This window comes from uncultured Agathobaculum sp., from assembly GCF_963927765.1.
Lineage (GTDB): Bacteria > Bacillota > Clostridia > Oscillospirales > Butyricicoccaceae > Agathobaculum.
The window spans coordinates 1-43,967 of sequence record NZ_CAWVCU010000084.1; the positions used below are offsets into that span (position 1 = coordinate 1).

The 43,967-nt window shown below is 52.9% G+C and carries 52 protein-coding genes and 1 tRNA gene; 45 read left to right on the plus strand and 8 right to left on the minus strand.

Going from position 1 to position 43,967, the window contains the following annotated elements:
• The 6 genes from ABGT74_RS07455 to ABGT74_RS07480 all read left to right on the plus strand — a co-directional run.
• Positions 1-696: IMP cyclohydrolase (locus tag ABGT74_RS07455; protein WP_346705060.1), on the plus strand; the 696-nt coding region annotated here is incomplete at its 5' end.
• Complete coding sequence (locus tag ABGT74_RS07460; RefSeq protein ID WP_346705061.1) at positions 693-1,868, plus strand: phosphoribosylaminoimidazolecarboxamide formyltransferase; 1,176 nt, start codon at positions 693-695, stop codon at positions 1,866-1,868. The genes ABGT74_RS07455 and ABGT74_RS07460, both read left to right, overlap by 4 nt.
• 32 nt (positions 1,869-1,900) lie before the next feature.
• On the plus strand, positions 1,901-2,452 hold the full coding sequence (locus tag ABGT74_RS07465) for a hypothetical protein (protein ID WP_346705062.1): 552 nt from the start codon (positions 1,901-1,903) through the stop codon (positions 2,450-2,452).
• Complete coding sequence (locus ABGT74_RS07470; RefSeq protein ID WP_346705063.1) at positions 2,449-2,988, plus strand: hypothetical protein; 540 nt, start codon at positions 2,449-2,451, stop codon at positions 2,986-2,988. The genes ABGT74_RS07465 and ABGT74_RS07470 overlap by 4 nt, the downstream gene beginning before the upstream one ends.
• Positions 2,985-4,241, plus strand: a complete 1,257-nt coding sequence (gene purD / locus ABGT74_RS07475) for a phosphoribosylamine--glycine ligase (RefSeq protein ID WP_346705064.1) — start codon at positions 2,985-2,987, stop codon at positions 4,239-4,241. The genes ABGT74_RS07470 and purD overlap by 4 nt, the downstream gene beginning before the upstream one ends.
• Positions 4,238-4,762 (plus strand): hypothetical protein, encoded by a 525-nt coding sequence (locus tag ABGT74_RS07480; protein ID WP_297282342.1) that lies wholly within the window; start codon positions 4,238-4,240, stop codon positions 4,760-4,762. The genes purD and ABGT74_RS07480 overlap by 4 nt, the downstream gene beginning before the upstream one ends.
• A gap of 97 nt (positions 4,763-4,859) precedes the next feature.
• Here ABGT74_RS07480 and glgB read toward each other — a convergent pair whose 3' ends face one another.
• Positions 4,860-6,629, minus strand: a complete 1,770-nt coding sequence (gene glgB / locus ABGT74_RS07485) for a 1,4-alpha-glucan branching protein GlgB (protein ID WP_346705065.1) — start codon at positions 6,627-6,629, stop codon at positions 4,860-4,862.
• 232 nt (positions 6,630-6,861) lie between these two features.
• Between glgB and ABGT74_RS07490 the strand changes: the two genes are divergently transcribed.
• Together ABGT74_RS07490 and ABGT74_RS07495 are read left to right on the plus strand one after the other, a co-directional pair.
• Entirely contained in the window at positions 6,862-7,419 is a 558-nt protein-coding gene (locus ABGT74_RS07490; protein ID WP_346705066.1) for an RNA polymerase sigma factor, read from the plus strand.
• Positions 7,412-8,191: a hypothetical protein gene (locus ABGT74_RS07495; protein WP_346705067.1), complete on the plus strand. Its 780-nt coding sequence runs from the start codon at positions 7,412-7,414 to the stop codon at positions 8,189-8,191. Before ABGT74_RS07490 ends, ABGT74_RS07495 begins: the two co-directional genes overlap by 8 nt.
• A gap of 78 nt (positions 8,192-8,269) precedes the next feature.
• Here ABGT74_RS07495 and ABGT74_RS07500 read toward each other — a convergent pair whose 3' ends face one another.
• Positions 8,270-8,494 carry a hypothetical protein gene (locus tag ABGT74_RS07500; RefSeq protein ID WP_297282346.1) on the minus strand — a complete coding sequence of 75 codons (225 nt, stop codon included), beginning with the start codon at positions 8,492-8,494 and terminating at the stop codon, positions 8,270-8,272.
• A gap of 81 nt (positions 8,495-8,575) precedes the next feature.
• On the opposite strand from ABGT74_RS07500, the gene rlmD reads away from it, so the two are divergent.
• Positions 8,576-9,934, plus strand: coding sequence for a 23S rRNA (uracil(1939)-C(5))-methyltransferase RlmD (gene rlmD / locus ABGT74_RS07505; RefSeq protein ID WP_346705068.1), 1,359 nt, complete (start codon positions 8,576-8,578; stop codon positions 9,932-9,934).
• Between the two features lie 391 nt (positions 9,935-10,325).
• The gene (locus ABGT74_RS07510) at positions 10,326-12,482 is read left to right on the plus strand and encodes an EAL domain-containing protein (protein WP_346705069.1); all 2,157 of its coding nucleotides are present in this window, start codon (positions 10,326-10,328) and stop codon (positions 12,480-12,482) included.
• A gap of 73 nt (positions 12,483-12,555) precedes the next feature.
• On the opposite strand, the gene ABGT74_RS07515 is transcribed toward ABGT74_RS07510, so the two are convergent.
• Complete coding sequence (locus ABGT74_RS07515; protein ID WP_346705070.1) at positions 12,556-13,281, minus strand: MgtC/SapB family protein; 726 nt, start codon at positions 13,279-13,281, stop codon at positions 12,556-12,558.
• Between the two features lie 201 nt (positions 13,282-13,482).
• Between ABGT74_RS07515 and ABGT74_RS07520 the strand changes: the two genes are divergently transcribed.
• From ABGT74_RS07520 to trxA, 3 genes are all read left to right on the plus strand, one after another.
• Complete coding sequence (locus ABGT74_RS07520; RefSeq protein WP_346705071.1) at positions 13,483-14,382, plus strand: LysR family transcriptional regulator; 900 nt, start codon at positions 13,483-13,485, stop codon at positions 14,380-14,382.
• A 77-nt stretch (positions 14,383-14,459) separates the two neighbouring features.
• Positions 14,460-14,843: a DUF3783 domain-containing protein gene (locus tag ABGT74_RS07525; protein WP_297282351.1), complete on the plus strand. Its 384-nt coding sequence runs from the start codon at positions 14,460-14,462 to the stop codon at positions 14,841-14,843.
• 146 nt (positions 14,844-14,989) lie between these two features.
• A complete protein-coding gene (gene trxA / locus ABGT74_RS07530; protein WP_346705072.1) occupies positions 14,990-15,295 on the plus strand; it encodes a thioredoxin in 306 nt (101 codons plus the stop codon).
• Positions 15,296-15,341: 46 nt separating this feature from the next.
• Here trxA and ABGT74_RS07535 read toward each other — a convergent pair whose 3' ends face one another.
• Both ABGT74_RS07535 and ABGT74_RS07540 read right to left on the minus strand, forming a co-directional pair.
• On the minus strand, positions 15,342-16,202 hold the full coding sequence (locus tag ABGT74_RS07535; protein WP_346705073.1) for an NAD(P)/FAD-dependent oxidoreductase: 861 nt from the start codon (positions 16,200-16,202) through the stop codon (positions 15,342-15,344).
• 16 nt (positions 16,203-16,218) lie between these two features.
• Positions 16,219-17,064: an aminotransferase class IV gene (locus ABGT74_RS07540; protein WP_346705074.1), complete on the minus strand. Its 846-nt coding sequence runs from the start codon at positions 17,062-17,064 to the stop codon at positions 16,219-16,221.
• A 111-nt stretch (positions 17,065-17,175) separates the two neighbouring features.
• Here ABGT74_RS07540 and ABGT74_RS07545 point away from each other — a divergent pair, with 111 nt between their 5' ends.
• Both ABGT74_RS07545 and ABGT74_RS07550 read left to right on the plus strand, forming a co-directional pair.
• Positions 17,176-17,760 (plus strand): epoxyqueuosine reductase QueH, encoded by a 585-nt coding sequence (locus ABGT74_RS07545; RefSeq protein WP_297282354.1) that lies wholly within the window; start codon positions 17,176-17,178, stop codon positions 17,758-17,760.
• 14 nt (positions 17,761-17,774) lie between these two features.
• Positions 17,775-17,851 (plus strand) — tRNA-Arg (locus ABGT74_RS07550).
• A gap of 140 nt (positions 17,852-17,991) precedes the next feature.
• Here the strand turns inward: ABGT74_RS07550 and ABGT74_RS07555 are convergent.
• Positions 17,992-19,371 carry a tyrosine-type recombinase/integrase gene (locus ABGT74_RS07555; RefSeq protein ID WP_346705075.1) on the minus strand — a complete coding sequence of 460 codons (1,380 nt, stop codon included), beginning with the start codon at positions 19,369-19,371 and terminating at the stop codon, positions 17,992-17,994.
• 353 nt (positions 19,372-19,724) lie between these two features.
• A complete protein-coding gene (locus tag ABGT74_RS07560; RefSeq protein WP_346705076.1) occupies positions 19,725-20,273 on the minus strand; it encodes a helix-turn-helix transcriptional regulator in 549 nt (182 codons plus the stop codon).
• Between the two features lie 394 nt (positions 20,274-20,667).
• Between ABGT74_RS07560 and ABGT74_RS07565 the strand changes: the two genes are divergently transcribed.
• The 11 genes from ABGT74_RS07565 to ABGT74_RS07615 all read left to right on the plus strand — a co-directional run bounded on the left by ABGT74_RS07565 (position 20,668) and on the right by ABGT74_RS07615 (position 26,916).
• A complete protein-coding gene (locus ABGT74_RS07565) occupies positions 20,668-20,910 on the plus strand; it encodes a hypothetical protein (protein WP_346705077.1) in 243 nt (80 codons plus the stop codon).
• Between the two features lie 4 nt (positions 20,911-20,914).
• On the plus strand, positions 20,915-21,223 hold the full coding sequence (locus tag ABGT74_RS07570; RefSeq protein WP_346705078.1) for a hypothetical protein: 309 nt from the start codon (positions 20,915-20,917) through the stop codon (positions 21,221-21,223).
• A complete protein-coding gene (locus ABGT74_RS07575; protein WP_346705079.1) occupies positions 21,220-23,145 on the plus strand; it encodes an AAA family ATPase in 1,926 nt (641 codons plus the stop codon). Before ABGT74_RS07570 ends, ABGT74_RS07575 begins: the two co-directional genes overlap by 4 nt.
• A 113-nt stretch (positions 23,146-23,258) precedes the next feature.
• Complete coding sequence (locus tag ABGT74_RS07580) at positions 23,259-23,555, plus strand: hypothetical protein (protein ID WP_346705080.1); 297 nt, start codon at positions 23,259-23,261, stop codon at positions 23,553-23,555.
• 13 nt (positions 23,556-23,568) lie between these two features.
• Positions 23,569-23,751 (plus strand): hypothetical protein, encoded by a 183-nt coding sequence (locus tag ABGT74_RS07585; RefSeq protein ID WP_346705081.1) that lies wholly within the window; start codon positions 23,569-23,571, stop codon positions 23,749-23,751.
• A 4-nt stretch (positions 23,752-23,755) separates the two neighbouring features.
• Positions 23,756-23,920 (plus strand): hypothetical protein, encoded by a 165-nt coding sequence (locus tag ABGT74_RS07590; protein WP_346705082.1) that lies wholly within the window; start codon positions 23,756-23,758, stop codon positions 23,918-23,920.
• A gap of 135 nt (positions 23,921-24,055) precedes the next feature.
• Positions 24,056-24,340, plus strand: a complete 285-nt coding sequence (locus ABGT74_RS07595; protein WP_346705083.1) for a hypothetical protein — start codon at positions 24,056-24,058, stop codon at positions 24,338-24,340.
• A 95-nt stretch (positions 24,341-24,435) separates the two neighbouring features.
• Entirely contained in the window at positions 24,436-24,636 is a 201-nt protein-coding gene (locus ABGT74_RS07600; RefSeq protein WP_346705084.1) for a hypothetical protein, read from the plus strand.
• Between the two features lie 60 nt (positions 24,637-24,696).
• Entirely contained in the window at positions 24,697-25,251 is a 555-nt protein-coding gene (locus ABGT74_RS07605; RefSeq protein ID WP_346705085.1) for a hypothetical protein, read from the plus strand.
• Between the two features lie 261 nt (positions 25,252-25,512).
• Complete coding sequence (locus ABGT74_RS07610; protein ID WP_346705086.1) at positions 25,513-26,277, plus strand: sigma-70 family RNA polymerase sigma factor; 765 nt, start codon at positions 25,513-25,515, stop codon at positions 26,275-26,277.
• A gap of 156 nt (positions 26,278-26,433) precedes the next feature.
• A complete protein-coding gene (locus ABGT74_RS07615; RefSeq protein ID WP_346705087.1) occupies positions 26,434-26,916 on the plus strand; it encodes a hypothetical protein in 483 nt (160 codons plus the stop codon).
• 483 nt (positions 26,917-27,399) lie between these two features.
• On the opposite strand, the gene ABGT74_RS07620 is transcribed toward ABGT74_RS07615, so the two are convergent.
• A complete protein-coding gene (locus ABGT74_RS07620; protein ID WP_346705088.1) occupies positions 27,400-27,675 on the minus strand; it encodes a hypothetical protein in 276 nt (91 codons plus the stop codon).
• A 533-nt stretch (positions 27,676-28,208) separates the two neighbouring features.
• On the opposite strand from ABGT74_RS07620, the gene ABGT74_RS07625 reads away from it, so the two are divergent.
• The 19 genes from ABGT74_RS07625 to ABGT74_RS07715 all read left to right on the plus strand — a co-directional run bounded on the left by ABGT74_RS07625 (position 28,209) and on the right by ABGT74_RS07715 (position 43,810).
• Positions 28,209-28,409 carry a hypothetical protein gene (locus ABGT74_RS07625; RefSeq protein ID WP_346705089.1) on the plus strand — a complete coding sequence of 67 codons (201 nt, stop codon included), beginning with the start codon at positions 28,209-28,211 and terminating at the stop codon, positions 28,407-28,409.
• 4 nt (positions 28,410-28,413) lie between these two features.
• Positions 28,414-28,623 (plus strand): hypothetical protein, encoded by a 210-nt coding sequence (locus ABGT74_RS07630; RefSeq protein WP_346705091.1) that lies wholly within the window; start codon positions 28,414-28,416, stop codon positions 28,621-28,623.
• A 29-nt stretch (positions 28,624-28,652) separates the two neighbouring features.
• Positions 28,653-29,087, plus strand: coding sequence for a hypothetical protein (locus ABGT74_RS07635; protein WP_346705092.1), 435 nt, complete (start codon positions 28,653-28,655; stop codon positions 29,085-29,087).
• 671 nt (positions 29,088-29,758) lie between these two features.
• Positions 29,759-31,162, plus strand: a complete 1,404-nt coding sequence (locus ABGT74_RS07640; protein WP_346705093.1) for a protein kinase — start codon at positions 29,759-29,761, stop codon at positions 31,160-31,162.
• Positions 31,146-32,210 carry a hypothetical protein gene (locus ABGT74_RS07645; RefSeq protein ID WP_346705094.1) on the plus strand — a complete coding sequence of 355 codons (1,065 nt, stop codon included), beginning with the start codon at positions 31,146-31,148 and terminating at the stop codon, positions 32,208-32,210. The genes ABGT74_RS07640 and ABGT74_RS07645 overlap by 17 nt, the downstream gene beginning before the upstream one ends.
• A gap of 192 nt (positions 32,211-32,402) precedes the next feature.
• The gene (locus tag ABGT74_RS07650; protein ID WP_346705095.1) at positions 32,403-33,773 is read left to right on the plus strand and encodes a glycosyltransferase family 39 protein; all 1,371 of its coding nucleotides are present in this window, start codon (positions 32,403-32,405) and stop codon (positions 33,771-33,773) included.
• Complete coding sequence (locus ABGT74_RS07655) at positions 33,766-34,704, plus strand: glycosyltransferase family 2 protein (RefSeq protein WP_346705096.1); 939 nt, start codon at positions 33,766-33,768, stop codon at positions 34,702-34,704. Before ABGT74_RS07650 ends, ABGT74_RS07655 begins: the two co-directional genes overlap by 8 nt.
• Positions 34,701-35,114 carry a GtrA family protein gene (locus ABGT74_RS07660; protein WP_346705097.1) on the plus strand — a complete coding sequence of 138 codons (414 nt, stop codon included), beginning with the start codon at positions 34,701-34,703 and terminating at the stop codon, positions 35,112-35,114. The genes ABGT74_RS07655 and ABGT74_RS07660 overlap by 4 nt, the downstream gene beginning before the upstream one ends.
• Positions 35,115-35,224: 110 nt before the next feature.
• Complete coding sequence (locus tag ABGT74_RS07665) at positions 35,225-36,145, plus strand: LysR family transcriptional regulator (RefSeq protein ID WP_346705098.1); 921 nt, start codon at positions 35,225-35,227, stop codon at positions 36,143-36,145.
• Positions 36,146-36,426: 281 nt separating this feature from the next.
• On the plus strand, positions 36,427-37,596 hold the full coding sequence (locus ABGT74_RS07670; protein ID WP_346705099.1) for a hypothetical protein: 1,170 nt from the start codon (positions 36,427-36,429) through the stop codon (positions 37,594-37,596).
• A 22-nt stretch (positions 37,597-37,618) separates the two neighbouring features.
• Positions 37,619-38,800 (plus strand): M20 family metallopeptidase, encoded by a 1,182-nt coding sequence (locus ABGT74_RS07675; RefSeq protein ID WP_346705100.1) that lies wholly within the window; start codon positions 37,619-37,621, stop codon positions 38,798-38,800.
• Positions 38,781-39,461 (plus strand): nucleoside recognition domain-containing protein, encoded by a 681-nt coding sequence (locus ABGT74_RS07680; RefSeq protein ID WP_346705101.1) that lies wholly within the window; start codon positions 38,781-38,783, stop codon positions 39,459-39,461. The genes ABGT74_RS07675 and ABGT74_RS07680 overlap by 20 nt, the downstream gene beginning before the upstream one ends.
• A 15-nt stretch (positions 39,462-39,476) precedes the next feature.
• Positions 39,477-39,785, plus strand: a complete 309-nt coding sequence (locus ABGT74_RS07685) for a nucleoside recognition domain-containing protein (protein WP_346705102.1) — start codon at positions 39,477-39,479, stop codon at positions 39,783-39,785.
• Positions 39,786-39,794: 9 nt separating this feature from the next.
• Positions 39,795-39,992 carry a hypothetical protein gene (locus ABGT74_RS07690; RefSeq protein WP_346705103.1) on the plus strand — a complete coding sequence of 66 codons (198 nt, stop codon included), beginning with the start codon at positions 39,795-39,797 and terminating at the stop codon, positions 39,990-39,992.
• Between the two features lie 24 nt (positions 39,993-40,016).
• Positions 40,017-40,217, plus strand: a complete 201-nt coding sequence (locus ABGT74_RS07695; protein ID WP_346705104.1) for a hypothetical protein — start codon at positions 40,017-40,019, stop codon at positions 40,215-40,217.
• 228 nt (positions 40,218-40,445) lie between these two features.
• On the plus strand, positions 40,446-41,108 hold the full coding sequence (locus ABGT74_RS07700) for a response regulator transcription factor (protein WP_346705105.1): 663 nt from the start codon (positions 40,446-40,448) through the stop codon (positions 41,106-41,108).
• Positions 41,105-42,535, plus strand: a complete 1,431-nt coding sequence (locus tag ABGT74_RS07705) for a HAMP domain-containing sensor histidine kinase (protein ID WP_346705106.1) — start codon at positions 41,105-41,107, stop codon at positions 42,533-42,535. Before ABGT74_RS07700 ends, ABGT74_RS07705 begins: the two co-directional genes overlap by 4 nt.
• A complete protein-coding gene (locus ABGT74_RS07710; protein WP_346705107.1) occupies positions 42,528-43,289 on the plus strand; it encodes a hypothetical protein in 762 nt (253 codons plus the stop codon). Before ABGT74_RS07705 ends, ABGT74_RS07710 begins: the two co-directional genes overlap by 8 nt.
• A gap of 77 nt (positions 43,290-43,366) precedes the next feature.
• A complete protein-coding gene (locus ABGT74_RS07715) occupies positions 43,367-43,810 on the plus strand; it encodes a DUF3298 domain-containing protein (RefSeq protein ID WP_346705108.1) in 444 nt (147 codons plus the stop codon).
• Positions 43,811-43,967: the final 157 nt, after the last annotated feature.

Sequence of the window (43,967 nt, forward strand, 5' to 3'; positions counted from 1 at the left end):
GAGCTGATGAGCAATGCGTATCCGGGCCGCGGCATCATCTTTGGCCGCACGCTGGATAACAAGCAGAACGTGGTGGCTTATTTTATCATGGGCCGTTCGGAGAACAGCCGCAACCGCGTGTTTGTGGAGACCGAGGACGGTATCTGCACGCAGGCTTACGATCCGTCCAAGATGACCGACCCGTCGCTTATTATTTACCATCCGGTGCGTCAGTGCGGCGGCAAGCTGGTTGTCACCAACGGCGACCAGACCGACACGATCTGCGAGTATTTGAAGGACGGCAAGAGCTATATCGACGCGCTGCGTACCCGTCAGTTTGAGCCTGACCCGCCGAACTACACCTCACGCATTTCGGGCGTGATCAATGAGGACGGCTCGTACAGCCTGTCGATTCTCAAGAACTTTACGTCCGACCGCACCTCCAACAAGCGCTTTTTCTATGAGTACGATAAGCCGGTACCGGGTCTGGGCCATTTTATTCACACCTATCAGTGTGACGGTGACCCGCTGCCGCCGTTCCGCGGAGAACCTAAGTGCATCCGCATTGAAAAGCCGATTAAGCAGTTTACCGAAATGCTTTGGTCGAGCATGAACGAGCAAAATAAGGTTGCGCTGTTTGTGCGCTATATTGATCTGGAAACCGGCGCATACTGGCAGGAGATCCGCAACAAGCATGAGGAGGGCAAGGACGCATGAACGAACTCGCACTCAAATACGGCTGCAACCCCAATCAGAAGCCCGCACGCATTTTCATGACCGAGGGTGAACTGCCGATCGAGGTTTTGAACGGCAAACCGGGTTATATCAACTTCTGTGATGCGTTCAATTCGTGGCAGTTGGTTAAGGCACTCAAGAAGGCGACTGGTATGCCGGCGGCTGCATCTTTTAAGCATGTGTCGCCCGCAGGTGCGGCACTTGGTAAGCCGCTGACCGAAGTCGAAAAGCAGATGTACTTCGTGGAAGCCGATCACGAGTTGTCTTCCATCGCGTGCGCTTATATCCGCGCGCGTGGCGCGGATCGTCTGTGCTCTTACGGCGACTGGGCAGCGCTCTCCGACGTATGCGATGCGGATACCGCAGCTTATCTTGCGCACGAGGTGTCCGACGGCATCATCGCGCCTGGCTACACGGATGAGGCACTCGAAATCCTCAAAACCAAGCGCAAGGGTGGTTATAACGTCGTCAAGATCGACCCGGATTATGAGCCGAAGCCGATCGAACAGCGCGATATTTTCGGCATCCGCTTTGAGCAGGGCTACAACGACTATGAGATCAATGAGAGCCTGCTGAACAACATTGTGACAGAAAACAAGGAGCTGCCCGAGAGCGCAAAGCATGACATGATTCTGTCGCTCATCACGCTCAAGTATACGCAGTCCAACTCGGTCTGCTATGTCAAGGACGGCATGACCATCGGCGTGGGCGCGGGTCAGCAGAGCCGCATCCACTGCACGCGTCTTGCTGGTAATAAGGCGAACAACTGGTTCCTGCGGCAGCATCCCAAGGTGCTCGGTTTGCAGTTTGTGGACGGCATCCGCCGTCCCGACCGCGACAACGCGATCGACGTGTATATCTCGGACGAGTACGAGGACGTGCTGGCGGACGGCGTTTGGCAGAACACCTTCAAGGTCAAGCCGGAAGTGCTGACCGCCGAGGAAAAGAAGGCATGGATTGCAAAGAATACGGGCGTAACGGTTGGCTCGGACGCGTTCTTCCCGTTTGGCGACAATGTTGAGCGTGCGCGAAAGTCGGGCGTGCAGTATATCGTGCAGCCGGGCGGCTCGATCCGTGATGACAACGTCATTGACACAGCCAACAAGTACGGCATTGTTATGGCGTTTACCGGTATGCGCCTGTTCCACCATTGATGCGGCAAAACGCCGCATCGGCGGCGAATTGGGTGCTGATCGCGTTCGTGGTGCAAGTTGCCGCAGCGTTCAGCCCGACCCTGCTCGGTGAGACTGCTGAGCTGGTGCTGTTGGCGGCCAGCTATCTGATGAACGGCTGGGCTGCATGGCGGCTTCGCTGTCCTGTCGCGCTGGGCGCGGCGCTCGTCGGCTGTGCGCTGGCGTTGCTGCTGCCGAATGGCACCAATCCTGCTTGGATTGGCAATATGCTGGTCAATCTGTTGTTTTTGCTGATTTACTTGCCTATGCAGCGCGGTTTTGACCAAAAGTTTCGCGCTCTGGATGCGTCTGAGCAGACACTGCGCATCGGACGGACGTGGTCGTTGTTCACGCTGGTTCAGCGAGGAGCTTCCATGATGGGCTTTTTGCCGTTGTTTGTCGGCCAGGCGGAACTGTCAGCCGCACAAGGCGCATACACGACGCTGTTTACCGTACAGGTTGTGATGGAGATGGTTGCGCTGCTGGCGGCAATCGTGTCTTATATTTGGATGGTGCGTTATCTGTGGCGTGCCAGAACGCTGCTGAAAGAGCAGGTGGAGGAATGAAACTGATCCGCGGCTATTATGCCTATCTGGCGATTGCGGGCGGTCTGCTGCTTGGATTGGCGCTACAGGACAATTGGATGCTTCAAATCATGGGCTATGCGCTCATTTCTGCGGGCGCGCTGTCTTTGCAGCAGGTGTCGCGCTGGTTTTTGCGCGCGAGCATTGCGGCGGATGTGTGCATCGGTTTTGAAGTGGTCTGTGGGCCAGCAGTGCTGCCGCCGGGACTGTTGCGCATGGTGCTAGAATATGCGTCGCTCGTGCCGCTGCTGCTGACAGGCTGCATGCTGCTGATGGCGTATCAGGCACAGATGCGTGCGGCAGAACGTGGCACTATCATCGAATGGGTGATTTTTGCTGTATGGAGCGCAGGCTTTATCCTGACGCTGCTCATGGCGCCCGGCTGGCTGAACGATATGGCGCTGTCGCTGACCGTTACGGCGGTCAATACGTTGACGGTGCTTGGGTACATTGCGCTGCTGGTGGATACATTCCGCGCGCAGAAAGAATACATCCGTACGGAGGGAGAAAAACCATGAAAGTAATGGTGATCGGCGGCGGCGGGCGAGAGCACGCCATCGTGCACACATTGAAGAAAAGCCCTAAGGTTGACCATATCTGGTGCGCGCCGGGCAACGGCGGCATCGCGCAGGAAGCGGAGTGCGTTGACATCAAGGCGACCGATATTGACGGCGTGGTGGCCTTTGCGAAAGAGCATCAGCCCGACCTTGTGATGGTCGCGCCGGACGATCCGCTGGCGCTTGGCATGGTGGATGCGCTGGAAGAAGCGGGTATCCGTGCGTTTGGCCCGCGCAAAAACGCGGCCGTGATCGAAGGCTCCAAGTCCTTTGCTAAAGAGCTGATGAAAAAGTATGGCATCCCGACCGCGGGCTATGCCGTTTTCGAGGATTCTGCGGCGGCAATTGCCTATATCAAGGAGCAGGGGGCGCCGATCGTTGTCAAGGCGGACGGCTTGGCACTCGGCAAGGGCGTCACGGTCGCCATGACCGAGGAAGACGCCATCGCGGCGGTTAAAGACGCGATCGACGGCGGTGCGTTCGGCGGCGCGGGTGCGCGCGTCGTCATTGAGGAATACCTGACCGGGCCGGAGGTGTCCGTGCTGGCGTTTGTCGATGGCAAGAACCTCAAAACCATGCCGTCGGCACAAGATCATAAACGTGCCTATGACCACGATGAAGGCCCGAACACGGGCGGTATGGGCGCATTCTCGCCTTCGTGGTTCTATACTGACGAGATTGCACAGACCTGCATGGAGACCATTTTTAAGCCCACTGTGGCTGCTATGACGCAGGAGGGACGTCCGTTCAAAGGCGTGCTGTACTTCGGTTTGATGCTGACGCCCAAGGGACCCAAGGTGATCGAGTATAACGCGCGCTTCGGTGATCCGGAGACGCAGGCGGTACTGTCTCGTCTGGAAACCGACCTGTTTGATATTTTCAATGCGGTTATTGACGAGAAGCTGGACGAAATTGACATCCAGTGGGCGGATAATGCAGCCTGCTGCGTGTGCATGGCGTCGGGCGGTTACCCGAAAGCTTATGAAAAGGGCAAGGTCATCACCGGGTTGGACGATGTGACCGATTCGTTTGTGTTCCATGCGGGCACGGTTGTCAAGGATGGCGCGTTCGTCACGAGCGGCGGCCGTGTGCTTGGCGTGACCGCGACTGCCGCCACGCTCGATGAAGCAATTGCGAAAGCATATGCGGATGTCAAGAAGATTCATTTTGACAAAGCACATTACCGTACAGATATTGGAGTGAAAAAGGGATGAAGATCGAACAACAAGAGCAGATCCTCGGCTGCATGGCAGAGGTGCTGAACCAGAATGGGTTTCGCGCTGAGGTGATGCGCAAGGAGGGGGCGCCCACGCTGTTACGCTGCGAAGCGATGCGGCAGGGCAAGGTTGCCAAGGATGTGGTGATTGAGGCGTGCTTTATTCCGCTTCAGCTGCCGAGCGAGGACAGCGGCTTGCTGCAATTTTTCGTCACCCTGTTTCAGGGTGCACCGGATACCAATGCAAACCAGCTGCGCCGTGCATGCGCATATTGCAACGACTTCTGTGCGCTCGGTGCGTTCGGTTTTTACGAGCAGGCAGGGCAGATTTATCTCAAGCATAACACGCTGCTCGATGGCTCGCTGGAGCTTGAGAAGATCATCCCCTTTGTGGCCGATAATATCTCGGTGCTGCTGGCAGCGGTGGGTCGGTTTATCGATGGACTGGCGCAGATCGCTTATGCGGGCATGACGCTGGATGCTGTCATCGATCAAGAGCTGTTCCCGAAAATTGGATAACGCCTTTGTTTGTAAGGTAGGCTTTGCAAACGAGACATAACAAAAACAGGCCGCTTGTGCGGCCTGTTTTCTGTTTTATGCGCACTCTATGGAAAATTTATTCTTCGCTGATTTTGAGCAGAATAGAGCTGAATTTGACGAGTTTGACTGATAATTTGTCTAAATTTCCATTAAATGAATGGGTGGTCTCTTTTGCGGTACCACCGAAGCGCTCCCAGTCGGTGTGCAGCAGCACGGAGCAGTCAGACGAGGGGAGCGGGAAATCGTATGGCTCGTCCGAGAAGTTGCAGACGGCGATCAGCCGCTCGTTTGCACTGCGTCTCTCCCATGCAAATACGCAGGGCGCGTCTGGATCGACCGGCAGCCATCGGAAGCTGTCCGGGGCATAGTCTGCATGCAGGGCAGGGTGTTCGCAGTATGCTTTGCTGAGCGCACGGAAGAACGTGTGGAATGGGCCGTCAGCATAAGACCAGTCCAGTTCGGCGGCTTCGCTCCATTCGACGCGCAAGCCAAGTTCGTTGCCCATGAAGTTCAGCTTTTTACCGGGATGTGCAAACATGTAGAGGTAGAACGCCCGCGCTTGCGCATATTTATCGGTCAGGTCTGCACCCCACATCTTCTGGACAATGGCGGCTTTGCCGTGCACGACTTCATCATGTGAAAGCGGCAAAAGATACTGTTCATTCGGAAAATATTCCATCGAAAACAGCAGTTGACCGCGCCGCTCGGCGCGTTCGTCTGGCGGAGTTTGCATATAGGTGAGTGTGTCGTGCATCCAGCCCAGATCCCACTTATAGTCAAAGCCCAGCCCACCCTCGGATACGGGACGGGTCACGCCCGGGAACGCGGTCGAGTCCTCTGCAATCAGTAGGGCGGAGGGATGGCGCGCTTTCAGGCCGGCGTTCATATTTTTCAGGAAATCCAGCGTGTCGCCGTTTACACCGCGTGCAGGATCACCCTGCCAGTAAATCAAGCGGCTGACCGCGTCCATACGCAGACCGTCGAAGTGGAACTGCTCCAGCCAATAGTCGGCGGCAGATTGCAAAAAGCAGCGCACTTCGCGGCGCGAGTGGATGAAATTGCAACTGCCCCATTCACTTTCGCCTACATCCGGGTGAGGATATTCATAGAGCGGCGTACCGTCAAACAAGGCAAGACCATAGCTGTCAATTGCAAAGTGGACAGGCACAAAATCCATGATTGTGCCGATGCCTGCATGATGCAGTCGGTCAATGAGCATTTTCAGCTGGGCGGGCGTGCCGTAGCGCGAGGTGGGCGCAAAAAAACCGGTATTTTGATAGCCCCACGAGCCGTCAAACGGGTGCTCAGACAGCGGCAAAAACTCGACATGGGTAAAACCGTTGTCCAGCAGGTAGGGGATCAGCAGATCGGCAATCTCGTCATAGCGGTACCAGCCGTTTTCGTCCGTGGGATTGCGTTTCCACGAGCCAAGATGCAGTTCATAGATGTTCAGCGGCGCGTCAGGCACAGCCGTGCGCGCGGACATCCACTCTGTGTCGGTGAACGAATATTCGTTAGGGTCGGTGATGACAGAGCAGCAGCCCGGACGCAGTTCCATCGCGAAGCCGTAAGGGTCGCAGTGTTCGATAACCGTGCCGCTGTGGGTGTAGATCCGGTATTTGTAGAACTGTCCTGGCTGCGCATTCGGTACGGAAACCGACCAGAAACCGGTTCGACCGTCCTGTGTCAGATCGTCCTCTTTCCAGTCGTTAAATGCACCAGTAACGGTTATTCTCGTAGAATTTGGTGCAAAAACACGAAAAATGACCGAGTGATCGTTAATGTGTGCGCCAAACCAGCGCCAAGCGTCAAACACTTGACCGGAAAAAAATAACTGCTTGTCCATCAAGGCTTCCCTCCTCATACCGTTTGGAGTATAGTAACAGTATAGGGGAGGACCTTGCAAAACACAACCGCCAAAGTAGGGGAGATTTGTTCAATATTTTCTGAACCGAATGCGGCTGGGCAGGCTCTTATATTCGGAAGCCTTCCAAACAGGCGGCAAAAAATTTTTGAACCAAATTGCCGTTTCGATGCTCTTATAGACAGGTGCACCAAAAACGCAAAGGAGCAAAGCTATGACTGATGAAGAACTCGTCCGCCGGATGCAGCAAGGCGATATGCAGGCGTTCGACGAGCTGTATGCGCGATATAAGAATGACGCTTATCGCGTGGCTTGCCTGATCACCGGCAGCCGTGCGGACGGCGAAGATTTGACGCAGGAGGCGTTTGTAACCTGCGTGCAGTCGATCGGGGCGCTGCGGGACGGAGCCAAGTTCCGACCGTGGCTGCTCCGGACGCTGACGCGCGCCGCATGGAAATATTGCCGGAAGTCCAGACGCGAAACACCGGTTTCCAAGTTTTTTGAGACCGGTGAGGGCGAGAGCGCGCTGTCCGCGGTGCTGCGGACAGACGAGCAGCGGCGGCTGTATCAAGCCATGTATGCGCTGGACGAAAAGCGCCGCACCGTGCTGGTGCTGTACTACTTCGACAACCGCCCGGTCAAAGAGATTGCGCGCACACTCGGCGTAACCGAAGGGACGGTCAAATCCCGCCTGTTTTCCGCCCGCCGCCATCTGCGGCAGGCGCTGACCGAAAAAGAGGGAAAGCCAGAGGAGGCTGTGACACATGGATGAAATGAAAATGGAACGCGAGATGCAGACGATGCTGCACCAGTGTGCAGAAGGGCTAGAGGCTCCGGACAAACTCAAAGCCCGTATTGACTTTGCGCTGAAAAACAGCGTGAAACCGAGTAAGGTACGCCGCCCGTTTACCAAACGTCTGGCAGCGGTCGCGTTGGTGGCAGCGGTGGCTGTTACCGGCGCAGTAGCTGGCAGTGGAGTAACGGGATGGTATTCCAACACTTGGCTAGATCAGAATTGGAAGGACTTTTCGCAGACGGCGGAATATGTGCAGGAGCATGTTCCGGGTGCAAAATATGTGGAGTCTTTCTCGAACGGCTATACGTTTGACAAGGGCTATGAAAACACGGTGGATAAGCGAGATGACAGTGGCAATACACTGGGCAGCTTTACCGAGGTAATGTTGAACTATGAAAAAAACGGAGCGAAAGTGACACTGGGAGCGGAGCCCGTACAGGAAGAGGGACAGTATACTTCGCCGTATGACACAGTGCGCACGGTGGGCGACATAGAGGTACACTACCGGGCCATGAAGAATATCACCTTGCCGCCGGATGGCAGCATCCAGCCAACAGAAGAGGAGCAGGCAGCATTTGAGCGCGGCGAAATCAATATTGCGTATGGCTCGTCTGCGCGCGAGGAGCATACGTTCTACAGCGTGTCATGGATCGAGAATGGCATTTCCTATTCGATCTATACGATGGATCCGTGCGGTTTGACAGAGGATGATTTCTTCCAAATGGCACAGGAGATTATCGAGTCTTAAACGGAGAAAAAAGACGGATATAGTTTAAAAACAGAACAAAAAGCAGAAAAGCGTCCAACTGGACGCTTTTTCGCTTTTTCAGTATCGATCGCAGTAGCCCTCGCCGCCATTCGCCAGCGACTTGAGCGCTTGCTCGGTGCGGGTGTCTGGATCGTCCGAGGCGCAAATCGCATCGGTCAGCGTTTCGCGAGACTCTTGCGGCAGTGTGAAGAACCGCTCCATCGCGCGCGTATCGTGCCCCATGGCATTGAGAAAAGAAAAAGGCACATCGGCGGATACTTGCTTGCGCTTGTCCTCTCTCATCTTGACCGCTCCTTTCCGATTGCAGTATGTGCCGCATGCGTGATATAATACAGATATATATCGTAAAAGGAGCGCCACAAAATGGAGCTTATCAAAAATAAAATTTATCGCTGTCAAATCGTGGATTACACTGCGGACGGGACTGGACTTGCCAAAATTGACGGCCGCGCAGTGTTTGTGCCGCGCACGGCGGTAGGAGACCAGTGCGACGTGCGCATTGTGAAAGTGACCAAAAACGTCGCGTACGGACGGCTGGAAAGGCTGATCGTGCCGTCAGGTGCGCGGATTGAGCCAGCCTGCCCGGTTGCGGATAAGTGCGGCGGTTGCTGCTATCAGCATATCACCTATGAGGAGGAGCTGCGCGCCAAAGAGAAAAAGGTGCGCGATGCGCTCACTCGCATCGGTGCGCAGGACGGCGCGTTGCTGGCGGGCATCACAGGTGCGCCCACGACGGAGCATTACCGCAATAAGGCGCAGTATCCCGTTGGTCGGGATACGGACGGCAATATTGTCACCGGATTTTACCGGCCGCGCAGCCATGATATTGTGCCGGTTGACCGGTGTTTGATCCAGTCTGAGACAGCTGACCGCATTGCCACTGCGGTGCGGCAGTGGATGCAGGAATTTGACGTGCCGCCGTATGATTATATGGCCAAACGCGGTGCTGTTCGGCATATTTACGTCCGTGTGGGCGAGAAGAGCGGTGAAAGCCAGCTGACATTGATTGCTGCGACGCGCAAAATGCCCGCGCTGGATGAATTGGTGCACCGCTTGCGAGAGGTTGAGACGTCATTGACTGGTATTTTGATCAACCATAATCAGCGAGGCGATAATGTGATCCTTGGCGACCGCACGGACGTGCTGTGGGGTGAGCCGATGCTGGAGGATCGGCTGTGCGGGCATTCTTTTCTGCTCTCGCCCGAAGCATTTTATCAGGTCAACCATGCACAGGCGGAGCGACTGTATGCCTGTGCGGTAGAGTTTGCTGGGCTGACGGGTGAAGAAACCGTTATTGATTTGTACTGCGGTGCAGGAACGATTACGCTGACACTCGCGGAGCGGGCAAAGACGGTGATCGGTGTGGAAATCGTGCCCGAGGCGGTGGAAAATGCACGGCAGAACGCGACGCGCAACGGTATGGATAATGTGGAATTTCTGTGTGCGGATGCAGGACAGGCAGCACGGGAGTTTGCCGCACGCGGCGTTTCGCCGGATGTGCTGGTGGTCGATCCGCCACGCAAGGGTTTGGACGAGCAGACGCGTGACGCGATTTTGAAGATGAAGCCACCGCGTGTGGTTTATGTGTCGTGCGATCCAGCTACTCTTGCGCGTGACGTGCGTGAGCTGACCGGTGCAGGGTATCAGCTGATGCGTGCGCAGGCATTTGATCTGTTTCCGAGAACGGGACATGTGGAGACGGTTGCCTTACTTTGTACGTGAGAAATCGACCCCGAAAAATATGGGCGTGTTTTGCAGAGACGATAAAATCTAACCAATTTTGAGAAAAAACCGCAGATTTACAAAATAATACATATATTTTTTAATTAGTATATAAAAATCTGTTTTTTTGTGCTATACTGATAAAAAGAAGTCTTGATCTGGGAGAAAAACCTAGTCTGCCAAATCAGAGGATATCTTTTGATCCTTGTTCCATTCGCTTTGGAGGCATGCACACATCAACGCAACCATTCCAAACAGATAGGCAGATGAGGTTATGGGTGAAAAAAAGATTCGTGCACGGCTGCGTAGGCTGATTATTCTTTTTCTAATAATGTGTATTGCTATTTATGGAGTATTGCGCTATATATCCCATGAAGTGGGTGAGTTGTATTTGACTTCCATCCATGATAGATTGGAAGAGCAGGCCATTCAGTATGAAAATTCTTTTTATTTCAAGCTGGATGCAGACATGTTGACTTTGCGTGCTATGGCTGGAATGCTGCAGGATCACCCGGAGCAGGATGCCCAGACATTGCTGATGGGGTTACAGGAGGCAAATAATGCCTCACAGTTTGTGTGCTTGGGGTATTTCCAAGAGGATGGCAGCGGATTCCGTATTTCTCCAGAGGCGGAGGGCGTTGTATCGGTTTCTTTGCCTAAGCTTCCGCAGGAATTGCAGGATGTGGTGGCGCTGGCTTGGTCCGGCGCCAGTTCTTATTCGCAGGCATTTTATGATACCCATTTGCGCAGCAAAGTGCTGGCAAGCGCAACGCCGGTCTATGCGGACGGGGAGATTTGCGGGGTGCTTGTCTCGACGGTGGAAGGCGATGTATATGCGGAAGTTCTATCTTCCATTAAGGCGATCAGTCCATCGGGCACTGCTGCGATCATTTACGAAAATGGCAACGTAGTGGCTTCCACCAGAACCTATCGGACAAACGGATTCTATAATCTGTTTGATTCGCCTTATATCACTGAGGATATCAAAGGCCAGTATGAAGCGGCCTTATTAGGCTCGAATACGAGCTTTTTCCAGTTTGATTATGATGGAGTTGAGTACTACAGTTGTGTTCTGCCCATGGACACTTTCTTGGGGGCGAGTATTGTCATTACCGATACGGACCACGGGGGCAGCAACTCCGTCAGTGATATTGCCCGACTCGCTTACACAGTCGTGTTCTTGTTTGCGCTGGTTTCTGTATGCTTTATGTTGGCAGCTCTGTGGCTGCTCCAGAAATACCGCAGCAGCTTGTCCAATATTGCTTATCATGACAGGCTGACAGGCGCTTATAACAAAAACAAGTTTCTTCAGCTGCTAGGAGAGAAGCTGGACCAAACGGAGCCGTGCACTGTGGTGGCGATCAACATTCGGAAATTTAAATTCCGCAATGAATTGTTTGGCACTTCGGATTCGGATGTGCTGTTGCAGCATATGTGCGCGATTCTGCAGGGCGAAATTCACGATGGCGAGTTTTTGTGCCGCGATACGGCAGACCGATTTCTTTTGTGCCTGCAAGAGCTGGAGGAGAAAGCGGTGGAGTGCCGCCTGCAGCCTCTGTTTGCCCGGATGAGCCAGATGGCAGACACCATGCACCCCAATTACCCGCTGTACCTTTACTGCGGATGTGCTTCCAGTGAAGACTGTACTGGAGATGACCCGCAGGAAGAACTGATGAGCCATGTTATGATGGCGTTAGCGGAAGCCAAACAGGGACAGCGCACCACGATTTCGTTTTATGATGCTCAGCTTCATAAGCAGGAAAAATTACAAACTTACATCGAAAATCATATGGAGCAGGCGCTGGAGGACGGTGCGTTCAAACTGTTCTTGCAGCCTAAAATTTGTTTGAAAGACGGGACGTTGGGGGGCGCTGAGGCGCTGGTGCGCTGGATCACCAATGGCATCCAGACCTTTTTCCCCGATCAGTTCATTCCGCTTTTTGAACACAACGGTTTCTGTATTCAACTGGATTATTATATGGTAGAGCAGGCTTGCAGACAAATCAGGACTTGGCTGGATGAAGGTTTGCCGTTGGTTCCGATTTCAGTCAACCAGACCAGGCTATTGTTCCATCAGGTCGGGTATCCCCAGCGGTTACGGGAAATCGCAGCAAAGTACGAGGTTTCTCCTAGCTGGATTACACTGGAAATCCTAGAGGGATTGACACTGGAGGATGTGGAGTTGGTCAAGCAATCCATGGCGGAGCTGCATAGCTATGGCTTCCGTATTTCTATGGATGACTTTGGAACCGGATATTCTTCCCTGAATACGCTCGGCTCGCTCCATATTGACGAGCTCAAGCTGGATCGCTCCTTTATGGTGCAGGCAAAGCAGAATAAAGAAGGGAATCACAGAAAGATTCTGGCCGCAATCATTACCATGTCGAAAAACATGGATATGGATATTGTGGCAGAAGGCGTCGAAACAGCAGATAGTGAGCAGATGCTCAAAGAACTTTCTTGTGATTTTGGACAAGGTTACTATTACAGTAAGCCTATCCCAGCCGCAGAGTTTCGGCAGATATATTTGAGCAAACAGAGCACTTAACTCGAACAGAAAAAGATAACCGGTCGGTAGCAAACGCTGCCGGCCGGTTGTGTTTATGTGAACATGTGGTAGGTTATGCTTCCGGTAAGCAATTAACACTGGATACCTCGTGATCTTCGAGGAGATACTTCATGCCTCGCATAATTGCGTCGTGCGAGGCGCGCAAGACTACGTCATAGCAGGCGCTGCCATCGTCTTGACGGGTAACGGTGCTTTGCAGAAGCTGGATTTTGTGTTCGGCAATAAAGTCGGCAAAGCGGGTTGGAAATTCACCGCTGCCGGTAACGATAAATTGCAGATGGCTGGTTTGACTGGGTTCAGCGTTGATGACGATATGGTGCATGCAGATTTGCAGCACTGCCACAACGATTGTGGTGAAAATACCCACAACAAACATACCGGAGCCGATGGCTAGGCCGATTCCAGCGGTGGCCCAGATACCGGCAGCGGTCGTCAAGCCTTTGATGGTGTTGCCGTGCTTGAAAATGACGCCTGCGCCAAGAAAGCTGATGCCGCTGACAACCTGTGCGGCAACGCGGGCGGGATCGGCGCCGCGTGTGCCGTTGAACACCTCACCAGTGGCGCTGGTTAGGTCAGCAAAGCCGTATTTGGAGACAATCATCAGCAGCGCGGCGGCACAGCAGACGATCACATGCGTGCGGATACCCGCCTCTTTCAGGCGGCGGCTGCGTTCAAAACCGATGCAGGCGCCGCACAGGCAAGCGACCAGAATGCGGATGAAGAAGTCCAGTTCCTGCTGGGCAGAAAATTGACTGTTGAGGTATGTGGTGAGTGTCATTGATATGTAGCTCCTTATCAAAGATAATGTGTTTGCGTGCAGAAGTCAGCGGGTGGGATGCATTCTGGTGATGAGAGGAACGCTTCCGCGCCTCTTGATTTTTTGCTCCGAATTTTGTATAGTAATTATACGCAAGAAAAGTTATAATGTAAAATTAGAATTCTCTTGCCTATATATAATATTTTATTATAGGAGGCCGCTATGCTTGATCCCAAGATTTACTCTCTTTTGCAAGTTTACGAGTGTGGAAGCTTCATGGCGGCAGCCAGAAAACTGTCGATCACCCAGCCTGCGGTCAGCCACCACATTAAGGCGCTGGAGCAGGAATTGCATGTTACGATTTTCGATCGTCGCAATGGAAAAGTCGTTTTGACGCGCGAAGGCGAAGAAGTCATCAAATGCGCAAAGAAAATGCAGGGTCTGTATCAAAATTTGCGGCAGGACCTGCGGGATAGCAAAAAGCTGGTTTCCCATCTGACCATTGGCGTAACGCACACAGCGGAAAGCAATCCAATTGCAGAGGCGTTAGCAAATTACGGTGCGCAAAACGATCATATCATGATTAAAATGATTACGGGTACTATAAAAAATCTTTATAGTAAGCTCAAGACATATGAAATTGATCTGGCCATTGTGGAAGGCCGCATTGCTGATCCGGGCATCCGTTATCTGCTGATGGATACCGACTATCTGGTGCTTGCGGTGTCGGTCAACCATCCTTACGCAAAGCGGGGGATGATTACACTATCCGAACTGAAAAAGGAACGTATGATTTTGCGCTTGCCCAACTCCGGTACACGCAATCTGTTCACGGCGCATTTGGAAAGCAACAATATGAGCCTGAGCGAGTTCAATGTGATTCTGGAACTGGATAACATAGCGACCATCAAGGATTTGATCCGGCGCGATCTGGGCGTGTCCATCCTGCCGAAAAGCGTATGTCTGGATGAGCTGAAAAAGAAAAAAATCGTTGTATTGCCGGTCGAGAATCTCAGCATGGTACGCGAGATTAACATCGCGTACCAAAGCGATTTTACACAGATGGACGTGCTGCATGACATCGTCAAATCCTATCGTGAAACGCTGCGGCATTATCAATGATTGGAGTTATAGCGATGGATTTTGATGAGAAATCGTCGGCAGAATGATTTGAAAGGAAAGCAAAGGAGGAAGTTACGATGGCAGTATCTCGCGAAACTGTGCTGTTTTATGAACCGGAGGGTGGGGCGCAGGGCGCGCTGCTCAAATCCATTCTGGTGCGCATGGGCGTGCGTATCAAAAATGTCTCAGCGGAAGCGGTGGGGCAGACAATTGGTTGTCTGCTGGGCCGCAAGGGATTTGACGCGCGGGAAAATCCGGAAGCACCTGTGCTGGCGGAGCCGGTGCTGGTGATGGATGGATTTACCGATAAACGGTTGGAAATTTTGCTGCGGGAGATGAAAAAAAGCGGCGTTTCCATACCATACAAGGCGATTGTGACCGAAACCAATCTGGGCTGGCTGTTCCATCAGCTCTATGATGAGCTGGCTGAGGAGCACAAAGCCATGCAGCAGGCAAAATAAATGTTTTCTTTTTGCGGAAACCTGTTATAATAAGAGTGATCCGGTGTACGTTTGACAAAAAATGAGCCCGGAGGATGCCGTGCGTAGCCCGCGGTCAGATACATGCCGATGCGCACGGAGCAAACAGAGAAAAGGAGTGTCTAAATATGGAAGTTTTAACGATTACCAAAGATAATTTTGAAAATGAAGTGCTGAATTCGGATCAGCCGGTGCTGCTCGATTTTTGGGCAAGCTGGTGCGGCCCCTGCCGTATGGTTTCTCCGATCGTGGACGAGATCGCGGAAGAGCGGACCGATATTAAGGTTGGCAAGATCAATGTCGACGAGCAGGGAGAGCTGGCGCAGCAGTTTGGTGTGATGAGCATTCCGACGCTGGTCGTGATGAAGAACGGCCAGATCGCAAACAAGGCGGTCGGTGCTATGCCCAAGGAGAATATCCTCGCGCTGCTGTAAGCAAAAAGAAAAACGGAAGCGGGTTTCGCTTCCGTTTTTTGATATTTTACGCTTTGCGAACGTATTTGATGGCGCTCAGCGCAGCCTGTGCGCCGTCTGAGACGGCTTTGGCTACTTGCAACAGCCCACCGGTGCAGTCGCCTGCGGCAAACAGGCCGGGAACGGCGGTTGCGCCGTCTTGTGTGGCCTGAATTCTATTCCCGTCCAGTTGTGCGCCCAACTTGCGGGCAAAATCGCTGCTGCCCGCAGTGCCATAAGCGATGAATACGCCGTCGACGGCAAGTGGGTCACCGGACTTGAACGTTACGCGCGCGACCTTGTCCTCGCCTTCGACTGCCGAGACCGGACGTTCATCCACAAGCAGACCTTCCGGCAGATCATTGGGTGCGGGAGCGCCGCTCGTCAGCAGCGTGACCGACGCTGCGACTGGCAGCAAGGTGCGCGCTTCTTCGAGTGCGTATTCGCCTTCACCCAACACCGCAACGGCCTTGCCGCGGTAGAAAAACGCGTCGCAAATCGCGCAGTAGCTGACACCGCGCCCTTCCAATTCCCGCACGCCCGGGATCGGGGGCGTGGCGCGTGGCGCACCGGTTGCGAGAATGACTGCGTCCACAGCGAACGTGCCTTGGGTCGTTTTGACGGTAAAGCCCTTTTTTGCGTACTCCACACCGGTGACCTCGGTCTGGATCAGCTGTGCGCCCAGACGCTCCGCCTGTGCGCGCCCGCGCGCAAGTAGCTCGGGCCCGGAAATCACATCGACAAAGCCGAAATAGTTTTCGATTTTATCGGTCTTTTCCAGTGCACCGCCGTCTTTATAAGCAACAATAGTCTGGATACCGGCGCGTGCCGCGTAAATGGCAGCGCTTAGTCCGGCGGGACCGCTGCCGATGATAAGAATAGATGGCATGGCTTGCTTCCTTTCGTTATTTCTCGGTTTCCTGCATGAACCAGTCTTGGTAAGCTTGCTGCAACCGATCCAATAAGGCGGTGGCCTTGCCGCCGACCGGTTTTTCATCCACATGGCTGACTGAGATACAATGCGAGCCGGTGGATAGAATCATAATTTCATCTGCCTGCATGAGTTCGTCTACCGTGAACGGTGCGATGCGTGAGGGGATACCGAGTTTTTCGCATAATTGCAAAAAGTGCATCCGTGTGATACTGGGCAGGATGAGTTCATCTGTCGGGGGCGTGCAGAACACACCATCTTTCAGAATCGCAAGGCCAGAGTGTGCACCCTCGGTCACACGGTCGCCGCGATGGAAAACCACTTCATCGCAGCCTGCTTCCACCGCACGCTGCATCGCCATGCAGTTGGGGATTAGGTTGAGCGTTTTGATATTGCAGTGGAAAAAGCGCGTATCTTCGACCGTGATGAGCTTGTAAGGCTTATCGTGTCGGTCGAGCCCGCATGGTTCGGAGAACGCCATCAAGCTGGCCTTTGCGTCTTTGGGGAAGGCGTGCATGCGGTGCGCAACAGCGCGTGTCGACTGCCAGTAGAGCATGTGCGGATCGTCCGAATCCAAGCGGCTGACCAGATCATTCAGCACAGCCGAAAGGGCATCGCGCTCCATCGGCGGATCAATACGCAGCAGCTTCAGGCTGTTATAAAAGCGGTCGAGATGGTCGGAAAGCGCAAAGATTTTCTTGTTGCGCACCATGGCTGCGTCGTATACGCCGTCACCGAAATAGAAACCGCGGTCAGTGATTGGAGCCTTGACCTCGTCAATCGGGCCGATGATACCATTATAATAGGCAATATCTTTCATAAGGTGGATACCTCCTTATATTTATAGCTTGGTTTCAGTATAGCGGTTTCGGACAGGCTTTGCAAGAGCTGGAAAATGTGATAAAATAACAAATCAGGAGAGTGATTTTTGATGAAAACGCTGCTGCATATCTGCTGTGCGCCGTGTTCCATTGCTTGCATTGACACGCTGCGGCAGGAGGGCATCGAACCGGTGGGATTCTGGTACAACCCGAACATCCATCCGTTTACAGAATATAAGATGCGTAAAAATACGCTGGTAGAATACGCAAAAAGCATTGACCTTAGGTTGGAGATTGAAAACGAATATGGTCTGCGTCGCTTCATTGAGGGAGTATACCCGAATTTCGATAACCGCTGCGCGTTTTGCTATACGCTGCGGTTTGAGGAGACTGCACGGTATGCTGCGGAACACGGGTTTGACCAGTTTACTTCGACGCTGTTTGTCAGCCCATATCAAAACCATGCACTGATGCGCGAGGTCGCTGAGCGCGCGGCGGAAAAGTACGGTGTTTCGTATCTGCACCGCGACTTTTCGCCGCGATTCCGCGAAGGACAGGACAAGGCACGTGAATTGGGGCTGTATATGCAGAAATACTGCGGCTGCATCTTTTCTGAGGAGGACAGGTATAAGAAACGGCCGAAAAAGAAAAAGACCGAGGAGAATGCTTTACAAACGGGACAGGAAATGGTATAATACCTTTTGTACCCGCGCCCGTAGCTCAGCTGGATAGAGCGTTGGACTCCGACTCCAAAGGCCGTGCGTTCGAATCGCATCGGGCGTACCAGAAAAGCCGCTTGTTCGTAAGAACAGGCGGCCTTTTTGCAACTTTTCTACACGTTTTATTTTTGGGATAAATCACTTTGGTGTTTATTTGGTGTTTATAGGACTAAAAATCAGGCGTTCCCGCTGATGGGAACGCCTTTTTTATGCCTGCTTTCTGACGGGGTGAAGAATGTCCTGTAAGGCTTCGGCGGCGGCTTGATCGGCTGACTTGATCGCGTGCGCATAGATTTTGCTGGTGGTGGTTGTGTTGGCATGACCCAGCCGAGCGGCAACAGTTGTCAGATTTGTTCCTGCTGCAATAAGCAGTGTTGCGTTAGTATGCCGCAGTGAGTGAACGTGAATAGGCGGCAAACCGTTCTTTGTAACAAACTTGTGAAACCATGCTGTGATAACATCCGGGCGAATGGGTGCGCCATTCCACGCGGTAAACAGGCGGTCGTTGTCTTGCCACTGATCACCCAGCCGCAGCCGTTCTTTTGCTTGTTCCGCACGCCAGATGCGCAGCATAGCTATTACATCGTCCGAAACCTTCATGCAGCGTTCGGAAGTCTCGTTTTTGGTTTCGTCCTCGAATACACCTTTGCCGGATAGGTACAAGGACGAGCGCCGCACGGAAATAACCGCCCGCTCGAAATCAATATCCTTCCATTCCAGCCCGCACAGCTCGCCGCGCCGCATTCCGGTATAAAGCAGCATCTTAACAATGACCTGATGCTGCAGGCTTTCACCCTCCAAGGCTTGCAGCAGCTGTGCCGCTTGATCTTCGTCCAGATAGACTGCTTCTTTCCGTTTGTTTTTTGGCAGTACAACGCGGCTACACGGATTGGAAAAGATAAGTTGCCATTTAACTGCAGTGGACAGCATGGAGGAAATAAGCCTGTGGTGGTGCAGAATGGTGCTGACCGCGAGCGTGTCTTTGCCCTCTGCTGGGCGGAATACCTTGTCGAGCGGGAGCTTCAAGGTGCTGGTGATCTTGTGGGCACTGGTGGCACTGACCTTGTCGCCGCGGGTCATACTGTCCAGCACATAAACAGAAAGATTGGCCTGCTTGGCAAACTCCCGCTTGGTCATGCCACGGCTTTTTAGCAGTGCTTTGAAATCTACGGTGCTTTGGTATCGCGTATCTTCCCGCACGCCGGTTTCTGCAAGGTTATTGTAGAACTGCATGAGGTGATGCGGTTGCAGCTTGTCAAGCCGGATATGACCAATGGCGGCATTGATGCGCGGCATCAGTACATGATAACGGGCAACCGTGGTCGGCCGGAGCTGCTTTTCGGCATAGTCCTTGAACCATCGCTCGGCAAAGTCGGCGAACTTGATATTGCCGTCCAGCACTTGGCCGGTACGGCATCGCTCCTCGAATAGTACGGCCTGCCGATCAAGCTCCTTTTCGGTATGGCGCTTTGTCATGCCCTCGGGCGGTGCCCATGTCATGGTGCGGCGGAGCTGCTTGCCGTTCAGGTCATACCCACAGGATACCGTGATGCGGTAGCTGTTGCCGCGCTTTGTGATTGTGGCCATGCGTTACACCCTCCTCCCTAAGTCGGTCAAAAAGTTCTCATTTCAGCTCTTTTCAAATTCGCTGCGGCTTGGCGAGACGGATGATGGAAAAAGCAAAATCTCACGCCATACACGCCGCAGTTCGGCATTTTGCGAAAAATTAAACCGAAAAATTATCTCGATATTTTGCGGGTTGATGGATATTTCAGAACCGAAAAGAAAAGTTCGGATTTTTATGATTTGCATGGTACCGAACTGCCCGCACGGAATTTGCGGGCAAAACGGTATTCCGAAATTCCCGCAGATTGGTTGCGAATTACCCGCAAAAATCGGGAAACGCAAAAGGGTGGAAAAGTTTGCAGTAGCGCACTGGATTATCCGCCTTTTTTCTCTCTTATTTCTGTACAAATAGCTATAATGCTTTCAGAAAGTTGGCGTTCAGCAGCGGCAACCACAAAATCGTATTCGCCTTTGTAATAGAATTCTTCCTGAATAAGGCTAGTTCGCTTAGCCTTATCACGAATCCACTCTGGATTTGTGAGCAATTGAAAAGGAGAAATAATGTTGACTAGATGTGATGAACAAATAATGCTGTCAATAACTTTGCCGATATCGCTTCCATAAATTATATAAGCACTAGGCTCCCCACTCCCGCTGAGTATCTCCAATGCCCGCTCGGAGAGGTTGGTTTTCTCACAAAAGTTTTCATTTTCTAATTTTTTACAGTTGGAAATGCCTAATAAATAATCTGCGGAGACACCAAAATACGAAGCAATTGCAATTAACGTATCATAATCCGGTTCCCTGCCATTAGCATAATAAGAAACGGCCTGCTGCTTAATTCCAAGATCATTTGCTATCTTACTCTGTGTTTTTCCACTTTCCTCTTTTAGCTGTCGAAATCGTTCGTGGAATAAAGACATAACTAAAGCTCCTTTCATTGTTTGTCATTATGATAGCACAAGAATAAACGAAAAACAACAAAGTATTGTTTGGTAAAAGTTTTTTTCGTGTATTTCTGTTGACAAATATCTAAAAATGAGTTAACATCTATTTGCGATAAAAAATACAACAATACAACGAAAGGAGGATTTATGTGATCCGAATTACTTCGAAGCCAAAGGAGTTGGAGAGCGCGAGAGTAGAGGCAGGGTACTCACAAAGAGGACTATGCCGTAGGGCGGGAATCAGCCCATCTACTTTGAACCACGCTGAACACGCCCCTAAACAGGTCTGGCCGCAGACCGCAAAAGCTATTGCCACCGCGCTTAATGTCGAGGTTGCGCAGTTGTTTTCGATTGAACAGGAGGTGCAGCAATGAGCGCAGTTCGCATGAGATTCCCGGCGCAGGCGTTGGAAGAGCTGCGCAAAGACGATCCCAATACGCCTGTTACTCTGAACCTGATCCGCACGCTGATCCGCCGGGAGGTTATTCCCAGTGTGCAGGTAGGCCGCGGCCGACTGATCAATTATGACGCGCTGCTGTCCTATCTTGAGAACCCACCGACGGCAGATCCTGAGCAGGTACACGGTATCCGGCGTGTCGATGAGAAGGTGTGAACCCATGAAGATCACAGACTACTTACCAACCGGCAGGGAAAACGCGATCCCGAGCAAGGCTCTTGCAGACCTGCTTGGCTTCGACACGGTGCGGGATCTGCAAAAGGCAATCGAGCGGGAACGGCAGGCGGGCGCTGTGATCCTGTCCACCTGTTCAGACGGCGGCGGCTACTACCTGTCAAACGACCCGCTCGAAATCGCCGCGTTCATCCGCACGCTGCATAACCGCGCAAACAGTACGCTGCGTTCTCTGGAGAGCGCCCAGGCCGCACTGGACGAACTACAGGGGCGAGGCCGGGAGGTGGGAGATTGACACTTCAAGAAATCCTATCCCGCCTGCACGGTGTCCACGGCAGCGGGAAACAATACACTGCACGGTGTCCCGCGCACGACGATCACAACGCGAGCCTGAGCATAGGACAGGGCGACGACGGGAAGATACTTCTGCACTGCCATGCAGGGTGTGACGTGGAAAATATCCTTTCTGCGCTGGGGCTGAAAAAAGCCGACCTGTTCAACAAGCCGGACGCTGTACAGGACTTCGCACCAGTAGCGCGATCCGGCACGATGCAGGCCGCCAGCGAGGAAGACACCTACATATACCGTGATGGGAATAATATCCCGGTATTGCGCAAAGTGCGGGTCAGGAGGCCGGACGGCGGCAAGTCGTTTTACTGGCAGTACCTCGACGGCGGCCAGTGGAAGAAGGGCAGGAATGGACAGGCTGCGCCATTGTACCGACAGAGCGACCTTACAGGCGCACACGCGGTTTATCTGGTCGAGGGCGAGAAAGATGTTAAGACGCTGGAACGGAACGGCCTGCGTGCCGTCAGCCCGCCGGACGGGGCTAAGAGCAAATGGCGCGAGGAGTACACCGCAGAACTGGCCGGCCACAACGTGGTTATCCTGCAAGATAATGACGATCCTGGCAAAGCATTCGCACAGATGGCGGCGGGCGAATTGGCCGGCAAGGCGAAAAGCGTGAAGGTGATTGACCTTACCGAGGACTGGCCGGAACTGCCGGCGCACGGCGACATATCGGACGTTCTTGCCCTGTTCCCTGATGACGACCCGCTCGGGAAGCTGCTCAAGCGGGTAGAAGACGCGCCAGAGTGGGTCGGGATCGGACGGGCCGAGGGCGCGCCGGAAAAGATCGACTATTCCCGGCTGATAGCCAAAAGCGCAGCAGAAATCGACTTCTCCAAAACCCCACCGACCATATTTTATATTGAAGGCATTATTGCGCAGGGACTAACTTTCCTGAATGCTTTCTCAAAGGTTGGTAAATCCCGTGTGATCCTGCAAATGCTCTTAGCAATCTGCCGGGGGTTATCTTTCTTTGGGAAGGCAACAAAGAAAAGTTCCGTGTTGTATCTGGCGCTGGAGGATGAACGGAGAGACTTTGAAGGCCGCCTGAAAGCATTTCTGCAGGGAGAACCGCCGCCGGAAAACCTTTATTGGCTGACAAAAGAGGATTTCAATTACGAGCCGCCAGCGATAGACAACGGGCTTTTCGAATTGCTCGAAACCCAGTTGAAGGAACATCCGGAAATCAAGGTTATAGCGATCGACGTATTCGGAGTGATACGCAGTAAACGGCTGCAAAACGAAGATTTTTCGATGCATGAGCGGCGTGACCTGAATGCGCTTTTGAAGTTTACAGCTTTTAACGACCTTGCCATGATAAATGCGCACCATGTATCCAAGACAGGCATGGCTCAAAACCGTATCAGTTCGACCGGTAGCGGCGCGGGCAGCTATGTGCTATCCGGTACTGTCCACACAGAAATCGAGATTGCACTTGATCCCGACGATCCTAAGCGGGCGAAGTTCAGTGTAAAAGGGCGGCGAATGCCTGCAATTAGCTTTGCGATACGGGACGAATACCCGTTTTGGAAGCTGGAAGGAGATTGGGCAGCAATCAAGATTGCCGAAAATCCCATCATTACAACGGTAAAATGGCTTGTAAGCCAGAACGGAACATGGAAAGGATCGGCAAAGGATTTACTGGACGCAAATAAAGCGAATTCGTTCTTGCCTCCGATACTAAAGGCGTTTAACAAGAATACGCTTGAAAAATTGGCACGAGAGTTCCAAAGCGCAGGGATATATTACGTCCAGCATCCGAATGGGTCGGGCGGCGTACTCCATGAATTCACTTCCACAGACCTCAGCAACGATGTTATAGAAATCGTTGACGGAGAGACGTGGGAAGATATCAAACTCAAGGTCTAATCTATACCTATAAAAAATCATTGATATCGTTGATACCGTTGTGCATTAGATAGCCTTTCAACGATATCAATGAAATCAATGCTCTTAGACCTGTATAGGGAGGTTTTTCAACTGTGGACAATACTCTGAGGATCGTCCCGCTGTCAGAGATACAGGAATACGACTATTCAAAAGACTTTAAACTCTGGACCCTCGAGATGATCTACGAGGTCGAGCCGGAACTAAAGGCTATCGCAGAAAGGCTTTTGGTGTCACGCCGTTGCAGGTTTGAGAAACGCCGCAAGGCGTACTGCGATATCAAGGACGCCGCCTATCCTCTGCTGGGATGGGAGGCGCGGGATCCAAGGCTGAGGCATCATGCAGCATGGGACTGCTACTTCAACTACATTCTTGATGAACTGCAAATTTAGAAAGAGGTCACGAATGAACAAAGATATAACCTGCCCGCTCGACAGACGGCCATGCGAGCGGGACTGCCCAGACCGCTACACAGACCGGCCGGAGGGCGGCTGCTTGCTGACCACTGCGCTGGAGCTGGGCTGCACCCTTGTTGACCTGGGCGGCCAGGATATGGCGATTCTGTTCCCGCCGAAGAACCGGAGGTGAGGACATGGACGAGCCGAAATACTGCCCGTTGCTGACGGAAGCCGGCAGCCTGCGCTTGCGGGAGTGCCTGAAAGAGAATTGCGCCTGGTACATCCGCTACTATACCCGCGAAGGAGACTGTGCGCTTAAGGACATCGCCGCGGGGCTGACCGAGTTGGGGCAAAAGTAAAAACACGGGGTACTGACAACATGGAAAAAGCCCTTATGGCAACGGGCAGTAGTTACCATAAGGGCAAGGTGAAAAGAAATGATTGCACAAGCTATCTTTTCACCCTCAGTATAGACGATTTCGGAGGGAAATACAATGGCAAAAAATATTGTACTGGATATGGAGTTCTTAACGTCCGGCATGGAACAGGCGATAGAGAAAACGCGTGTCGTTACTAACGATCTAGCGGATGGGTATTTCGAAATCAAAAACAGAGACAGAAGCAGACAAACTGTGGCAGAAATGCTGTTCCACTACTACGACAGCGCTAAGTTTAGAACCTACATTATCGGAGATTATCTGAAAGAACTGGAAACGCAGATGGTTGATCTTCAGAAATTGGTTTCCCGGCTGATCCGGGAAGGGGGTGAAAAACAGTGAATGTAGAATTTCCTATCACTGCAGAAAACTTCTGCGAGGTGCAGTGCCAACTAATCGGACTCCCTGTAGAGGGGAGATGGCGCGAGATCATAGACATGATCATCCCTACGATCAATGAGGCCTACGAGATGGGTAAAAGAGGGCAAAACGCCCATTTGGATGCGGAGGATATAGCTGCATTGATTACATCGCCCCGGGATACCGTGCGCGAGTTTGGAGAAATGCTGCGGAACTGGTGCGTGTTTGCCAATAAGGTCGGGCGCAGCGGGGTGGAAAGGGGGGTGATAGTAATATAGGACACCCGGCGCAATAGGCACAAGACAGGCTATCAAAAAGTAACAGAAAGGAAAATCAACATGGAATTTGTAAAAACACTGCGGGACGTCACTATCAGCTACGCCGACAAGGCAGCCGCGAAAGCTGCGGAGATCCGCGCCCTGGACAGCGACCGCAATAACTATGTGCAGAGCGCGTACATGGACAAGCGCCGCGTGCTGGTGAAGGAGCAGGAAGATATACTGATCGAGGGGCGCCGCAGTATACTTGATATCGTCGATACATACAAGCAGCTGCTGAAGGAACGATACCAGGCGAAGGGCAGCGCGGTTACCGATGATGTTAAACTGTTTGATGGGCAGATACCGCTTACCCCGGGCGATCTGGAAGCCCTTGTGGACAAGTACACGCAAGCGGACAATATGACCATGCTGCGCATGATCTTCGATTACACGCACAAGAATGATATCCACATTGACCGGGCTTTCTACACGGAGCAAACCCGCGCCCAGACTGCGGACGCGCTCGGTGAGACCATGTGCGGTGCGCTGACAAGCGACATGACCGCCGCTCTTGTCAAGAAGGATGATTTCTTCTGGTCGAACATAGTAGCTGACGCCCTGAAGGGCGAGTAAAACAGTCGGGTCCTCCGACGTTATTTCGGGGGTAGCGTTTTGCGACGCCCTACGGGGTGGTGAAACGCCACCCCATAACAGGGTGTGTGTTCTCGCCAAACCGCTACTCCCCGCAGAGCATAGGTTGCGTAAACCCAATAACGAAACGTGATCGAGATAAAGCAAGAGGCGGCAAGCCCTGCACGGCCTGCCGCCCTCTGTCCTCCCGCTCGGGAAATAGCATTGTACTGTTATTCTACCACGAGCGGGAGGTTATGCGCAATGACGAATGAAGAACTGGCCGCACAGGCCAAAGCAGGCGACAAGGATGCGCTGGCGCAGCTCTGGGAACAAAACCGCGGGCTGCTGGCAAAGCTGTTCGGTGAGCTGGCGGGCAAAGCGGGTGCGAGGATGGCCGCTATGGGCGTGACCGCCGAGGACATAGAGCAATCCTTCTTCCTTGCGGTTGAACTCGCTGTGCGGCTGTACGAGCCGGAGCGGGGCGTCCTGTTTGCGTCGTTCCTCAAGTATCCGGTCAAGACCGTCTTTTTCGATCTGGTCGGCTGGCGCACGGCAAGCCAGAAGTGCGACCCGCTCGGGCGGTATGTCAGCCTTGATGAAGCTGTATGCGGGGAGGATGGCAGCGAGACTGCGCGCGGTGAACTGGTTCCCGATCCGGCGGCGGCACAGATGTTTGAAGATGCAGACGATCAGCTGTACACTGAGCAACTGCATGCAGTTCTGGAAGAGTGCCTCGACAACCTGGGAGACCGTCCGGCCGCAGTGATCCGCGCACGGTACTTCGAGGGGAAAACGCTGGGACAGGCCGGCGAGCAGATCGGTGTGAGTACGAGCCGCGCGCAGCAGATCGAACACGACAGTATGCGGAAGCTGCGCACGCCACAAAACGCCCGGCGGCTCCAGCAGTTCCGCGAGCAGCTTATCTCGACTAGGGCACATAAAGGCACCGGCTTCAACGCATGGAAGAACGGCGGCAGCGTTGAGGAGCGGACGGTTATCTGTCTGGAGGACAGAGGGCTGCTATAGCACATTTATACAGAGTTACGGTAAATTATTTAGGCTTCCGACAGGACAGGGGGGATATGTATGCCGGGTGGGCAGTACAGGACGCACGGGTGTACGACATCGTATAGGAGCATAGACAGTTTTGCGCTCGTAAAGGCACTCGGGGACGCGCAGCGGGTGAACACGGTGGTATCGTGGCAGGATGGTGCGTCCATCTATGCACGGGTCGACCATGAGCAGGTCGTGCTTGCATACTCGCTTGGGGGTGATCCACAACGGGCGGATATCATGCTTGACTGGACGTCGCGCGGCTACGGCGGGGAAAACGCCTTTTTCCTGTGTCCACAGTGCGGGGGCAGATACCGTAAGTTGTACCTATATGGCAAATGCTTTGTGTGCCGCAGGTGTGCTCGGCTGAACTACCCATCCCAGCAGTGCGGAGACCTGGACGTTGCCCGCCTGAAGGTGCGCCGCGTATTGAAAGCACTGGGGGCAACGTCTGAACAGATGAAGGATGGGCGGGATATGGACAATTGGCTCCCGGAGAAGCCGCCTCGGATGCGATACAAGACGTACTATCGGTATTGCCGGCAGTTGCAGCGGGCGCGGCAGGAATGGTATGCGCTTTTTATCCGGGCAGCACAGGCGATCCTACGGTAACCGTAAGGTTCGGAGCATTGCAGACGCTTTACAAAAAGAATAATTCTGCTATAATTTAGATAGGATAAAAGGGGCTTTGAGGTGGTAGATTTCGTAGCGACCACACGCCGATGGCACGACAGGGGAAACCCGAGAGATGCAGGAGAATGCTACGCCTGCCAAAGTCCAAAACCAGATGAGGGCGCTTCGGAAACGGGGCGCCTTTGTCGATTCAGGTGAGCAGGCAAAAAGAAAGAGAGCCTACCCCTTGTGGGCATAGCTCTCTTCTGGTTGTATTACAGCCCTGCTACAAACGCCAGTATCGGGGCGTTGACGGCAAATGCCAGCAGGCAAAAGCCTGCTATGCTTTTCATGATCCGCACAGTATTCCCCCCCCCCTTGCAATCAGTGGGCGGCTGTGCTATGATACAGACAACCGCCCTATGGTGGTTACTCTTACAGGCTCCTTACCTTGCTTTGGTCGGCGTGGGTAAGGGGCTTTTCTCATGCCAGCACAAAGCGGCGGGTTTCGGTCGAGCGGGTGAACTGCCCGTAAAGGTCGGGAAACGCGACCTTAAACGCCTTGCTGTCAAAGCGGGCGGACTGCACCGGCTTCCAGGTTGCCTTCCAGTCGTCACCGGCGATCGTGTCCACGCCTTGGGCGGCCATTTCCCGCTTGATCGTGTCGGTGATGGTCTCGATCTCGGCGGCGATCTCTTCGGCCATGCGACGCAGCTCGCGCAGTTCCTTGACCTTGCTGTTTAACTCGGTTCTGTTCATTGTGATTCCTCCTTTGGCTTTTGCCCCCAGAATTGGCGCTGTGCGCGTTTTGGTGGCTTCGGCATGTTTCTTTACGTCCACACCTTGAAAATGGCATACAGCGCATTCTCGCGCCCGCCCGCGTCATCTTCGTGTCTATTGCCGCTTTCGGCTCACAGGTATATGGTTGCGGGCTTCAAGGGTTTTCGTTCCCTTTGGGCGGTTGTCCGTTTCGGTGGACTGTTCCGGCGGTCGTTATCGGTGCAAACCGCGTGCGGCAGGTAATGGGCTGCCTGCAACCTGTCTCAGGGAGTTGTGCCAGCCGCCCGCTTGCGTGTCTATTGCTCTCGCTCACAGGTACGCGGTGCGGCTCTTGGTCGGGTTGTCTTGACCTCGGCTCTGTTCCCTTGCTGTGATTATATTATACTACACTGTACCCAGTACATCAATCGGTAGAATGAACAAATGTACCCAGTACATTTTATGAATATTTGTACTGTACCCATGATGCATTTTGTGCTATAATCATGGCATGATGGAGGAGGTGTGCCTATATGCCTATTACCGAAGCAAGGCGTAAAGCGAACGAAAAATACAATGCCAAAGCTTATGACGAAATAAAAGTGCGTGTTCCCAAAGGCCGTAAGGCAGAACTGCAAGCTTACGCAGAGCAGAGAGGGGAAAGTCTGAACGGTTTTATAGGCCGCGCCATTGAAGAACAGGTCAAGCGTGATAATTGTGAGAAAAGAGGTTGAACACATGGAAAAATGGAGTGTAGAATATTCTGTAGAGCAAGGATGTTTTCATGTTGATATTTTAGAGAATGCGCTTCAGTCCAATCTGGAATCTGTGATTGAAAATCATCAAACGCAGTATTGCATAATTGGGGTTTTTGACAGCAGAGAAGAGTGTAGGACTTTTATTGACCGATTGACAAAAGCCCATCATATTCCCAACTATCATCGTTAAGTGTAGCAATGTTTCATAGGAGGATTTCCATGATAGAGACATCCCAAATATATAATTACGAAAAGAATTTTGAACATGCTTATTTTCTGCTTCGCAACGCGATTAGAACAAACTCAAGCAATTTGTTGAAAGGAAAACCGGCTTCCCAAGAAATAGCAGAATTAGCGTTCCCGGCAATCGTTCTGGGCGCATTTTGCTGTGAGCTGTTAATCAAAGCGCGACTATATGCTTCGGATGCGGATCAAAAGATAAAAGGACATGATTTGAAAAAACTATTTGAAAAATTAAACACTGGGGATCAACAATCTTGTATGGAATTTGTAACGAATAAGCTACAAATTAGTGCTGAGAAATTTAATGAGCAGCTTAATTTGCATAGTAATGCGTTCGAAAAATGGCGTTATGGTTATGAACAGGATTTTCTAAGCCGCAGTCTTTTTGTCAAGGGTTCATTGATAATATGATTGAGGCATTAAATAAGTTAAGAGAAAGCACGACCTGATGGGAAAAGAAAGCAGCACTGACAAGCGGCTTGAAAATCCCGCTCGGTGTGGGTATGCTAAACATGGAAATGGGCACTGACGGCAGACGGTCAGCCCGAACAAGTTAAAAGATCAAGAAATGACCACATACTTTGTCAGGGTAGGGCGGTCATTTCGCGTATATGGCCAATGTATAAGAAAGGTACTGTGGGCAGGCCGGCCGCGAAAGGATGCTCCGACCCGCGAAAAGCACCAGATTTTGACTTGAGAAAACCTTAATTTCTATTTCATTCTCTTGGTGTTTATTTGGTGTTTATGAGCACCAAAACAGCCTTTCGCAGATGCTCCTAAAAGTTCGTGTATCTATTGAAATTTTTGATATAATCCGCTATAATGGCATGATTTTGCGCAAAACAAACCGAACGATAGGCGCTCCGACTCCAAAGGCCGTGCGTTCGAATCGCATCGGGCGTACCAGATATCAATAATCCGAACGTATTCTTCTTAGAAGAGACGTTCGGATTATTGGTTTATGTGGACACAATATTCCAAGTCCAGCAATACAAAACCGGGATGGATCTGGCAAGGGTTGTCATGCAGTAGCACGTACGGTATAATTGTTGCAGGCAAATACATTCCGAAAGGGTTTTGGCATGGAGAATCAGGATAACCGTCTGCGAAGCTACGCACCGCTTTGGGGGCATTGGGTGCCGGAAAAGAGAATATATCGCAGCGGCGGCTGCAGCGTTTACACCCTGTCCGGCGGACAGCCGGAACAGGGCTTCTGCTGCGTGGTCAAAGTGATCACTATCCTTGGGCAGAGCGAGCAGGCTGAACGTCAACTGGCCGATGCGAAGCAGGAGATCGCGGCGCTTGAGCGTCTGCGTGGCTGCGCGCAGGTGGTCACGCTTTATGACCACGCCATTCGGCCCATTGCGGAAGAGGGCGAGGTGGTCGGCTGGGACGTGTTGCTGCGCATGGAGCAGCTGGATTGCGTGGCTGAATTGCTGCGTGAGGGCGAGCAGCTATCCGTGACCGAGGTGGAAACATTGGTCTGCGATATTGCGGCTGCATTGTCGGCAGCGCATCGCGCCGGGCTGATCCATCGGGACGTCAAGCCCGCTAATCTGTACCGCACGGCGGAAGGGCATTTCCAGCTCGGTGATTTCGGTGTTGCCCGCCGCTGCCGCACCGGTATGCTGCAAACCATGACCGGCACTGCCGCCTACATGGCGCCCGAGGTTGCCCGGGGCGATGTGTATGACGGCCGCGCCGACCTGTATTCGCTGGGCATCGTGTTGTACCAGCTGCTTAACTACGGGCAGCTGCCGCTGACGAACGAGGAGACGCCCTATGATGCGCGCGAGGACGCTGTACGCCGCCGTTGGCAGGGGACGAAGCCGCCGCCCCCGCCGAAGGGCAGCAGACGGCTGAAAAAAATTGTACTGCGTTGCTGTCAGCCGCAGGCACAGCGCCGGTTTGCTTCGGCGGATGCGCTGTTGTGCGCGCTGATGCGTCGCTCGACCCGTGGCTGGAAAGCCGCTGCCGCCGCAGGTTGGATTTGTACAGCGGGATTTGCTGCATTGCTGGCGTTTTGGCAGCCATCGGCATCGCCCGAAGCCACTGAGCTGGCAACCGTCGCGCCAGAACAAGGCCCGCGCTATGCGGTCGTGCAGGCCGTCATGACGTGGGACGAGGCGCGTGTCTACTGCGAATCTCGCGGCGGCCACCTTGCCACGATCACCAGCCAGCAGCAGATGGATACCATCATCGCGCTGCTCGAGGAAAGCGATTTGGAAACCGTCTGGCTAGGTGCGAACAACTACACCAGCAGCGGGGGCTTCCAATGGGTCAACGGCGAACCATTCGAGTTTGCTGCATGGGGCGTTGGTGAGCCGAACAATCAGAATGGGCAGGAGCATTATTTGATGATGTACGATAAGGACGATCAGGGCTGGGTGTGGAATGACTCGGTTGCCAATGGCACGGGAGCCTTTGACTCGCAGCATTGCGGCTTTGTCTGTCAGTGGGACGACAGCAATGGATCGGGCAGCTGAAATCGCGCGGTGCGAGACGGTCAGTGACGTGCTCGCGCTGCTGGGCGATCATGAAGGCTGGGCTGAGCCGTGGCAAAGCTTTTTTGCCGGGCTGCTTGACGCTTCCGGGCTGAGCTATATCCGTTTTGCCGCCCGATGCGGGCTGAGCAAAAATACGGTCAAACGCTGGAGAATCGAGGGCGGCGCGCCCAAAAGCCGTGACACCTATATCAAGGTCGGGTTCGGTGCGGCAATGCCGCCGCAGGCGGTCAGCGATATGCTGTCGCGCTATGGTGGTTACTGCGGGCTTAACCCACGCGATCCGTTCGACGCCTGCTGTGTGTTCTGCTTGCAGCGGCGGGTACAGGGCGACATGCAGTATGACTATGCGGCGGCTGACGCGCTCTACCGACGGCTGCTGTCTGAACAGCAGCCGGACGGACCGTCCAGCCTGACCACCACACACCTGATGGCGCGTTTGTCGGCGGTAGACACTGAGCAGGCGCTTGCAGCATTTTCGCAGACCTTTGGTGCTGAACTGACCGGTCGCAAGCAAAAGCTGGAACGATATCTGGACGAATATCTGACTGTGCATCGGCTGGAAGCCGCGCCCGACGGCGGCAGTGGCAGCGTGCACAGCCTTGGTCTGCCGCCGTGGATCGAAAAGCAGCTGTCCCTGCTGCGCCGCCATGGTATCGTGCCGCGCCGCCGCAGCCTGACCGCGCTGGGGCTGCACCTGAACATGACACTCGAGGAGTTGGATGCGCTGCTGCACTACGCCGGGATGGAGCCGCTTCGCGCACGCGACCGGCTGGAATGCGTACTGATTTACGCCTTACAGCAGCTGGCGCTGACCCATCCCGAACTGGCGCTGGGCAATGCGACCGCGTTGCTCGCGGTCACGCGCGACGCCAAGACCCGCCGCCGCTGCACCGAGCTGGCGCGCGAACACTGGCAGGCAGGATACCAAAGTGAGGCGGAGGATGTGGAAAGCGTGGCCGCGTATGTGCGCCGCGTGCTTGAGCAGATGGAGCTGGACGAAGCGGACGAATTGCTCGGACTGCTCTGAGACAACGAAACAGAACAAGGCCACCCCGATAGGGGTGGCCTTGTTGCTGCTCTGTGGTCAATTGGCGGAAAATAGCGGAAAAATGCATGATACACTCCAGATATGCATAGATGGCGGACGACTGCGCGCAGCAGGGAATGAAATCTCAATTCATCTTAAACTTTATTTTTCGCAAAGAAAGGAGGCGGCAGCATGCATCACGCTTTTCATGTGATCTGGCGGCCGTTTCTGATCTGTTTTGTTCTTGCCGCCATCGGCATCCTGCTTGCCGGCGGATGGCTTGCCGGTCTGTGCGTTCTTGCTGCCGCCGGCTGGCTGGTACGTGGGCGCGTGACCATCCAGCATTTCACGCTTTGGCTGTTGATCGGCGGTTTTCTGCTGCGTGTGGCGGTCATTCTAGTGCTCAATCCACCGATCATCAGCGATTTTGGACTTATGTTCGAGGCTTCGCAGAGCCTGCTGGCGGGCGATTTCTCGTTCCAGCAGCTGCGGTATTTCTCTTTATGGGCCTATCAGAGCGGGTTTGTTGCCTGGCAAGCGATGCTTCTTGCAATCTGGAATAACCCGTTGATCATCAAACTAGCTAATGCCTTGCTGAGTGCAGGCACGGTGTGCCTGCTCTATCGTCTGGCGCGCGATCATGTGCGCGAGAGCGCGGCGCAGGCTGCCATGCTGCTGCTGACGGCTTTCCCTTTTGCGTTGACCCTGCCTACCGTGCTGACCAACCAAATCTCCTCTGCATTCTTTCTGACGCTCGGCGTGTGGCTGCTCGCTTGCTATGACTGCACACGACTGGGCTTTTGGCGCTTTCCGCTTGCCGGACTTGCGCTGCAGGCGGGCAATCTACTGCGCAGCGAGGGTGTTATCCTTGTAGTTGCTGTGCTGGCGTATGCGGTGTTTGCTGTGCTGCAGCGACCGAATATGGCAAAGCGCATGGTATGCGGCATGGCGGCGCTGCTGGTGGTCTACGGAGCGGTCGGCGTTGGCGCAGATGCCGCCGTGCGCGCGAGTGGGCTGAATGCAAACGGTACGGCAAACGGATACCCCGGCTGGAAATTCGTCACCGGGCTCAACTTCAGCACGTCGGGCGGCTATTCGACCGACGACTGGAATCAGCTTTCCGCTACGTTCGATGAAAACGGCCCGACGGAAGCAACCTACCAAGTGCAGGATGCGCTGATTTCCGAGCGTCTGTCCGCTGGTCCGAAAGCACTGCTGCTGCATGCGGCACATAAATGCAAGCTACTCTGGTGCAATGATGCGCTGGACTGGGCGTTCGGCCATCTGCAGCTACATGATTGTCTGACGCTCATCTATGACAATATTCAGAAAATGGACCGGATGCTGTTCTATGCCGCGCTGCTGCTGGCGGTCTTCGGGGTGTACCGCCCGCGTCGCACAGCCGCAGCCTATCTTCCGCTGTTTGTCGTGTTCGCTGCATTCTGCGCGTTCCTGCTGATCGAAGTGCAGCCGCGCTATGCCCATCTGCCGCAGCTGTTCCTGTTCTGCGGCGCATCACTCGGTTTCGATCGACTGATCGGAAAGGAGGAAAACCATGCCTAAAATTTCGATCGTCGTGCCCTGCTATAATGAGCAGGCCGCGCTGCCGCTTTTTTATCAAGAGATCACCCGCGTAGCGGGCGAGATGGACTATGCGGAATTTGAATTTGTGTTCATTGATGACGGCTCGAAAGACGACACGCTGCCCATGCTGCGCCGTTTGGCTGTAAAGGACAAGCGCGTGCGCTTTGTTTCGCTTTCGCGTAATTTTGGCAAGGAGGCCGGCATGCTTGCTGGGCTCGAGGCCGCGACGGGCGACTTTGTCGCCACTATGGATGCCGACCTGCAAGACCCACCCGCGCTTTTGCCTGCTCTTTACAAAGCCGTGACCGAGGAGGGCTATGACTGTGCAGCAACCCGCCGCACCACGCGCGAGGGCGAACCTCCGGTTCGCTCGTTCTTCGCGCACATGTTCTATAAGCTGATTAACCGAATCTCGGACGCCGACATCGTCGACGGCGCGCGCGACTATCGCCTGATGCGTCGCGCGATGGTAGACGCCATTTTGTCCATGCGCGAATATAACCGTTTTTCCAAGGGTATTTTCGGTTGGGTTGGTTTCAAGACCAAATGGGTGCCGTTTGTCAATGTTGAGCGCGTTGCAGGCGAGACAAAGTGGTCGTTTTGGAAGTTGTTCCTGTATTCGCTCGAGGGTATTATCGCGTTTTCTACCGCGCCGCTCGCGCTGGCGAGCGTGCTGGGCGTTCTGATCTGTTTGATCGCGTTCGTGTTTGTTGTGGTCGTTCTGGTCAAGACGCTCGCCCTTGGAGACCCGGTCGGCGGCTGGCCGAGCATGATGTGCGTCGTGCTGTTCCTCGGCGGCGCGCAGCTGCTATGCATCGGTATTTCCGGACAGTATCTGGCCAAAACCTATCTGGAAGCCAAGCGCCGCCCAGTCTATCTGGTGCGGGAGACCGAGGAGGGCGTGCGATGAACAAACTGCGCGGCCTGATCGACCGCAAATTCGCCAAATTTCTGCTGGTCGGCACGATCAATACGCTGGTCGGCACGGCGATCATGTTCGGGCTGTATAACCTCGCGCATTGCACTTACTGGGTATCGAGTGCGGCAAATTATGTCCTGACCAGTATTCTGAGCTTTTTCCTGAACAAATACTTTACCTTCGGCAGCCGAGAGAAGAGTGCGGGCGAGGTTGTGCGCTTTGCGGTCAACATCGCTGCGTGCTATCTGCTGGCCTACGGCATTGCTAAGCCGCTGTGCGTCGCGGTACTTGCGAGCGCATCGCCAGCCATACGGGATAACGTCTCAATGCTCTTCGGCATGTGCTTATTCACCGTATTCAATTACCTTGGGCAACGCTTTTTCGCGTTCCATGTAAAATGAAGTTTCCAATTTTTGTGTAATAGTAGGCTGCGTTGTTTTGACATTTTTCTCAAAAAAATCTATTTGTGTGATAAACTATTCTTATTCAATCAGGAATGGAGCGTTTATCCATGCAGATTCATCAGCTTACTTATTTTGTAACCGTTGCGGAACAAGGCAGCATCAACAAAGCAGCAGAAAAACTGTTTGTGACGCAGCCCAATCTGAGTAAAGCCATCAGCAATCTGGAGAACGAGTTAAAGGTACGAATATTCAATCGCACCAACAAAGGCGTTGTGCTCACAGACGAAGGGAAAAAGCTTTATCAATACGCACGTACCATTCTCAATCAGATGGAACTGATTCAGGGTTTATCCTCAAAAGAACGTCCGCGCATTTTATCCATTGCTTCCTACCCGATTATCACCATGGGCCGCCTGATCAGCGAATTCTATAATGAGCATAAGCCGCAAGATATTTCGCTCAAGCTGGTCGAGCAACGCATGCAGCAGGTGATCGAAAGCGTGGAAAGCGGCGAAGCCGAAATCGGATTTGTGATGAGCAATAATGTGCAGGCGAAGGAACTCAAGCACATGCTGCACTTTAAAAATCTGGTGTTCAACCCATTGGGTGAGGATACTTGGTATGCCAATATCGGTCCGCAAAGTCCGCTATATATGCAGAATGAAGTGACGATGGAACAGCTTTTGCAGTATCCGATCGTTCGTCTGCCAGACGATTATTTTTCTAATCTGACCTTTTATCTCGAAATCGACGGTATCCGTCTCACCGAACATAAAAAGGTGATTTATGTCAGTGATAGTGCCGCGATTCTTGCGCTGCTCAGTACGACTGATGTATTTCGGTTCGGGCCGGGATTGAGTGCAACGGATTATGCACGCTATGGCATCAAAACCATTCCCATCCGAAACTGCAATGTGCAGATCAATGCCGGCTGGCTGCAAAGAAAACGTGAGCTGCTCAGTCCGGAGGCGCAAGCCTTCGTTAACCTCCTTAGTCGGTTGTATCCTACACCGGCTGCGGCAGAATAAGATGAAAAGCTGTTATAACTGGTTATGCAAAATAGTTATGACTGAATTATAACTATCTTATAATGGACATTGTAACTCCTGATCACTATACTCAAAATAGACAAGCAAAGGCGCTGTGTTTATGCACAGCGCCTTTTTGTTTGTCTAAAACAAACAAATTTTTCTTTTTTATCACGTTGTTTTTTGACATTTCGAGCGATTTATAACTGCATTATAAATTTTTCGATTTGGACAGTCAAAAAACAAGCATGATATCCTGAAACCAAGAAAGGATGAGGAATATGACACCGGTTCTTGCGCTGACTGTTTTATTATGCATCTATGCCGCAGGAGAGCTGATTGCCCAGAAAAGCAAGGCAGTCTTTTCTACCGTACTCGGCATCGCATTATTGCTGCTTGCCGGTTTCTGGAGCGGGCTGCTGCCGCGATCGCTGATCGAAGATGCACAGGTAACCGGTTTTGGCAATGTGATTGCAGGCCTTTTGATTGCTTCTTTGGGCACAACAATTGACTTTGCCGAACTGCGCCGCCAGTGGAAGGTGGTTCTCACATCCCTGTTTTGCGTTTGCGGTGCTGTCATTGCCATTATTCTGATTGGCATGCCTTTCATCGGTCGAGATATGGCGGTTGCCGGTGCACCGATTTTTGCTGGCGGCAGTGCGGCAACGCTGATTATGACCAGCGCGCTTGACGAAATGGGCCTTGCGCAGGCCAGTACATTTTGCATCGTGCTGTATGTAACACAAAAATTCATCGGTGCGCCGATTGCGTCGTTGCTGCTTCGGCGCTCTGCCCGACAGTTCCGAGAGAGCGCAGATTTGGTTGCCGAATACAGCGAAGTGCAGCAGACCGGTACCAAAGATAGAAAACGCGGCCCGCTTACTCTACCGGCTGCATTCTCACGGCCATCTGTTTATCTGGCAAAGCTTGGCATCACCGCACTGATTGCCAATTTTCTTTCCGAGCTGACCGGCGGTGTAATTCATTATTTTGTACTTTGCCTCATCATGGGCGCAGTCCTCTTCGCTGCTGGATTTCTGGAAAAAGGGATTTTGGAAAAAACCAAATCGAGCGCGTTGATCACCTTTTTTGTTACAATTTTGATTTTCTCCAACCTTGCGGAAACCACCCCGCAGGAAGTGGTTTCTGTTCTGCCTGCGCTGGTGCTTTCCGCGATCTGCGGCGTCGGCGGCACGGTGCTGGTCGGTTTTCTCTGCGCCAAGCTGATGCGCATTCCGTTTGCTTTGGCCGTCTCGCTCGGTATCAGCTGCACTTTTGGTTTCCCCACCACCATGCTTATCCCGCATGAAGTTGCGGAGGCATTTGGCCGCAATGAGCAGGAAAAGGCCGCGATACCCAATTATCTTTTGCCGAAAATGCTGACAGCCGGATTTGTCACCGTCACCATTGCCTCTGTTTTGCTGGCGGGTGTTGCAGTACGCCTGTTGTGAGCGGATAAAAAGGAGGATTCTTATGGAACAAGTTTTTGATCAGATCCGCCGTTATATCGACGGAAACCGCAAACCTATGCTCGCGCTTTGGGAAGAATTGGTCAACACGGAGAGCGGTTCGCGCCAGTTGGAAGGCGTAAATGCCGTATGCAACATTCTGCGGCGTGAGCTGGAAAGCACCGGAGCCAAAACGCGCGTAATTCCGATGGAAAACGCAGGCGGTGTTCTGGTTGGCGAATGGAACAGCGAAAGTCCCAAAGCGCCGCTGCTGTTCATTGGGCATATGGATACCGTTTTCAAAGAAGGGGCTGCGAAGGATAACCCGTTCCGTATTGATGAAAACGGCTTCGCCCACGGCCCGGGCGTGCTGGACATGAAGGCTGGTCTGGTGATTGCGGTTTATGCGATCAAGGCGCTGACCGAAGCCGGTTTCCGCGATCGCCCCATCAAGTGTATTTTCGCGGGCGATGAAGAAAATCTGCACATGTTCTCTGATGCTAAAGCTGCCATGGAGTCCGAAGCGGTCGGCGCACTGGCTGCATTTAATTTTGAAACCGGCTACATGGATAACCGCTTTGTTGTTGGACGGAAAGGTGGCGGCCCGGTCACGATTACCGTACATGGTGTTGCATCGCATTCGGGTATTGCGCCGGAAAAGGGACGTTCGGCTATTTTGGAAGCCGCACATAAAATCGCAGCGCTGGAAGCTTGCAACGATTTTGCCCGCGGCAGATTGATCAACTGCGGCAAGATCACCGGCGGCATGGGTGAAAACACCATTCCGGATCAGTGTACCATCCAGATCGGCATTCGGTTTCCCACCACGGAGATCAAAAACGAAATTCTGGCCGAACTGGAGCGCGTTACGGCAAACAGCACGGTTGCAGATACCTGGGCGGAACTGGATACCAGCCGTTTGATGAACTGTATGGACACAACCGACGGTGTTATGGCGTTGTTTGGTCACCTGAAAAAAACCGCACAGACCTGCGGCTTTGGCGAGATCGACTGTTTCCAGGTCGGTGGTTTGTCCGACTCCGGTATCACCGTTGCGTGCGGTGTTCCCACTGTGTGCGGCATGGGGGCGCGCGGCGAAGGCAACCACACGCCTGACGAATATGCAGAAGTCGAATCTATGTTTCAGCGGTGCATTTTAGCGGCATGCGCAGCATGCACGCTGGAAGATGATTTCACAAAGGTATAAAAGAGAAAAAGGAGGAAAAACAGATGAAAGAAAAAAGCAAGAAAACAAGGAGAAAATCGGCATTGGTGCATGGGTTGCGCTGATCGTTCTGATCCTTGTCCTTTCCGGTGCGTTCCGCACGGTGGATGGCCCGCTTAAGGTGCTTGACTTTACCAACCTGTCCGGTTCGTTCGGCCAGATTGGTGACACTGGCGCCAACTTGATCGGTTCGGGCGGCACGGGCGCGAAGGACGGCTTTATGGCCGGTTTCAACCTCATCCTCGCTGTCATGTTTTTCTGCGGTCTGCTCGGCGTATTTGAGCAGCTCGGCGCATTCAAAGCTTCCGATGTTTTGTTCCGTCCGCTGCTGCGGCCGTTGATGGGTATTCCCGGCAAATGCGGCATCGCGTTCATTTCCAGCTTCACCGGTTCGGATGTGGCAGCTGTTATGACGCGCGAATTGTATGAGGACGGCGATATCACGGACGATGAACGCACGATCTTTGTTGCCTATCAGTATGCAGGCTCAGCCTGTATCAACAACACCATCACCGGCGGTGCACCGCTGGTTGCCATTTGCCCCGTAGCGCTGGGCCCGTGTATCGTGATCATGTTTGTCTGCAAGCTGATCGGCGCCAACATTGTTCGTCTGATCCTGCATGCAAAACGAAACAAGGCTTAAAGGAGGAGATTCTACATGAGTGCAGAAGTTCAAACGGCTGCGGCAGCAAAGCCGGCTGCGGCAAAAAAAACGTCTATCGTTGATACCTTCCTCAAGGGCTGTGCAAAAGGCTTCAAGGTCGGCATTGAAAACATTACGCACGCTATGATTCTCGGATATGTCCTCGTTTACATATTGCAGGAAACCGGCCTGATGGATTTGCTTGGCACCCTCATGTCGCCTGTTATGGGGTTGTTCGGCCTGCCGGGCGAGGCTTTCGCTGTGCTGATTTCCGCGTTCTTTGCCAAGGCCTCCGGTTGTGCAACCGCTGCATCGATGTATTAGGCAGGCACGTTGACGCTTGGACAGGCATCCATGATGCTGCCGGCCTGCATTTTGATGGGCACGCTGATCGGACACTATGCCCGCATCGTATTGGTCACCGATTCTAATAAGAAGTGGCATCCTCTCCTGATCGGTATCTGCCTGTTGGATGCTGCGATCAGCCTAGTTATCATGCGAATCATCCTGGCCGCTATGGGTGTGCAGTAAGCGACGCAGGAAGGAGTATCATCCATGTTATCCAGACAGCGCGGCCTTCAGTTGGAGGCATTTGGCTGCATCCTGATTGTTACGGTGATGCTGGCCGACCGATTTTTGTTTACTTTGCAGGATGGTTTTGTGCTGGCCACTGCAATCATTTCTGCGATTTTTCTGACTGTCGGCATCCGCGTAGTCAAGCGGGCGGATGAGCAGGAACAGCAAAAAACCAAATAATCCATTTCCTTTGATACCAACCATTTACATCCCTTCCCATACCCCCACACCGCTGTTTTCTGGCGATGTGGGGCTTTTATTTGTGATCTGTGCGGTGATATTGCTTCGTGTATCTCTGTATCAGTAGAAGCGATGAGCAGCAAAATAATGTGCATTGCCAAGCATCTGCAAAAATGGGATGCAAAAATGATGGGATTATGTGATACTAATAAACAAGGGGGGATGGGTATGCGCCGTATTCTAATTGTAGAAGATGAGGAAGCTATCGCAAATCTGGTTCGTACGGTTTTGACAGATGCCGGTTATCAATGCACATGGGCATCGGATGGCCTGCAAGCAGCGGATCTTCTGGAGAACCATTCTTTTGATCTGGCGCTATTGGATATCATGCTGCCGGGTGCAGACGGGTATGAGCTGCTGGAATACTGCAAGTTGCTGGAGATTGCCGTCATCTTTTTGAGCGCCAAGGGGGAGGTGGAGGATCGGGTCAGAGGGCTTCGCGCCGGGGCGGAGGATTATTTGCCAAAGCCTTTTGCATTGCCTGAATTGCTGGCTCGAGTGGACACCGTCCTGCGCAGATGCGGAAAAGGTGCTGGCATTTTGAAAGTGGCAGAGGATATCGAGATAGATACATCATCCCATATCGTGAAAAAGGCGGGGCAGCCGGTTGCCCTGACCGCGAAGGAATACGATCTTTTGGTGCTATTCGCGCAGAATCCAAACATTGTGCTCCATCGGGAGCGAATCTATGAGCGGGTCTGGGGCGAAGTCTATTTAGGCGATAGCCGCACGGTGGATTTGCATGTCCAGCGGATGCGGAAGAAGCTGGGATTGGAGGATCGGCTGACGGCCATATATAAAGTAGGGTATCGGCTGGAGGGACAAGCTTGAAATTATTCTGGAAGCTGTTTTTCAGTATGCTGCTTGTTACGGCGTTTGCCTGCTCCGTGGGCGTGTTTCTGCTTGTGGACGGGCAGTATCGTACATCCCTGTCCCGGGAAATGATCGCTGCCGGAAAGGAAAATGATACGCTGCGGACGACACTGGCACAGGAATTACAGATCTCGCCAACGCTGGCTGCGCGTGCTGCGGCACAGGCGCTGGGGGATGCGGTGCTGATGGGAAACGAACCGGATTGGGCTTACTGCCTAAGCAACCAAAAAGGAACGATTTTGGTAGGGCATGTCCGCCCGTTCACGGATTTGCGGTTGCTTGGCGCATTGGAAGAAAATCAGCAGGGATTTCGGTTGGTGCGAGGCACCCACAGCCATTATGTCCATGTGGTCAGTACGGTTTCTGTAAACGGGGAGACCGTTTATCTGGAAAACTGGAGAAATGTGGAGCCACTTTTGGTGGAACGGGCAGATCAGTATCGCGGTGCACTGGTCTGGATGGGAGTGATGCTGCTGATAGTGGGGCTGATCGCATTAGTCGTAAGTGCGTGGATCGCCCGCCCGCTGATGGAGCTTTCGGCTGCGTCGGCTGTGCTTGCAGCAGGAGACCTTTCCAAACGCGTCAAAATAACAAATCGGCAGGACGAAGTGGGAAAGCTTTCACAGGACTTTAACCATATGGCCGATCAGCTGGAACAGCAAATGGATCAGCTGGAGCAGCAAATGGAGCAGCTGGAACGCGCGTCAAAGCAGCAGGAGGCGTTCCTGCACAGCTTTGCGCATGAGACAAAGACGCCGCTGACCTCTATTATTGGATATGCGGAACTGCTGTTGAGCCATACGGATTCCCCCGACATTGTCCGGGAAGGAGCAGGGTATATTTTTCGGGAAGGGCGTAGAATGGAGCGCCTTTCGCAGAAACTGATGGAGTGGATTGTGCTGGAAAAAAGTGCTTTTTCCATGCAAGAGGTCGAAATGGGGCAGTATCTTGCAGCAATTGCCTGTACAGTCGAACCAGCGATGAAAAAGAAGGAAATCACTCTATTGGTAGAGGCTGAACCAAGTCAGATTTGGCTGGAACCGGATTTGATAGAAACAGTCTGCATGAATCTGTTGGACAATGCTGCAAAATCTATCGAGGGAAAAGGGAAGATTTTGCTGAAAGGGTCCATGCTGCCGGAGGGCTATCAAATTGAAGTGACAGACAGCGGAAAGGGCATTCCGCAGGAGGAACTCGGCCGAATCACAGAGGCGTTTTATATGGTGGACAAGTCCAGAGCCAGAGCGCAGGGGGGCGCTGGTCTGGGGCTGTCAATTTGTCGAAAGATCATTGAACTGCATGGCGGAACACTTTCGTTTGAAAGTGAGATTGGAAAAGGCACGTCGGTATATGTTGTGCTGAAAGGGGGCGGACCGAATGCGTAAGCTGACTTATGCGGCAGCTCCGCTTGTGCTTTTGGTGGGTGCGCTTTTGGCAGCGGTCTTTTTACCGCAGCAGATATCGCTTTGGAAGGATCGGGAAGAGAGGAACATGATGTATGTCAAGGAGATTGCGCCGGAGGAACGCAAAACGCTGGCCATAACCGAAAAAATGCGTCTGCTGTGGGATATGACATCGGTGCCGGATGCGTTGGGGAGAAAAGAAACGCACTCGATTTCGGATGAGGCTGACGATTCTCTTTCTGATGAGGTGGAAACGATGCTTCGCCAAGAGTTAAGCGCATGGCAGGACGGGGGGATTTTACCGGAAAGTGTGGATATTCAAGACTTTTTCTGCTCGGAAGACCGGATAATTCGGTATTATGATACGGCAAATCGGCTGCAAATGACGACATACGACCTGTATGCAGAGGATGCGCAGGGCAATGCAGTCCGCATGGTGTTAGATGAAGACACAGGCAGAGGATTGCAGGCAGAGGTTCGTCTGGCACAGGAAAAATTTCTTGCGGAAACTTCGGAAGCGGTAGGAGAGTGGTACTTCGATTCGCTGCGAGTCACCACAGTATTCAGACCGGCGAGCGAGGATACTGCTTGGTTTGCCATGGAAAACGAAAATCTGGTTTATCGGATCACGTTGGAAAGTGAAGGCCAGCAGATTTCGATTGTCCCGGTGGGACGGATGAGCCAGATATGGGATCAGAATGAAGATGATGCAACTTTGATGGGAAAAGGCGGTTGATTTGATGCAATTGCTTCGTATCATCAAAATACAAAAAGCAAACCGCTATCCAATATATTTTGAAGGAGGTATGCATCATGAAAAAGAGTAATGCGCTTGTTCTGGAGCTTCTGATTTGCATATGCGTCTTTGCGCTGGTCGGCTGCAAAGCGAGTGCAGTGGTGGAGGGAACCACAAAAAAGCCGCTGCCCACAGAAACGCAGATAGAGCAGGAACAGACAGATGAAACGTCTGAGCAGGTAGAGGAACTGACGCTGGAAGATTTGCTTGGTGAGGACTATATTGACCTCATCACTGAAACGATCACGATGAATATGGAAAACCGGATGGACAAAACACCGGAGGTACAGTACTACCCGATCGTGGAGCAGGCTCCCGTAACCGATTATGTGACCATTGATGCGGATTTGCCGTTTGAGATCAATGAAAATGGCGATGTAGTGATTACGTTCGCGGCAGGGACACTAACAGACGAGGCCCAGGGGGAGCAGCGCTTTATCCTGCCAAGGATGTACTATTAACAGTATGGGATCACATTTCTACACTTTGACCAACTTTCTTTTTGAATAAAACCATATCCAGCTTCTCCATATGAAAAGGGCGCGTTGCAGAAATGAAATCTGCAGCGCGCCCTTTTATGCGCCGTCCAAAGGAGTATGTAGCCGATAGGTTGTGGAA

Excerpts from the sequence above, each read along its gene's own strand:
- ABGT74_RS07495 (WP_346705067.1), top strand. The coding sequence starts at position 7,412 with ATGGATGAAATGAAAATGGAACGCGAGATGCAGACGATGCTGCACCAG.
- ABGT74_RS07715 (WP_346705108.1), top strand. The coding sequence starts at position 43,367 with ATGAAAAAGAGTAATGCGCTTGTTCTGGAGCTTCTGATTTGCATATGC.
- ABGT74_RS07630 (WP_346705091.1), top strand. The coding sequence starts at position 28,414 with ATGGAAAAATGGAGTGTAGAATATTCTGTAGAGCAAGGATGTTTTCAT.
- glgB (WP_346705065.1), bottom strand. The coding sequence starts at position 6,629 with ATGGACAAGCAGTTATTTTTTTCCGGTCAAGTGTTTGACGCTTGGCGC.
- ABGT74_RS07650 (WP_346705095.1), top strand. The coding sequence starts at position 32,403 with ATGCATCACGCTTTTCATGTGATCTGGCGGCCGTTTCTGATCTGTTTT.
- ABGT74_RS07635 (WP_346705092.1), top strand. The coding sequence starts at position 28,653 with ATGATAGAGACATCCCAAATATATAATTACGAAAAGAATTTTGAACAT.
- ABGT74_RS07525 (WP_297282351.1), top strand. The coding sequence starts at position 14,460 with ATGGCAGTATCTCGCGAAACTGTGCTGTTTTATGAACCGGAGGGTGGG.
- ABGT74_RS07710 (WP_346705107.1), top strand. The coding sequence starts at position 42,528 with ATGCGTAAGCTGACTTATGCGGCAGCTCCGCTTGTGCTTTTGGTGGGT.
- ABGT74_RS07695 (WP_346705104.1), top strand. The coding sequence starts at position 40,017 with ATGTTATCCAGACAGCGCGGCCTTCAGTTGGAGGCATTTGGCTGCATC.
- ABGT74_RS07590 (WP_346705082.1), top strand. The coding sequence starts at position 23,756 with ATGGACGAGCCGAAATACTGCCCGTTGCTGACGGAAGCCGGCAGCCTG.
- ABGT74_RS07460 (WP_346705061.1), top strand. The coding sequence starts at position 693 with ATGAACGAACTCGCACTCAAATACGGCTGCAACCCCAATCAGAAGCCC.
- ABGT74_RS07570 (WP_346705078.1), top strand. The coding sequence starts at position 20,915 with ATGAAGATCACAGACTACTTACCAACCGGCAGGGAAAACGCGATCCCG.
- ABGT74_RS07480 (WP_297282342.1), top strand. The coding sequence starts at position 4,238 with ATGAAGATCGAACAACAAGAGCAGATCCTCGGCTGCATGGCAGAGGTG.
- ABGT74_RS07535 (WP_346705073.1), bottom strand. The coding sequence starts at position 16,202 with ATGCCATCTATTCTTATCATCGGCAGCGGTCCCGCCGGACTAAGCGCT.
- ABGT74_RS07470 (WP_346705063.1), top strand. The coding sequence starts at position 2,449 with ATGAAACTGATCCGCGGCTATTATGCCTATCTGGCGATTGCGGGCGGT.
- ABGT74_RS07585 (WP_346705081.1), top strand. The coding sequence starts at position 23,569 with ATGAACAAAGATATAACCTGCCCGCTCGACAGACGGCCATGCGAGCGG.
- ABGT74_RS07675 (WP_346705100.1), top strand. The coding sequence starts at position 37,619 with ATGGAACAAGTTTTTGATCAGATCCGCCGTTATATCGACGGAAACCGC.
- ABGT74_RS07700 (WP_346705105.1), top strand. The coding sequence starts at position 40,446 with ATGCGCCGTATTCTAATTGTAGAAGATGAGGAAGCTATCGCAAATCTG.
- trxA (WP_346705072.1), top strand. The coding sequence starts at position 14,990 with ATGGAAGTTTTAACGATTACCAAAGATAATTTTGAAAATGAAGTGCTG.
- ABGT74_RS07560 (WP_346705076.1), bottom strand. The coding sequence starts at position 20,273 with ATGTCTTTATTCCACGAACGATTTCGACAGCTAAAAGAGGAAAGTGGA.
- ABGT74_RS07545 (WP_297282354.1), top strand. The coding sequence starts at position 17,176 with ATGAAAACGCTGCTGCATATCTGCTGTGCGCCGTGTTCCATTGCTTGC.
- ABGT74_RS07520 (WP_346705071.1), top strand. The coding sequence starts at position 13,483 with ATGCTTGATCCCAAGATTTACTCTCTTTTGCAAGTTTACGAGTGTGGA.
- rlmD (WP_346705068.1), top strand. The coding sequence starts at position 8,576 with ATGGAGCTTATCAAAAATAAAATTTATCGCTGTCAAATCGTGGATTAC.
- ABGT74_RS07640 (WP_346705093.1), top strand. The coding sequence starts at position 29,759 with ATGGAGAATCAGGATAACCGTCTGCGAAGCTACGCACCGCTTTGGGGG.
- ABGT74_RS07540 (WP_346705074.1), bottom strand. The coding sequence starts at position 17,064 with ATGAAAGATATTGCCTATTATAATGGTATCATCGGCCCGATTGACGAG.
- ABGT74_RS07670 (WP_346705099.1), top strand. The coding sequence starts at position 36,427 with ATGACACCGGTTCTTGCGCTGACTGTTTTATTATGCATCTATGCCGCA.
- ABGT74_RS07555 (WP_346705075.1), bottom strand. The coding sequence starts at position 19,371 with ATGGCCACAATCACAAAGCGCGGCAACAGCTACCGCATCACGGTATCC.
- ABGT74_RS07500 (WP_297282346.1), bottom strand. The coding sequence starts at position 8,494 with ATGAGAGAGGACAAGCGCAAGCAAGTATCCGCCGATGTGCCTTTTTCT.
- ABGT74_RS07680 (WP_346705101.1), top strand. The coding sequence starts at position 38,781 with ATGATTTCACAAAGGTATAAAAGAGAAAAAGGAGGAAAAACAGATGAA.
- ABGT74_RS07685 (WP_346705102.1), top strand. The coding sequence starts at position 39,477 with ATGAGTGCAGAAGTTCAAACGGCTGCGGCAGCAAAGCCGGCTGCGGCA.
- ABGT74_RS07665 (WP_346705098.1), top strand. The coding sequence starts at position 35,225 with ATGCAGATTCATCAGCTTACTTATTTTGTAACCGTTGCGGAACAAGGC.
- ABGT74_RS07655 (WP_346705096.1), top strand. The coding sequence starts at position 33,766 with ATGCCTAAAATTTCGATCGTCGTGCCCTGCTATAATGAGCAGGCCGCG.
- ABGT74_RS07605 (WP_346705085.1), top strand. The coding sequence starts at position 24,697 with ATGGAATTTGTAAAAACACTGCGGGACGTCACTATCAGCTACGCCGAC.
- ABGT74_RS07565 (WP_346705077.1), top strand. The coding sequence starts at position 20,668 with ATGAGCGCAGTTCGCATGAGATTCCCGGCGCAGGCGTTGGAAGAGCTG.
- ABGT74_RS07645 (WP_346705094.1), top strand. The coding sequence starts at position 31,146 with ATGGATCGGGCAGCTGAAATCGCGCGGTGCGAGACGGTCAGTGACGTG.
- ABGT74_RS07620 (WP_346705088.1), bottom strand. The coding sequence starts at position 27,675 with ATGAACAGAACCGAGTTAAACAGCAAGGTCAAGGAACTGCGCGAGCTG.
- ABGT74_RS07625 (WP_346705089.1), top strand. The coding sequence starts at position 28,209 with ATGCCTATTACCGAAGCAAGGCGTAAAGCGAACGAAAAATACAATGCC.
- purD (WP_346705064.1), top strand. The coding sequence starts at position 2,985 with ATGAAAGTAATGGTGATCGGCGGCGGCGGGCGAGAGCACGCCATCGTG.
- ABGT74_RS07660 (WP_346705097.1), top strand. The coding sequence starts at position 34,701 with ATGAACAAACTGCGCGGCCTGATCGACCGCAAATTCGCCAAATTTCTG.
- ABGT74_RS07490 (WP_346705066.1), top strand. The coding sequence starts at position 6,862 with ATGACTGATGAAGAACTCGTCCGCCGGATGCAGCAAGGCGATATGCAG.
- ABGT74_RS07515 (WP_346705070.1), bottom strand. The coding sequence starts at position 13,281 with ATGACACTCACCACATACCTCAACAGTCAATTTTCTGCCCAGCAGGAA.
- ABGT74_RS07600 (WP_346705084.1), top strand. The coding sequence starts at position 24,436 with ATGATCATCCCTACGATCAATGAGGCCTACGAGATGGGTAAAAGAGGG.
- ABGT74_RS07595 (WP_346705083.1), top strand. The coding sequence starts at position 24,056 with ATGGCAAAAAATATTGTACTGGATATGGAGTTCTTAACGTCCGGCATG.
- ABGT74_RS07610 (WP_346705086.1), top strand. The coding sequence starts at position 25,513 with ATGACGAATGAAGAACTGGCCGCACAGGCCAAAGCAGGCGACAAGGAT.